Raw genomic sequence first — 57,671 nt, forward strand, 5'->3', positions numbered from 1 at the left:
CTATTGAAGAATTTAACAATCAAATTAATTACAAAAATGTAGCTTAACTTAATGTGCAGTTTTTATTTGCATATCCAGAGGTAGTTTTAAAAAGCAGTTTAATTATAGTTTAAATCCTATATATTTACTAACTAATTAACCAAATAAAGTTCGTTTGAGGGTTTTTAGACGAACTGACGTTGTAGGTAATGCTACCGCAGAATCAAGAATTTAACACATTTTTTTATATTAAACTAAAATGAACATAAACTTTTCTTCTAACTTATTTCTTTGGTTACTATTAATAACTTTACCAGAAATGGTATTTTCTCAATCGGCTGACTTTACCATTCAAGATGTAAAGTTTGAAAGTCAAGGCGCCACTCTTGCAGGCTCAATTTTAACGCCTAAAAAAACAATTGCAGCAGTTGTAATTGTTCACGGGTCTGATCCTGTAAAAAGAGAAATGGACTTCGCAATACGTCTTGCCAAAGAAGGTGTTGCTGTATTGACATATGATAAACGAGGAGTTGGAGAATCGGGCGGTGTATATGTAGGGCCATCTGTTGGTACTAATAATATTGACACTATTAATCTTAATTTATTATCTCACGATGCAAGTTCAGCAGTAAGCACATTTCGAACCTATTTGAAAGATAAAAAAATACCAATTGGATTAGTTGGCTTTAGTCAAGCAGGATGGATAATCCCAATTGCTGCAAGCAAAAATCCACAAATAGAATTTATGGTTTTATTTAGTTGCCCTACAATTACAACTCTAGAACAACTTCGATTTCAGTTTTATACTAACGGCAACAATAATTTTTGGGAAAATCATACAGAATCAGATGCTCGTGAACATACTAAAAATGACCCAGACAGGTATCAATTCGTTGCGAATGACCCAAAAATTTCTCTGAATACTCTTTCAATTCCGGGACTTTGGCTTTTTGGTGAGAAAGATATACAGATTCCAGTAAAGTTGTGTATAGAGCAATTAAATACATTGAAAGTTCAAGGTAAACCTTTCGAATATACTTTGTTTTCAACATTAGGTCACAATACTTCTTCCGGCGATATTACAGAAACTGTTGATATTTCAATTCAATGGATAAAACAGAAAGCTTTGAATATTAAGAAGTCTAAAGTATCAAAATAAAGCACTGCCTACAACAGATAAGGCTTCGTTGGGCTTGAAAAGCCAACAATGAAGCGTGTGTTGAACGGAAGCGCTTATAAGTTTTATTTCTCTGATTTGATCTCTTTTATCATACGCTCGAGTTTTTCTCGCTGTTGTTTTGCTTTTTCATCATATGCCTTTTGCCTTCTTTCGAATGTGGTTTGATTCAATTGGAGCTCTTTTTCCAAAGACAAAGTTTTATTATAACTATAAATCAAGAGAGCCAATAACAATGCAATACTGCAGAAATAAAAACGATATTCCAATAAAAGAAATTTTAGTGATTCAATTGTTTTTGTTAGCATGTTATAAGATTTAAAATGTTCTTTTGAAAAAATTTCCAGACTATGATAAATGTACTACAAATTACCTGATTTGAACTATCTATTTTAAACTCATGATGTGCTACAGTAGGAAAGTAGAAATTCTAATTGGTGGTATCGACACAGACTGACGTTTACCTGAAATTTTTAAACCCAACCGTAGAAAAAAATGGAAATAAAATTTGATGTTAGAATTGGGAAAATCCGTAAAAATCAGATATCGGAAATGATTCTAAAACAGAATGTTGGTTTCTTGAAAAGTGGAATCCATTCTTTGTTGAAAGATATTAATAGCGAAACTAAGAAAATTGGAATTGTTATACCCGGAAAAGGACACAGTATAAAGATGGCTTTGGAAGATGTGAAAGAAAAGCATGTCAGAAAAGAACTGAAAAGCAATTTTCCATTCAATATTTACAAAGGTAAATATTCAGCTATTTTGGACAATATTGACAACCAGATTTTTGATGGTTACTAAATATAAAAACTACTTTTAACAACTAGAGTTTCGTTGCGTGCGCAGCACGAACAATTAAACTAGTGTTGAGTGGAGCTGGAGGTAGTTTAAAAGAAAAATAATTGTAGTTTAAATCTTTATATTTACTTTCTGAATAACAAAATAAAGTTCGTTTGAAGGTTTTTAGACGAACTGAGGTTGGCAGTAATACCTTAACAAAATACAACTAAAATGAAAATACAAAAAGAACATGTAAAAAAGTTTCATGAACAACTTGTAAATTTTGCTCAAGAGAATTTTTCAAAATTAGAAGAATTGGGAATTGACACAAATGAAGAGATAAATAGTACTTATCTCGGTTTTCTAGTTCGTCAAATAACTCTTAACAGTGATTTGGAATTACTTTTAGAAAATAAGAAACATAATTATCATACATCGCAACTAATTCTTTTACGATGTTTAATAGACGATTTTCTGCACATAGTCTACATTGCAAACCAAGGAAATAGCGAGGAATTAATCGTTAATTATAATGACGATGCTTACTCTAAGAATTTTCAAAAATTAAAAGACCTTGCAACTTTAAACGAAAAAAAACTAGGGGGAAATTATCCATACTATCCAACTCATAAAATGTTGGATGAAGTAATGGAGAAAGTGAAAGAGAATCCGTTACGAAATCATTATCTGGCTGACATAGAAAACTTCAAATTTAAAACGTTTAAAAACACAGGTAATATAATTCGTGATCTTGCAGAAGAAGATTATGCCCATCAATTAAAAAGAGCATATTTCATATGGAGAAAATTATCAGACTTTGTTCATTATTCAAATATGGCATTTAACGAAGAACAGACTATGTATCCAGGAAACGATTATACTTACAATGAATTTGCTGAAATAATTTTTTATTCCTACAGAACTGTAATGACATGTCTAGAGTATTTTAGAAATAAGTTTGGCTTTGAAATTGTTGACGCTGACAACTTAGCCGAATATTATGCAAATGCCGGACATTAACGGTACTACTGCCAACAGAGATGCTACAACGGATTTGGGCAATTGGCTTAATGGAAAATGTTTATTCAGCAAAGTAAAGAGTTGTTAGAATCCGTAATAATTGTTTTAGTAAACCCAAACTCCAAAATATAAAATGCTAGAGAAGATAAATCAAATAGACACAAAACTGTTTCTCTTTTTAAATGGAAAACACAATTCCTTTTTTGACCCCATTATGTATTGGGCGAGCCACAAATGGTTTTGGTTGCCATTCTATGTGTTTTTAGTATTTATAATCATTAGAGAATTTCATAAAAAAAGTGTTTACATTCTTATTGGTATAGGAATATTAATTACTCTTTGCGATCAGACGGCCTCTAATCTTATAAAAAGTTCAGTAAAGAGATTAAGACCATCTCATGAGCTGGCATTACAACATCTGGTCTATTTAAGTAAGGCTGGACCTGGAGGGAAGTATGGTTTTATTTCTTCACATTCTGCAAATGTTTTTGGTTTGGCCACCTTTTTAATTTTACTGTTACCTGCAAAGTATAATTGGTTAAAGATAATTTTATTGTTTTGGGCAATCCTTGTCGCTTACAGCCGAATTTACAATGGAGTGCATTATCCTCTCGATGTAATAGTAGCTATGTTTTTAGGAATATTTTATGCTATTATAATACATTTTTTCTTGAATAAAATTTTAATTAAAAAATCAAATGAAGCTGTTTAATTATATTTCTAAAACCTTTTAGGTACTTTCTTTACTCAATATATTAACTGATACAGCAAGTGAAATGCTTTTCCCAATTATGCCAATTTACTTTAAAACAATGGGATTTTCTATTGGTTTTTTGAAAGGCTTTGTAGAAGCTTTGGCAGGTTTATGTAAAGGATATTTTGGGAAAATATCGAACAATTCCGGAAAACGAGTTTCGCTTGTACAATTCGGTAATGCATTAAGCACTATTTCAAAACCAAAAGTGCTTGAAAAAATAAATTGAAAAAAGTTTGGAGACCCCCCCCTGCCCAGATGCATCTTTGTAAAGTAATTAATTTTAATCATAAAGATCGGAATACAATGAAACGACAAATTGAAGTATTTACAGCTGGATGTCCGGTATGTGAGCCTGTAATGAAAGCAGTACAAGAAATGGCTTGTGATTCTTGTGAAGTAACTGTTTACAATCTTGTTGAACAATGCGATTCAAAAGTTTGTGTTGACAAGATGAAAGAGTACAACATTACTTCCCTGCCTGCTGTAGCTGTAGATGGAAAGTTGCTTGCTTGTTGCCAAAATAAAGGCGTGAGTAAAGAAGAATTAGCAGCAGCCGGTATTGGTAAAGCCATTTAATTTATTAACCATACAATACAACTTCTAATTTTGGGAGTTGTATTGTATTTAATTGAATCATTATGTTACCAAAAGATTTAACAAAAGACCTTAAAGACCGTTTAAGCAGTATAAAAGGTCAAGTTGAAGGAGTAATAAAAATGCTAGATAAGAGTGATGACCCTGCTCAAATATTAAATCAATTTAAAGCAGTCAACAAAGGGTTTGAAAAAGCTCAACACCTGCTATTGGACGAAGTGTTCAGAAAAGCATTGGCAATGAAGATTACCGAGGCATTAGATACTTGCCAAGGGAATTGTGGACAAGAAGAAAAAATCGCAATTATTAGAAATCAATTTCCTGATTCAGAACTTTATGAATTAACAGACAAGATGAAGAAAACAAATCTTATCTAAGATTTCTTACTTAAAATTAAAAAACAGAATTTGAATAGATTTTAGCTTTATTTTTACATAACCTATGAAAATACTACTAATAGAAGACGAGACAGAATTACAAAAAAGCATTGAACAATATCTTGAAATGGAAGGGAATATTGTTGAGGTTTCCCCTGATTTCCATCATGCGCAACAGAAAATTGCGATTTACGATTATGATTGTATTTTGATAGATATTACTTTGCCAAACGGCTCTGGTTTAGATTTACTCAAAGAAATTAAACTAAAAAAATTTAAAGCGGGTATTATAATAATTTCTGCAAAAAATTCTCTTGATGATAAAGTAAATGGTTTAGATCTTGGAGCAGATGATTATCTGCCAAAGCCCTTTCATTTGTCGGAACTTAATTCACGAATTAAAGCTTTAATTAGAAGAAAAAGTTTTGATGGAAATGTAGAAATTAGTATCAACGAAATAAAAATTTTGCCTAACGAAAGGCGCGTTTTAGTTCATAATCAAGATGTAATTTTGACGTCAAAAGAATATGATTTATTGCTTTATTTCATATCTAATAAAAATAGAGTAGTGAGTAAAAGTGCGCTGGCAGAACATCTTTGGGGTGATAATTCGGATAGATTAGATAACTTCGATTTTATATATAATCACGTGAAAAATTTGCGTAAAAAATTATTAGAAAAAAAATGTGAAGATTATTTGACAACAATTTACGGCATAGGGTACAATTTTAAAACTCAAGAATGAAACTATTAGCTAAAACAAGTTTGTATTATTTGATTTTTAGTATCCCGATATTAATCCTATCAGGATACATTTGTTTTCATATCATTACTAGAGAGGTTAGGCAAAGTAATAACGAACTCTTGGTAAATCGCAAGGAACTAATTGAGAATTATTTAAAGGAAAATGACACGATTTCTTTGAGAATAATCACTAAAAGCAGCGAAGCTACAATTAAAAAAATAGCGAAAACAAATGCTAAAGAAATTTCTATACCTATTTTTTCGGACACTTTAATTTATGATAAAAAAGAAAATGAACTGGCAGAAAATAGATTGCTTTCTTCTGTTTTTGAAGTTGGAAATACTAATTATTCCATTAAAATATGGAGAAGCACATTGGAGTATAACGAATTGTTTAGAGGTATTTTTACTTCGTTAGTTATTTTATTGATTTTGCTTTTTGTGACTTATTTAATTATAAATTTTTGGATTTCAAAAACAGTGTGGAAACCTTTTTATCAAACAGTATCCAATTTAAAGAAATTTCGTGCTAGTAATAATGTAATTCCACGTTTAGCAAGTACATCGGTAACTGAATTTGATGAATTGAATCTTTCTTTAAACGTTATGATGCAAAAAATGATAGTTGATTTTAATAGCCAAAAGAAATTCACTGAAAATGCTTCACATGAAATTCAAACGCCATTAGCTGTTATAAAATCTAAGATTGATTTACTTATTCAATCTGAAAATTTGAAAGAGAATGAAATGAAATTAATAGTAGCAATTGATTATGCTTGCTCTAAAATAATTCGATTGAACAAAACATTTCTATTACTTACCAAAATTGAAAACAGACAATTTAATACCACAGAAAAAGTATCTTTTGAAAATACAGTTAATAATTCCTTAGTCTTTTTTGAAGAGCATATTCAAGCCAATAAAATTGAGATAATAAAAAATATTGAAAACGATTTTTGTGTTTTGATGAATGCTGATTTGTGTTTAGTATTGGTTAATAATTTATTACAAAATGCAATTAGGCATAATATTAATAGTGGAAATATTGAAATTTTTATAGAGAAAAATAAAATTACAATCTCAAATTTGGGGGTTAATAACCCAATTGATAATCAGTTATTTGAACGCTTTCATAAGAACTCTACTTCCCAAGAATCACTAGGCCTTGGATTATCTATCGTAAAAGAAATTGTGGAGGTAAGCGGATTGGTGTTTTATTATAAATTTACTAATGGGAAACATTGTTTTATTTTGACAAAAGACAATATTAATGAATTAAAATAAAAAAGAGTTAGCGTAATGAAATCAAAAAAGCTTTTTAAATATTTTTTTCTTGTTGTTTTATTTAGCACGTTAAGTTCTTGTGACGTATTGCGATCCTTGCGATATGGTGGGATTCCTAGTCAAAGTGATTATAAACATTTTCCGCAAAGGGTAGTTAATAATGAAGGTCCCGTTTATAATTTCTTTAAATCCAGTAAAGATTCTCATTTAGGAACAAAAATAGGAGTAATCAATAGGGATTTTAATTCTACAAATGTCAGCTTGGATAGTTTTACGACATTACATAAAACGGTAACATTTTTAATTATTCGCAATGATTCAATTGTTTACGAAAAATATAACAAAGGGTATACATCAAATTCGTTAGTTTCTTCCTTCTCGATGGCCAAACCATTTGTTTCAACATTAATAGGAATAGCAATTGATGAAGGAAAAATAAAAAGTGAGAATGATTTCATTGTTGATTATTTATCTGAATTTAAAAATAAAACAGGTTGGGAACAAATCACCATAAAGAATTTATTGCAACATACATCAGGGATTCGCTTTACAGATAGCGAATTAGATCCTGCATCTGATAATGCAGCGTTTTACTGGGGTGATAATTTAAGAGCGAGAATGCTCAATTTAACGCTTGAATGTCCACCCAATACTAAATTTAGATATAGCAGCGAGAACACATTACTTTTAGGATATATCATAGAGAAGGTGACTGGAGGTACGATTTCAAAATACTTAGAAGATAAAATTTGGAAACCATTGGGAATGGAAGCACCGGCGTCATGGAGTTTAGATCGAAAAGATGATAAAGCAATTGAAAAATCTTTTTGTTGTTTACAAGCACGAGCGATTGACTTTGCTAAATTAGGCAGACTTTATCTGAATGGAGGAAACTGGATTGGAAATCAAATTGTATCCAAAAAATGGATTGAATATTCGACACATTCTGATCCGTCCGGAAATAACAAACACTTTTACAATAATAATTGGGGAATAGGACCTTTGAAATATGGAAGTTATTTTGCTGTTGGTTTGTTTGGTCAATATCTGTATGTGTACCCAGAAAAGAATATTATTATAGTCCGTTTTGGAGACACAGAAACGTCCAATCACCCTAATTATTGGCAGGAAGTTTTTTTGCAAATAATTGACCAGATGTAGTTTTAGTTAATTAATATTTTAAATTAACATTATGATTTACAAAATATTAGCATAGAATTAAAATAGAATTGCGTTTAATATTTGTAGTGTAAAATTATTAGAAATTAACTTTTAAATCAAAAAAAAATGAAAAAATTATTAATTATGTCGATTGTTTTTATATGCAGTTGTGCATTTGCGGGAACTCCACCTGATGTAGTAAAAAAAGCCTTCGTTAAAAAATTTCCTACTGCAACAAAGGTTAGTTGGGGAGTTGAAGGGCCAAAAGAATGGGAAGCAGAATTCACATTAGAAGGAAGTAGGATTTCTGCTAATTTTTCAGAAGATGGAACCTGGCTGGAAACGGAAGGAGAAATTAAAGCAATCAATTTACCAAAAGCGGTTTTAGCCGCTGTAAAATCGAAATATAGCGATTGGAAAATTGCAGAAGCGGACAAAACAGAAAGTTCGAAACATGGCACTATCTATGAAGTGGATTTAAAAAAAGGGATGAAGAGTAAAAGCCTCGCTTTTAAAGAAAATGGGATGCCGATAAAAGAGTAATTTTTGCTTTTTTTAATAAACTTATACCATAAAGAGTTGGGTGTTACATCCAACTCTTTTTAATTATGTAAAGAGTTGTGGTTTCCATAGAATTAAAATAGAATTACAGCTGAAATTTGTTTCATAAAATTAACTTTAAAAGTTCTTTCAAATGAAAAAAATACTACTATTATTTATCATTATTGCTTCTATTTCTAATAGTTACAGCCAAACCTATAAATTATCCAAAAAGATCAGCACTTCTGGCAATGATGGATGGGATTATCTCGCTGTTGATGATGTGGCCCAACATTTATTTGTTTCACACGGAAATATGGTCAATGTGATTGATTTAAAATCAGATAAAACTATAGCAACTATTCGAGATACAAAAGGAGTTCACGGCATTGCAGTTGCAAATGATTTAAACAAAGCATTTATCAGTAACGGAAAAGACAATTCTATTACAGTAGTCCATTTGAAAACATTTGAATTACTTGAAAAAGTAAAAATTACAGGAATTAAACCAGATGCCATTTTATACGATCAATTTTCTCGAAAAGTGTTTGTTTACAATGCAGAAAGTAATGATGCTACAGTTATTGATGCCAATACAAATAAAATAGTGAAAACAATTCCATTGGGTGGAAAACCAGAGTTTTCAGTAAGCAATACAAAAGGGTTAATTTATGTGAATATTGAAGATAAAAACGAAATAAAAACGATAAACGCTTCGACATTAAAAGTTACAAATACCTGGAGTATTGCTCCCGGAGATGAACCATCAGGATTGGCAATAGATTTAGTTACGAATCGATTATTTTCTGTTTGCGGTAATAATTTGATGATTGTTGTTAATGCTACAAATGGAAAAATAATAAAGACTTTACCAATTGGTGATGGTTGCGATGGCGTTGCTTTTGATGCCAAAAAGAATCTTATTTTCACATCCAATGGCGAGGGAACGATTACCGTAATAAAAGAGCGTAACGCAAATACTTTTTCAGTTATTGAAACTGTAAAGACTCAAAAAGGGGCCAGAACTATTGCACTAAACAAAACTACAAATCAACTGTATTTGCCTACGGCAGATTTTGATGTAAAACCAGAGCTAACAGCAGAAAACCCAAAACCACGAGCAGGAATAGTACCTAATTCGTTCGTTATTCTAGTTGTTGAGCCAATTTCTAAATAGTGTCATTCTTTTTATCTAAATTTATCCAATGAAATGGAAGCTTTTACTATTAATTTTTATATGTTTAAAATCTTTTTCGCAAGAAAAAGATTTGAATTACTTTATTACTAAAGCACAAAATAATTCTCCTTTACTTAAAGATTACAGCAACCAAATAAAATCCGCGACACTGGATAGTTTATTGAATCGAGCAGTTTATAAACCACAAGTTACCGGAAATCTTAATGCTAATTATTCCCCTATAATTAATGGTTTTGGTTATGATTTGGCTTTAAGTAACGGGCAATCTGTTGCGGGTTTAATAGGTGTCAACCAAAAAATAATTGGAAAAAATGGAATCAATTCGCAATCAGCTTCTTTTCAATTAATAAAAGAAGCTTTGGTTTTGAATCAAAAAATTACTTTAAAAGATTTAAATAAAACCATTGTTGCGCAATACATTTCGGCTTCGGCAAGTTCAGAACAAATTGGTTTCAACCAGAAAATTGCAACTCTTTTAAAACAGGAAATAAGCATCCTGAAAAAATTAACCCAAAATGCCATTTACAAACAAACAGATTATTTAATTTTTATTGCAACTGTAAAGCAACAAGATTTAGTATTGTTACAATTAAAACAACAATATCAAAATGATTTGGCTTTGTTGAATTACCTTTCTGGAGAAACCGATACTACTTTTGTCTATTTAAAAAAGCCTGAAATCATCTTGAAAAGTATTCAACCTTCGGATAAAATAGTTTTTTTGAAGCAATTTGAAGTAGATAGTCTCAAACTTCAAAATCAAAATAAATTTATTGATTACAATTATAAACCGTCTTTATCTCTATTAGGTGATGCCGGTTATAATTCTAGTTTTGCCTACCAGGCTTATAAAAATTTTGGATTTAGTTTGGGTTTAGGACTGTCAATTCCTATTTATGATGGAAACCAACGTGTTTTGCTGCATCAAAAAAATGATGCGGCATTAGCTACTAATTTAGCCTATAAAAACAATTTCAATAAACAATACAAACAACAATTATTGATGTTAAATTTGAAACTGAAACAATCAGCAGCTGTAGAAAATCAGTTGCAATTGCAGCTTCTTATCGCTGACGCATTAATTGAAGCCAATAAAAAATTATTGCTTACCGGAGATGCACAAATTACAGAATATAGTATTGCTGTTGGCAATTTAATAGCCATCAAAAATGCCATTTCCCAAAATAATAGCAACAAACTCCAAATTATAAATGAAATTAATTATTGGAGTTTTAATGACTAATTCTATGAAGAAACCAATTCTATTTTTTATCCTGATAGCGCTTTTTTTTATTTCCTGTAAAAATAACAACGAATCAGAAAAAGCAATTGACGCGAGTGTGCCTGTGACTTTAACGAGCATTGATACCAATTCAGTTGAAAGCTATATTGATTTGAATGCTACAGCCGCTTATTTAGTCAAAAATGTTATAAAAGCAAATGCTACGGGGTATCTGAATTCAGTTAATGTGGCTTCCAGTGATTATGTTTCTAACGGGGCGGTATTATTTTCGATAAAAACCCGTGAGGCAAAAGTGTTAGGGAATACGATTAATATAATTGACCCCAGTTTAAACTTTGGCGGAGCCATAAAAGTTAGAGCCAATACAAATGGCTTTGTAACTTCAGTAAATGTGCAACAAGGTGATTATGTTCAGGATGGGGATGCTTTAGTGACGATTAATGACACCAATAGTTTTGCTATCGTTTTGAGTTTGCCTTATGAGTTCAAAAAATATGTTTCAATCAGTGAAGAACTAACGGTAATATTACCCGACAGTACTTTGGTTAAAGCGAAAGTGCAAAATTACATGCCCACTGTCGATGCCACTTCGCAAACGCAAAGTGTGATTCTAAAAGTAATTGGCAAACATGATATTCCAGAGAATTTAATAGTAAAAGTCAGAATTAATAAAAGTTCAAATTCAAAAACTGTTTCGTTGCCAAAAGCAGCTGTTTTAAGTAATGAAACGGAAACGGATTTTTGGATTATGAAAATGATTAATAACAATACAGCCATAAAAATCCCAATTAAAAAAGGAGTAGAAACTCAAGATAAAGTAGAGATTCTGTCGCCGATTTTAACTCCTGAAGATAAAATTTTACTTTCAGGAAATTATGGTGTTGCAGATACGATTAAGGTAAAAGTGATAAAAGCGGATTGAAATGAACAACTTTTTTGTCAAACATAAAAACGGACTGAGTGCCATCATTTTTCTAATAATTCTGGGAGGTTTTTTCGCATATTCTAAAATGCAAACCAGTTTATTTCCCGAAATTACTTTCCCGAAAATAAAAATCATTGCTGATGCGGGACAACAACCCATCGATAAAATGATGATTACGGTTACAAAACCGTTGGAAAATGCCATCAAAAAAGTACAGGATTTAAAAACAATCAGGAGTACAACCAGTAGAGGAAGTTGTGAGATTTCGGCATTCATGGATTGGAAGTCCGATATCGATTTGAGTAAAACCCGGATAGAAGAGCAAATCAATCAGATAAAAAGTAATCTTCCGCCTGATACACAAATTTCAGTCGAAAAAATGAATCCTTCGATTCTTCCGGTAATTGGATATGCTATAGAAGGAAAAGGACTCTCCGCTATTGAACTCAAAAAAATAGCCAATTATACCATAAAACCGTTCCTTTCTCAAATTGATGGTGTTTCTGAGATTAGGATTATTGGCGGAAAAGAAAAAGAATATTGGTTGTCACTTGATTTTACTAAAATGACAGCATTAGGAATTACTCCGGATGCTATCACACAAGTATTAAGTCAAACTAATTTTATTAAATCCAATGGGTATTTGTCGGATTACCGGTATTTATATCTTACAATTACAGATGCTCAGGTTGATAAAAAGGAGGAACTGGAAAATCTGGTTATTCGTAATAACGGAAAAGGAATTGTAACCTTAAAAAATATTGCTTCGGTGGAAATTAGGGAAGCTAAAGAATACATAAAAGTTAATGCCAATGGTAAAGAAAGTATTCTTATAGCAGTTCTCAAGCAACCCAATTCAAATTTGATTACGCTATCAGAGGCGATGCATGATAAACTGGAATCATTAAAAAAAATCCTTCCTAAAAACATAATAATAACGCCATTTTATGAGCAGGCCAGTTTTGTAAATGATGCTGTAAAAAGTGTAACGGATAGTTTGTTAATAGGACTTTTGTTGGCCATAATTGTTGCTGTTTTATTTTTGAAATCGGTGAAAGCCAGTGCCACTATTTTGATTGTTATTCCTGTTACTTTAGGACTCACACTAATTGTTTTGTACCTAACCGGACAAACATTCAATATTATGACTTTAGGTGCTATTGCAGCGGCTTTAGGATTAATTATTGACGATGCAATTGTAGTTGTAGAACAAATTCATAGAACGCACGAGGAACATCCTGATGAGCCTACTGTATCTCTTTTGCAAAAAGCGATACAGTATTTATTCCCGGCAATGGTGGGTTCATCCATAAGTACGATAGTGATTTTTATTCCTTTTGTTTTAATGAGCGGTGTTGCCGGTTCGTATTTTAAAGTGTTAACGGATACCATGATAATCACTTTAGTTTGTTCCTTTTTTGTGACATGGTTGCTACTTCCTGTAGTTTATTTATTGCTTTCCAAAAAAGAAAATAGTCCTCAATCGAAAAACGAAACTGAAATACATGATGTGAAAAAGCAGACATGGGTCGCTTATTTTATTGGAAAACCGATAATTAGTATTTCATTTTGTATCGTTCTGGTACTTTCTATTTTTATTATACTGCCTAATTTAGAAACCGGTTTTTTACCGGAAATGGATGAAGGGAGTATCATTTTGGATTATGAAAGCCCGCCAGGAACTTCACTTGAAGAGACTGACAGAATGCTAAAAGAAGTGGAAAAAATAATTATAAAAATACCTGAAGTAGAAGCGTACAGTCGCCGCACAGGAACGCAAATGGGATTTTTTATAACGGAACCTAATCGCGGAGATTATTTGATTCAATTAAAAAAAGAGCGAAGTAAAACCAGCAATGCTATTATTGATGAAATCAGACAAAAAGTAGAAGCGACTCAACCCGCTTTGCGCATTGATTTTGGTCAGGTAATTGGGGATATGTTGGGCGATTTAATGAGCTCTGTTTCACCAATTGAAGTGAAGATATTTGGCAGTAATCAAGCAGAATTACAAAAAATAGCCAAAAAAGTAAATGTAATAGTCGAAAAAGTAAAAGGAACAGCTGATGTATTTGATGGTATTATTTTGGCGGGACCATCCATAAATATTGTGCCCAATTATAGTCAGTTAGCACAATATGGAATCACTCCAGCCGACTTGCAATTTCAGTTACAAACTGCGCTTGAAGGGAATGTTATTGGAAATTTATTAGACAATGAACGCATAATTCCCATTCGATTAATCTATAAAAATTCAGAAAAAAGAAGTTTAGAAGACATCAAAAAATTGCAGTTATTTTTACCTAATGGTCAATCAATTCCTATTTCGAGTTTAGTTGCTATTTCAGCTCAAAAAGGAGTAGCTGAAATAGAACGTGAAAATCTCCAAATGATAAGTGTTGTAACTGGAAGATTGGATAATAGAGATTTAGGGAGTGTGATGAAGGATATTCAAACACAAGTTAAAAGCAATATTCATTTACCAAGTGGCTATTATATTGAATACGCAGGTGCTTATAAAGAGCAACAGCAATCTTTCAAGGAGTTATTAATGATATTAATCGCTTCATCTTTATTAGTTTTTGGTGTTATTTTATTTCTATTTAGAGATTTTAGAGTAGCATTAGTAATTTTAATAATTTCTGTTTTGGGAATTGCAGGAAGTTATATTTTGCTTTTTATAACAGGAACGCCATTAAACGTGGGGAGTTACACAGGAATTATTATGATCGTAGGAATAATAAGTGAGAATGCTATTTTTACTTTTTTACAATTCAGAGAAACTTTTAAATTGACCCGGAATGTAAATGAATCTATAATTTATTCAATTTCCACTCGTTTGCGCCCTAAATTAATGACCGCGCTTGGAGCAATCATAGCCTTATTTCCACTAGCAATAGGAATTGGAACGGGTTCAGAATTGCATCAGCCACTTGCGATTGCTGTGATTGGAGGATTTATTATTGCAATGCCTTTACTTTTGATTGTATTGCCTACTTTATTGTGTTTAGTTTTCAAGAATGAAAAACATTTTACTCACTTTAATTGATTTAATTTTTTGTTTACATTATTCATTTTTAAATAAATATAAATCATATTTTAAATAAAATATCATTGTTGTCCGATAAAAAAATTCGGAAGTTCATTTTTTCTATATATTTAGGCACTTAACGAGGTTTTGGCTTGGCTTGGCTTGTTTTTCTTCACTAGTTGAGAATTCAATAAATTGAAAAATATTTTTTTAGTTTCATTTATCAAATTATCCATTCGCCAAATAATGATCAAATAGTCCTAATTGCCCATCGTTTTCTATGTCTAATTCCCAGTCGTTTTCGGGACTTTCTACAAATTTAGTCAGATGAATATAGTTGAACAAATGAATTCTGCAAAAACTAACTAAATTAGAGAAAGACCATTGTCTCTTCAAACTTTTCTTTAAAACTCCTATCAAAAGATTTACTATCAGCACGCAATAAATTTGAATAATAATTCGATTTGCCATCTTATTTTATAAAGTACAGCTATCGTGTCTGATCTAAACTCAAATAGATTGCTGATAAACTCAAAGGTTCTTTTATTTTCTCTGTCATAGTATTATATTTTTCTTAATTTTAATTTGCTTTTCGCACTTCCTTTATCAACTTCAATAACTTCATCCGTCAGTTCTCTATCAATATATTGCACAAATAGTTACAGATGTTTAATTGGAGTTTACTTTCACTATTTCATTTGTGGGACTTTTTGCGAGATTGAATTTGTTTCTTAAAATCATCATATCCTCACTCACTTTTTTGTCCAAAACCTTTGCATAATGTTGAGTAGTTCTCAAATTTTTATGACCGAGCATTTTGCTCACGCTTTCTATTGGAACGCCATTTGTTAGCGTTACAGTCGTCGCAAAAGTATGACGAGCAATATGGAAAGTTAATTCTTTTTCGATTTCACAAACGCCCGCTATTTCTTTTAAATAGGCATTCATTTTTTGATTGCTCAAAATAGGAAGTAGTTTGTTTTGATTATTGCATTCTGGATGGTCCTCATATTTATCAATAATCATTTGTGTTATTGGAAGAATTGGAATTTTTGAAGCGGATTCTGTTTTCTGGCGGTGGGTGAATATCCATTTCTCTCCGTCGATTCCAAAGCTTATATGCGACTTTGTTAGGTTTTTGACATCAATGTAGGCTAAGCCTGTAAAACAGCTGAAAAGGAAGATATCGCGCACTAGAGATAATCGTTCTGTTTTGAAATCTTTGTTGAGTATATTTTGGATTTCGTCTTCAGATAGATAGACTCTTTCTACTTCTTTGACTTTCGATTTGTAGTTGGCAAACGGGTTTCTTTCTATCCAATGGTTGGCCAGGCAAATCTTGATTATTTTGTTGAAATTCTTTAAGTATTTTACGGCAGTATTGTTGGCGCAATTGCGAACGCTTCTCAAGTAGAATTCATATTCGGTAATAAACGCATGATCTATTTTGTTAATGTCTATATCTGATACTTTGTATTTCCATTCCAGAAACTCTACCGTATGCTTCAAAGAAGTGTTGTAGCGTTCTAATGTTCCCGGAGCGTATTCTTTGCCCACTAATTCTTTTATTTTGTTGTTGTGATCCTTGAAGATAGGGATAAGCATATGTTCATGTTCTTTGATGCCGAGCAGTCTATTTTTGAAAACTTCAATTGTGAGGGATTCGTTACGGTGTATTAATTCCATTTGGATGTCGAATACTTTTGATCTCAGTAAATCAAGGTATTCATTTAATGAACGAGCATTCTCTGTATTACCTTTCATTTTTGACATCTCAGGTAACCATTTAGCAGAATCTATAAATTTTTTGGTACTGAACTCCATTCGCTTTCCATCAACAGTTAATCTTACATAAATAGGAAGTTGACCTGCAGCATTGGCTTTTGTGCTCTTCGCATAGAAGTGTAATGTGATTTTAGTTTTCATAGTGGTAACCTTTTAATTAATATTCAATTTAGATTTCTAAAGAATATCAAACAAGATGTCCAAATGATGAACCCGTCAAGGAACATTGATTGAACTGCTTGTTTGAAAGGTTTAAGTTGATTTAGCGAGACCCTGATTTTTGAAAAATTCTAGGGTCTCGATTTTATCTCGTTAAGGATGAGATTAGATGAATAATTTAAATAATACGTAAAAGCAAAAACCCCGTAAATCATAAGATTTACGGGGTTTTGATACCATTTGTTTTTGTACTGGCGGAGAAAGAGGGAGTTGTTTATTTTTATAAAGTGCCTTAAAATAAGGCTTTGCAAAGCTTTTATTTTAAGTGACACCTCAACTGACACCTCTCAATATGTTAGCAAATTGTTCTAAATTTCAATTACTCAAATATAAGAATTTTTTTGCTGGAATTAATGATTAATTATAATAATTTGAACTGGTTAGACAATATTTTTTGAACTGGTAAAGTTCAAAATTTAGTTGCCTAAAGTATAAATTCTACCCAATAATCAATGGTTCAACTTGTTCAATTTTTAGGCTCGTAAATTGGCAAAATTCTTCAATGGACACGAACTCATCCTCTAGTTTGTTTAACTTAATTCTCATTTTTTGAAGTAGTCTAATGCTTTGGCGATAACTCTTTCCTGTTATGCGTTGTATGTCCTTAGGGTAGATACATAGTCTCTTGTTTTTGGATCTCATACTCTATCTATAGCTTTGATTGGGCGTTGCCTAACTAGAAACCTCTATGACTCAAGTTCTGGCACTCCATAAAAATAGTAAATAATTCCTTTGGTTTAGAAGCGGAAATTTACTCCTGTCAATGGTGGTTGTGAATGGATATTTGGATCATTTTCTGCCATTTGTGTCAGAAAGTGACATATGGAATAGGAACCTCTTTTTTATCTCACTTAATAGCTTAAAATTTGTTTAGAAATCAATCGAAAGATGTTGCAACAGGATGATGATTGAGGGAATTTGAAACAATTATTAATTTAAAATTTTAGAAATTATGGCAAGGCAAAAAGGCATTATTAAATTGAAAGGTACTATCGGGGATATTACTTTTTACAAAACCAAAGATGGGCATCTAGCACGTGAAAAAGGTGGTATTGATGCGAGCAGAATTGCGAGCGATCCTGCCTTCCAGAGAACGCGCGAGAATGGAGCCGAATTTGGAAGAGCAGGAAAGGCAGGCAAAGTTTTGAGAACGGCAATGCGAACTTTGCTGATTAATTCTGCTGATAGCAGAATGGTAAGTCGATTGACTCAATCTATGATTAAAGTCATTCAGGCGGATATGGTAAGTGAGCGTGGATTGCGAAATGTAATTGATGGTGAGGCAGAATTACTTGCCGGTTTCGAATTCAACATTAGAGGAAAGCTGGGCACTGCTTTATTTGCTCCTTTTGTGGGGACGATTGACCGTGCTACGGGTGATATTATGGTTGATTTATTGCCGTTTGTACCTGCGAACATGATTGCGGCTGCAAGTGGAACTACTCATTTCAAAATCATATCAGCAGGTGCGGAAATTGATTTTGAAGCAGAAACCTTTGTCGTTGCTACTTCGGAAACGGATATTCTACCTTGGGATTCGAATCAAACTGTTGCTATCAATCATGTCAATCCGGTTACTCCGGGCAGCACAAAACCATTGTTTTTGGCTTTAGGCCTTGAATTCTTTCAAGAGGTAAATGGTAGAATGTATCCGTTGAAAAATGGCTCTTTCAATCCATTGGCTTTGGTTCAAGTGAGCGGTCTGTAAGATGGTTTTAGTGTTGAATAGGACGTATTTCCCTGAGGGAACGCAAGGGGCTTTAGAATGGAACGGCACCTTAGTTTGTTATACCATCGAATTGCCCTGGTTGCGAAACCAAAAGCGTATTTCTTGTATTCCCGAAGGAGAATATGTTTTGCAGAAACGATTTAGCCCCAAGTTCCAATGGCACTTGCATTTGAAAAATGTTCCGGGAAGAGATTTGATCTTAATCCATCCCGCCAATGACGCCAAGAAAGAGTTATTGGGCTGTATCGCAACTGTAACACTGCACACTGGAATAGGAAGAGGAAGTTCTTCCCGAAAAGCGTTAGAAAAGCTGAAAGCTATAGTTAATACAGCTTTGGCCAATAATGAAGAAGCGAAAATATTAATCCAATCTAATCCTTCGACTCCGCTCAGGATGATAAGGCTTAAAACAAGTAAAGAAATTATGAATATAGTTGAACGTGCAAAAGCACCTACCCCGAAGTTCTTCCGGGTTTTGAGAAGTATTGGATTGGCTTTATTGACCATCAGTGGCAGTATCATTGCAGCTCCGGTAACATTACCAGTAGTTTTTGTCAGTATTGCCGGATATGCAGCCCTTGCGGGAGGTGTCATTTCGGTAATCAGTCAAATTACGGTAGACGATGAGGCCAACCGAGAGCAGGCCATCACCAATCGGTTGAAAAAAGACAATCAATATTTACCGCGAGATGGAATCAAATAACACTTTATCAATTGGAACCGCGTCCGGAACTTTATTGAGTGTGATGCCAAATATTGTTTCTGAAGATATTCTAAAAACGATTATCTTAGCGGTAATTGGAGCTATTATTAGTTTCCTAATTTCGCTCCTTTTAAAAGGATTGACAAAAATTAAAAAAAAATAATTGGAGTTTGGCTTGGTAACCTTTTCTAGAATTTATTTGAAAGTCTGGTCGTGAGATCAGGCTTTTTTTTAGTTTATTTTTTGCAGTTAATTATCGTGGCGAAAAATAAAAAGATTATTTTTAATTGTTACAGAAGATGTTAATTAAAAGAGACAAGCAATTTTTAAAAAAAATAGCAACGAGAATTAGCCACTTGAAGAAATGTTGCGAAATAAATTTTACAATAAAAACAGCTACAAAAAGAAAAACGCTTGTAATAGTATCTTAAAGATCCGTAACAAGCGTTTTTTCTAAAAGCAACTCTTTATTGTAATAAGGTATGTTTTTCAGAAGCCTTAAAAACTTACGAGGATTTTTAATACCCTGATTTCAATAAAAATTATTTTGTTGGTCCGTTATCAACCGTTGCTTCAATAGTTGACTGAATTGAAGTAGACAAATTACTCAATAAATCATATCCTGTTGCGGCTTCAATTGCATCTACACTTGTACGGTAGGTTCCCCATGCACCTGTAGTGTTTATATTAGGAGTATTAACTGCAATTACACGAGTGCTTGTAGTTACTCTGCCAACATCATTGGTACCCTGAGTAAGTACAACAAGTACCTTCCAAATATTGCTTGGAACAGTTATATTGCCATTATTAATTGTGTTTGCACTGCCGGCAGAACCTGTTCCACCAACACCATAACATCCCATAATTATATAGACTTCATTACCTTGGCTTACAAGTGTTCTGCCATACGCTTCGAGGTTAGCCCAGGTTTGTCGGTTATTAACAGGTGCCTGAGGAATCATGTTCGTCATTAGGAAGGTCTCAGAGTTATCAGCAACAGAAGAAGTTCTGTCAGCCGAAGGGCATTCATGACCTCTGTCGAAACCGCTACCAGAGTAGCTTGTAGAACCTACCTGATACCAACTTGAAGGCAAGGTAGTGTCAGCTCTGAAATCATCCTGGCGTGGTGCAGCTCCTGTCCATGACGGATCTAAATGCCAGCTTACCCAGTTAGCAGTTGCTTTCGAACGATTGTATGAAAGTTTATACTGCACTTTCTCCATTAAATAATTATTTTCATTGGTTATATCAGTAGTTGCACCACTAGGGTTACCCATAGCTATGTGGTCTCCATCAACACCACCAGTACCACTTCCTCCTGTACCATTGTAAGCTGTAATCGAAAAATCGTCAATGTTAATACGAATAGCTGTTCCAGTAATTTTACGAATTTCAAAACGAATATTTCCCTGAACAATCATTGGAAAAGTTGCAGTTTGCAATGTAGTAGAAGAAGTAGTAATGCTACTTCCTGTCTGAGTCCAGCTACTGCCGCTATTGTTGGAATACCAAAGTTCCCATGTGCTGGAAGCATCAGTTCCGTATGTAGCATGTTTAATATCTACACTTGAAGCACCGGTTGTAACATCAAACTGCATCGTAATTTTACCGGTGTCGATTATCCTTGCTGATTGAGTACCACTTTTCGCATCGCTTGCAGATGTTCCTATTAATGCATTGTCAAAATACCAGCTCCCTGTAGAAAGCGTTACAGCAGCAGGAGTATAAGAGGTTTTACTTCCTGATTCGTATGTTTCCGGAAAAACACCGCTAATAAGAGCACCATTATCATCAATAGTCATATCATCAATATTGATACGATTTGTACCACCCGATATTTTTCTGATTTCAAAACGAACATTTCCCTTTATCGCCATTGGAAATGTGGCAGTTTGCAATGTGGTTGAAGAGGTCGTAATTGTACTTCCTGTTTTAGTCCAACTACTTCCGTTGTTAATGGAATACCAAAGTTCCCATGAACTTGAAGCATCAGTTCCATACTTTGCATGTAAAACAGAAACACTTGAAGCACCGTTAATACTATTAAACTTCATTGTAACAGTTCCTATATTTCGAATACGAATTGACTTAGCACCGTTTTTTCTGTCGCCAGAAAGGGTACCTATTAACGCATCGTTCAAATTCCAGATACCTGTTGGTAAAGTTACGTCTGCCGCAACATAAGAAGTTTTGCTTCCTGATTCAAATGTTTCAGGAAAGCCGGTGTAAATTTTTGAAAGTTGGTTTGAATTTTTAGTTTCTGGAACGGAATAAACGAGTTCCTCGGTTGCACAAGAATTAGCTATAAGCCCAAAAAGGACAATGCTAAATAATAATTTAATTTTTTTCATAATTTTTTAAGTGGTTTTTATCGGGCCAAAAATATATCAACAGTAACGCAACAGGATTATCTAAACGTTAACTAATCCTTAACGTTTTTAAATTTAACCAAGCTTCTAATTGAACAGGTAAATAAAAAAACATTCCGATAGTTACTATTTTATGCTTGCATTGATTTGAGTAAAACAAATACCATATCAGTAATCTATTTCTTGAACACCTTTTTTAATAAAAATTCGTGCTTTTTTTCATTTACATATAAGTGCTTATAATAGTTTTATTAATTTGTCTATAATGTAAAATCAAATAGGACTTATAGTGTATTTAAATGCGTGACTAGTGTGGTCAGACTATTTGCAATAATTTCGCAACATAGCTTTTCTTATATCATTAATCAATTTGATGTTTTTGTAAAATTGTTCTTCATTAAATTCCAGTATTTTTAAAGCTTTAACAATTTTTTTGTGCAGCTCGTGCTCCTGCAGCATTTCATTTACTTTTGAGTTAAAATCTTTTTTAAAATCGTCGATTCGTAAAAAAGGAATTACGGACTCAACCAGAGATTGGTCCCAGAATCTTGCTTTCCATAAACTATAGGCTAACCAGTAAACCGTTTCGGTATCTCCTTCATTTTGAAATAGTATTACAAAACTATTTGTAAAAGGTTCTTTTTGAGGATTACCAATGTGTTAATATATATTTTTTAGTATTGGTGAATTCCGCTACGCTCCATTTGCCACTATTCATCCCTTTGTTGAGAATAAAGATTTGGTTAGCTTTATAAGCTGCATTTTTTTGGTGTGTTTTAATGATGAAATTCGCCGTGGCGTATTGGTTTTAAAGATTCGACCTTAATTTTTTGAAAAGAAAAAAGAGAAAAAAAGAAAGCTATTTAATCAGCAGAAATGACGAACGAAAATGGAGGGTGGAACGACCGACTGAAAGTGAGGAATGGATGCTATGTTTGCTGGATTTTTTTCTTTTTCTTTTCAAAAAATTGCAATATCGTTTTGTTGAGGTTTTTCTGTGGGCGTTATTGTGATTGCTTCGTTTCTCTCGCAAGGCAATCAAACACCCCCAAGCACCGCAGAAAATGATGATTGTAGCGATAGCGGAAATCATTATTTATCGAGGAGCGCAGTGGCGGGGTTGCGGCAATCGAACAGCCACCTGAAGCCGAGAATTGCAGCTGGTGAGGAACGAGACGCAAAATGAAGGAAGAAGAGCGTGAAACGGTGGGGGAAAAATAGAAGACAGCCGCAGGCGTTCCTTGATTTAGGGCAACGTGACGTTTTTCACGGAACGGCGCCAACCCCGATGGCTGTGCGAAGAGCGCCACCGCTGAAAAAATAAAGGGCGACAGACATGATACTGCTGGAATGCAGTGGAACGTAGCCTGCGGAGTGTAACGGAATGAAGCGGTATTGTGGATGTAATAGCCCTGCCGAACGCAGGGTAGAGAACGTGTGAAGATGAGGAACGAACAGCGGAAAAAATAAGGTTGCCTATTTTTTGGCTGCCTTATTTTTTTGTGCTGTGAAGTGTCTGCGGAATGGAGGGAAACCTAACTAATGAATTGAAATAATAATTGCTTATTTCAAAAAAATGTTCTTATAAAACTGTAAGGTTGACCGACTGGAGCTGCCGAACGGAACAAAGAGAACGACCGCAGAGAGACCGCTTGATTGCACGCGATGAAGAACCTATAGTAGAATTAAAAACCTGGCATGTTTTCCAGTAATGTTGTCAATGATGCCTTCATCATTTAACAGCGATTAAATTTGCCTAATAGAGAAATGCAAAGTACTCTATTAGCTCATAATTCAACTATCTGGATTCATTATTACGGTTTAAAACATTCTTTTTTTACGATTGTGTATTACAGACAAAAGTGTATTGACTTCGGTGGTTAGTATGGTGTATATGTTTTTTATTTCTCCGGTTTCTTTATTTACCCAATTGGAATATAATCCTGCAAAGACAAGAAGTACTTCGTTGGGCAAACTTAATTCATATTTTTTATGCTTTACCTTTAGTATTCAGCCATTACTATTTGTAATACCCATTAACAATACCCAAACATCTTATATCAACTGAATTTTAAAGGGAGGTTTTTCGTTGACCGTTTCTATTTTGGTGTTAAAGGTGAATTTTTAAATTTCTTCATTTTTGGACCGTGATGGTATTAATCCTCAATTGTAATGGGTTATGATCTGCGGCAAATGCTATATTTTTACGGACCAATTCATCTGACAGTTTGATGATATGCATTAAGTATGTTTTAGTATTTTAATTGTTTAACTATTAAAAGTAAAGGGATTCAACTTTAATTAAAAAGTTAAACCCCTTTATTTTAAATTTACACCCATTACTGAATAGTATCCTTTGAAACTATTGTTATTATTATCTCAATCCACCACCCAAATCGTATTCTGCATTCATTTATAATGTCATTTAATAATCAACTTTATAAACTACTTTATGTCATAATCCTCTTTTTGAATGATTTTAAAATTAATTTTTATTTAGAAAACTCTAAACCTTTCAATTTTTGCCAACCCCCACGAGTGAAATCAGGAATCTCAACTGGTGCAGAACTGTTATCCAAGGAAATTTCCGTTAGTGGTCCAAGACAAGACCATTCAGCCAAGTCATAAACGTCCATATCCAATGGAAGTCCATTTTGTAAACAATAAATCAAGCGGTAATCCATGATGAAATCCATTCCACCGTGACCGCCTACTTTTTTTGCTTGCTCTTCAATTTCTTTTACAATAGGATGCTTGTATTTTTCCATTAATGCTTTTTTTACGTCTTCAGGAACAAACTTGTGTGCACTCAAGTTTTCATGATTTGGTGCAATATCTGAACCTATCGCTTTTGAATCCAAAGCATATCCTTCAACAGGGTATTTATTAGCAAACCCTTTTGTTCCGCTAAGTTGGTACATACGGCTGTAAGGGCGTGGTGAAGTTACATCATGTTGAATTTGGATTGTTTTTCCTTTTTCGGTACGAATCATAGTCATTGTGTGATCCCCATTTCTAAAGTCCGTTACTTCTATTCCTGATTTTTCTTTAATATACGCAGGATTACCAACGGCTTTAGTATCCATAGAAACCAAATAGTTCATTTTATCTCCGCGGTGAATGTTCAATGCTTGACAAGCCGGTCCCATTCCATGCGTTGCATAAATATCGCCACGGTGTTTTCTATTATAATCCATACGCCAGTTGTTCCAATACTCACCCCAGAAAGGTTGTAAACCGTGGATATAGGATCCCTCGGCATGCAGGATTTCTCCAAACAATCCTTGTTGCGCCATATTTAATGTCGTCAATTCGAAGAAATCGTACACACAATTTTCAAGCTGCATACAATGCTTGCGTGTTTTTTCGGAAGTATTAATCAGATCCCAAATTTCTTCCATGGTCATTGCTCCAGGAACTTCAATAGCTACGTTTTTACCATCTTTCATAGCCTGAACGCCAATTTTCGCATGGTTTTTCCAATCTGTTGCTACATATACAAGATCTACATTAGGAAGAGCAGTTACTTTTCTCCAAGCATTTTCATCTCCAAAAAATTCTTTCGCTTTTGGAAGCCCCGCTTTAGTAAGAATTTCATTTGCTTTAGAAGTGTTTTCTTGTGTCATATCACATAAAGCCACAATTTCAACGCCAGGAATATGTGTCATACGTTCTACTGCACCTGGACCACGCATGCCTAAACCTATGAACGCAATACGCACATTAGGAATGGGAGCTGTTGCAAGACGCAAGACATCGGTTTGTCCTTTATCTCGTTTTGGAGCCGGAGTTTTAATCATTTGAGCCGATACATTGGCCCATCCTAGAAAAAGAAAGGAAATAAGTAGCAATTTAAAAATACTAGTTTTCATAATTTAATTTATTTATTAAAAAAAAGGAAGATAATCAAACTGTAGATTACCCATTCTGCACTATTTTACTATTTGTTGTGTTAGCTTAAACCGTGAGTAATCTCTATGGTAATTTACTAAAATCAATAACAGGTTTCTTCTGATGTAACGGTCTTGTAAAAACACTTTGAGCTTTGGTAAAATTATTAAAAAAGCCTCCGTTTTTCAAATAGAATGATTCGTTATTTAGCAAACCACCTGAATAATCCATACGGTACCCTTTAGTACCCGTGTTGTCTGTTGTGAATTTTGCGGAGTTAATCTCTGTCCAATTTCCGGTAGCATCACAATACCATTGATTATTGAACAAGACTTCTCGAGATTTATTTCCTTGTTCCGGAGAAAAATTTTCTAAAAACGAATGAAATCGTTTTAGATAAGTATTGGTTTCGGGACGGTTAAAACTGGCGATTAATTGCCATTTATTTAATTCGGGGGCAAAAAAGTAAGCGGTATAGGTCGTTGAATTATCATTTTGAGGAATTCCACGAAGTAAAAACTTATAGGTGTTCCCTGCGATCCAATTGTATTTCAAATAACTTTGTCCGCCGGAACCCTCATTTCCAAATTCACCCGTCGTTACGTTTTCTCCTTTATTAAGAAGTTTAATTTTTTTGGAATCTGGAATGGTTGCTGGATCATCCGTTACAAATGGACTCCAAACGGAGAACAATACTCTACGCTCTTTATCCGAGTTAACCTGTATACCAAAATATCCTTCTGCAAACCCATTTGCCATATAATAAGACCCTATAATATCTTGTCCTTTTGGTACAGTAACTTCGTTGTAATACCATTCGGCATTTACTTTTTCAGGTACTTGATAATTTAGATGTACAGAAGGACCTCTTCTTCCCCAATGATAAAAACTAGCTTCGTCATTTTGAACAAATGCAATTTTATCTTTCGCAATCGAGCTGTTAATTGTTACTCTTGAAATAGAAGGGAAATGACTTTTATTCTTGCTGATCCCTTTTATTTTTAAAGCAACATAACCCGGTTCCGTAATTTCCCAACGTCCTATTGGGTAAGAATTTTTTTTGGTGTCGTTGAATTCAATACTTTTGGATTCGTCGTTAATGGTGAATTCTAAAGTTGCTTTTCCCAGAACTACCAATGAATCCTTATTTATTGAAAATTCGAACACTCCCGGCTCAGAAATTCGAAAGTAAGCAGTAAAATATTCTTCTGAATTGGTCCAATACTCGATTCCATTTTTTGTAATGGTTTCAACTTCCGCAAAGGGAGTTGAACTAAAAGCATTTCCACCAAGAGGCAGAGAAATTTCGGATATCATTTTAGAATCATCCCCAACAATAGTATCATTTTTTTCATTACCGCTACAAGAAGTAAGTGGAATCAATACTAAGATTACTAATAGGTTTGTAAAGAATTTTTTTTTCATCTATAATTTTTATACTTTTTATGTTCGGTATTTCCCTTTTCTGACCCCTTTTATTCTTAACCAAATGGACGTTTTTACAACCTCATTCTAACCTTTTATTATTGATTTTGGGTCAGCGTTCCAGGATAAGCATTTATTTCTGATTGAGGAATGTACTGTATCACGCGCAAACTGGATGCAGGAATATCTTCCATGGCACGATGTGGTCCCGGATAATGACGTGTCATTGTTTGTCCGTTTCTATATACATCATACCCTCTATGTGCTTCGAATGCTAATTCTAATTGACGTTCTTCATCAATAAATTGAATAGCATTGGCACTCGTTAATGAAGTATATCCAGCACCAGGAATTGATCTTTCTCTTACTATATTTAGGTTAATACGTGCATTTTGATAATCCCCTTTTTTTGCATACGCTTCTGCCATATTCAAATACATTTCAGATAGTCTTGAAATGATTGGCGAATGAAGATGCGAATCGTTATCCTGTAAAGAGCATTTAGTGATATAATACATTGGATATACACGGTTCAATAACATCATAAAATCTTTTTCACCAACATATGTTTTTCCTTTATAGTCAATCGAATAACTATTTTCAGCAGCATTAACTACAGTTAGATCGTATTTATCTGTCCCAATATTAATGTAAAATGTACCGTCAGCATTACGCTTAAGCGGTTGTTGCAAATAGTTATACCCTGTTTGTACTGAGCTGGTATTATACGAATCATGGACAAAACGGAAGGCTTCTGTTTTATTGTCTGATGCATCCAGTGCGTATTGTGGTTTAATAAATGCCCAACGAGCATCATTCTTTTGACCAGACTTGCGCAGTAAATCTAAATATTTAGCACTGGCATACATTTCGCCCCAACCTTGTCCTTGAATATTGGCGTACATGCCGCCAATTCCATAATAGTGATCGAATCCGGAGAACTCTGAAGCCACACGTTTAACAGCAAAAATGGTTTCCGTTTGTCCGGCAGCATCAGGAGCAAAGGTATTGTATTTCATAAAATCCGCTCTACTAAGTAAATTGTAATTTCCACTTGCAATTACTTTTGTAGCATATTCTATGGCAAGAGTAGCATATTCTTGATTTGGACTTTGGTACGTTCCGCTCATGTATAAGTATACTCTGGATAGCATTGCTTGCGCTGCCTCTCTGGTTGCATAAGTCGCACTACGTTTTACGGTCATTAGCGTTTCTGCTTTTTTCAAATCATTAATGGCTTGTTGGTAGCTGTCTTTAATTGTGGATCTGTCTGGGAGACGTAAATTATCAATATCGGCAGGCATTCCGTTTACAATGGGTACTCCCAAATTAGAGTCAGGGGATTGTGCATAAGGTCTACCGTAGGTACGAGACAAATAGAAGTAAATCATTCCTCTTAAGTAGTAGGCTTCTCCTAATTGTTGGTCAATTTGCGCATTTTCACCTTCTGAAATAATTTTGATTAAGTCACTTGATTGTGAAATAATTTTATAACTGTTGTTCCAAAAAACAGATAATCTTCCATTATCCGGTATGTGCTGGTACGAAATAAAGGAATAGAAAGCATCCGTAGAAGTTCCTCTTATCATGATATTATCTCCGGGATATTCCCCTACTCTGTGCATAACATCTGACCAACCTTTAAGTTGTGCGTAACACCCATTCAAAAGTACTTCGACAGCCGCTTCCTTATCTGCAAGGATTTTGTCCTCGGTGTAAGCATTAAAAGGTTCTCTCTCCAGTTCACAAGAGTATAAAAAACTAATTGTAATGAATAATATAAATATCTTTTTCATGATTTATTTTTTTTAAAGAGTAAGATTAAGACCTAATACAAATTTGCGTGTCTGAGGATATACTGAGGTGGCAACTCCTGTTATTTGACCATTACTAGGTGGTATCTCAGGATCAACTCCAGAGAAGTGAGAAATTGTAAATAAGTTTTCTGCAGCTACAAATAATCTAAGATTCGAAATATTAAAACGCTCCACATTTAGATTATATCCTAAAGAAAGGCTTCTCATTTTTAGATAGGTTCCAGTTTCTAAGAAACGAGACGAAGCTTTATTTGAGTTACTTTGATTGTTATAACTGGCTTGAGGATGCGTAGCAATATCACCTGGTTTTTCCCATCGGCTCCATCCGCTGTGAAGATTCATTTGGTTGCGATCTGTATAGGCTCCATCTGAATCAAATTCAGCTCTGGCATAATTATAAATTTCGCCTCCTACTGAATAGGTAAATATGGCAGCAAGATCAAAACTCTTATAATTTAAATTCGTTGAAAATCCACCAAAAAATGAAGGCGTATACGCTCCCATAGCAATTGGTGTTTTTGAAGCGGCACTATAACTGAAGGTTTTAACGCGTTCTCCTGCTGCATTGGTTTCAAACCATTGTGGTCTTCCGCTCTCTGGATCTACACCAGCCCATTCTGTAAGGTACCACGTATCTACATCCTTTCCGGGAGTCAATAATTTATTAGCTGAACCGGAAATACCAGATCCATCTCTCACGATGATTTGTTGTCTTTCGCCATAAAGACTCGTTACTTTGTTTTTATTCACACCAATATTAGCATCTACAGCCCATCTCCAATCTTCATTATTAATAATTTCAACATTAAGTGCCGCTTCAAAACCTTTATTGCTTACTGCTCCTACGTTTTTCCAAATACTAGTCACTCCAATAACTCCTGGCAAAGGAACTTGGTACAATAAACCCGAAGTATCTTTATCATAATAATCCAAAGTCAGGTTGAATCGTCTTAAAAACGAAATATCTAAACCCACACCGGCCGTATATGTTTTTTCCCAACTTAAATCAGGATTCGCAATTTGAGAAATTATGGCTCCTGGATTTTCATTGTACCCTGTCGTTAATGAATACAGGGCATAGTGTGGATAAAGACTGTTTGGTCTGTTTCCTACTGATCCATAACTGGCTCTAAGTTTTAAATTTGTGATATAATCCGCTTTAAAAAAAGCTTCTTTATGAATATTCCATCCACCACTTACAGAGTAAAAATTCCCGTATTGTGAATTAACCCCAAAATTTGAAGCTCCGTCACGTCTAATCGAAACTTGTGCTAAGTACTTATTATCATAGGTATAATTTACATTCGATAATAATGATTGTACGGCCCATTGCGCTTTGCTTCCTCTCACTCTTTCAGGAATCGAGGCCACATCACTCACTACAAACCCCGGAGCAAATCCAGTTGCAATTCCTACTGTATTTTTAGAATTAAATTCATTCCATTCATAGCCGGCGATGGCATTAAAATCATGTTTTCCAAATGATTTTTTGAATTTGAACAGTTGATTGGTATAGGCTCTATTATACGAACTCATATAATCCTCAATTCTTCCTTTTACTGCTAATCCGCTGGAAGAACGTGGATCTGAATAGGAGGTAGAATTTGAATTTGAAAAGATATAACTGTTTACAGAGGCAAAAGTCAGCCAATCCGTAAGTTTTATGTCAAAATCAAAATTACTTCGAATATCATAGGCTTCAGACTCGCTGTAATTCCATTGTAAATCATACAAATAGTTTGATCCGGTGGTGTTTACCCAAGTAGGATTTGGTTGATTTCCTACCAAAGTTCCATCTGCTAAATACGGGTTATCCCAAGGCATATTACCATACATTGCACCAACTGAATGTTGTTTATTTAAAACATCTCTGCGGGTTGCGTTTATCTGTGGGCGTATGGTTAACCAATTATTTACTTTATAACTAAATTTCAATAGTGCATTATACCGTTTGTAGTCATAGCCTCTTATTGCTGCTGTCTCATCATACACCCCCAGAGAAACATAGCTTTTGAAATCCTCATTACCACCACTTATAGAGAGGTTATGATCGGTTGCTAAACCTGTTCTTGTGGCATTATCCCACCAATCAAAGTTTTTATTTCTCAGTTCCGGAGTCCACCACCATGCCGTTGAAAAGTCCTGTTTGTTCGAAAAAGAATCGTACAAGTCATATAATTCATTTCCATTCATTAAGCTGAAATTACCCGTGTTTAATGTGGTAGCAGCCATCTTCGTCGAGAAATTAATAGTTGCTTTGCCTGATTTTCCACTTTTTGTTGTAACCACAATAACTCCGTTAGCCCCTTGAGAACCGTATACAGCAGTAGAGGCTGCATCTTTTAGAATCGTCATAGTTTCAATATCCATGGGATTAATGCTCCCGGCACTACTTCCTACAATAACTCCATCAACAACCCATAGAGGATCTGTACTTCCGTTTACAGTTGTTTTACCTCTAATAATTATTTTACCAGCTTCACCAGGCTGTCCAGATCCAGAATTTACATAAACTCCAGTAGCTTTCCCTGCTAATAAATTTTCAACAGAGGGAGTTGTAGCATCTGTAAGCTTCTTATTGGTAATTGTTTGTAAGGAACCCGTCAAACTTTCTTTTTTAATCGTACTATAGCCAACAATAACGACTTCATTTAATTTTTGTCCGGTTTCTTTTAAAACAATAGTTAATGGGTCATTGCCAATAGCAATTTCTTGTTCTTCCATTCCAATAAATGAAACAACTAAAGTATTATTATTTCCTACTACATCAATAGCAAAATTACCATCAGCATCAGTTTGAACACCAATAGTAGTACCTTTGATAAGCACATTAGCTCCAGGAAGAGGTGCTCCACTTTCATCGGTAACTTTTCCTTTTACAACTTTCTGAACTAATAATACATTAGTTTCGGATAAAGCGATTGTCTTTATGGTCGAAGCAGTAGAAACTTGAAAAGTTAAAGCTAGAAAAGAAAGAATTGTTAATTTAATTTCTTTGTGTGTCATACTTTTAATCCTTAAGCCCCTTGGTTTTTTTTGGGTTAATAATTTCATACTCTTGAAATGGTTTTAGTTAATAATTGTTTGTTGGTTTATTCAGTATTAAGTGTTGTTTGTATGTTTTTTTGATGGACAAAAATGAACTCTAAAAAATTTGATTTATAATTTCTTAACTGAGCTAATTTTTGTCTAAATCCACCCTCTTTTTTTATGCATATTTCTAAATACAGCCTTTGATATAATCTTCAAAAACATTAAATTTTGACCTAATAAAAGATTGATTATTTTTTAATACATGACGAAACTAGAGATTATATTTTTATTAAACAAGGAAAAACACAAATAATGTGCTCGAACACATATTATTTGTGTTGTCGAGCACACAAAAAATACTCGAAACGTTTTTTTAGTACTAAAATTCTAGTTTTTCAATTATAAAATCCTGTGGGGTTTCATATCATTTATTTCAAGTAAAAAAGGACATACTCATTAAATAACAAGAAATTCGGAATTTTTTAAACTAAAAATTAAAACTTCAACAATAGTTACGCACTATAAATTGACCATTTAATCTCAATTTACCATCACTTAATTTTAAATTTAACAGCTAAGAGATGAATGTAAGACTTATAATTAGGCTAAAAAAAGAATAAATAGATTCATTGAAATTTCTTTTAACTATATTTCGAGAATTTCTGTTCAAACACAGTTTCACAGAAATATTAAATACCGTATAAAATGATTCCAGAAATGAAAGAATATGATGTCCATTTAATTGAAAACAAAGATCTGACTGTCTCCGGAAAAGGTGATGACATAGCGTGGGCTGAAGCCCAGATTTTAACTGATTTTTGTTCCCCGTGGAATACCAAAAAAGTAACTAAAACTACATTTAAAGCACTTTGGAATCGAGACAAATTATTTTTTAATTTTACAGTTTTAGATACTGAAATCCACATAGAAAAGCAAGATGAAAGTTTTGAAAGTATTGGAGTTTCTGATAGAGTTGAACTCTTTTTCAGAACTGATAATGGACTGAATCCTTATTATTGTTTAGAGATCGACACTTCTGGGCGAATAATGGATTTTATTGCGTATCCTAATAAGAATTTCGATTTCAGTTGGAACTGGCCCAAAAATGATTTAGTAGTTAAATCATCTGTACAAGCTAATACTTTTATGGTTGAGGGATCAATTAGTATCGAATCTTTGAAAAGTCTTAATTTAATAAAAAACAACATTATTGAAACCGGTGTTTTTAGGGCTAAATATAGTAAAGCCCAAAATGAATGTTATGAACCTAATTGGATTACTTGGGTAAACCCAAATACGGAAACTCCCAATTTCCACATTGCATCTTCTTTCGGAGTTTTTATTTTAAAAGAATAATTTTTTTTATTCAATATAATACTCCGCATTTTCCGCGTTCACAATATCAATCGGCAAAAAAATCATTTTTGGAATTTCATTCTGAAAGAGAAAATGTTCCACCAAAGAGGTTATTCCGAGATATGCCTGTCTTTTCTGGTTTTGATGAATCATAAAATCGATGACGCCTTGATTCAAATAAGTAACATTTTCATCAATCAAATCATAACCGACCACTCTAATTTTTTTACCTTTAAATTCACTAATTACCTTAGCAATTTGATACGATTTAGAAGTAGTAACAAAAATTCCTGTAACCTCTGGATTTTCATTCAGGAAAGTATTGCAACTAAGCTCAACATTTGGATTTTTTAATTTTAAAGTGGTAATCGTGTATGGAGAATTTTCTTTCTCATCAAAATAATTTCTAAAACCTTTTTCCTTTTCCTGCATGTGAATTGCATTTTTGTAGGTTTCATCAATATGAACAATGGCAATTTGACCGGTACCGGTAATCGAATCTATTAATTTTGCTGCCACTCGTCCACTTCTAAATAAATCCTGACCAACGAAACTTTTTACAAAACTGGACTCGACTTGGTTATTAAAAGTATTTACAATGATGTTTAACGAATTGTATTCTTCGATAACATCTACAGTTTCTTTATGGAATAAAGGCGTTAGCAAAACAGCATCCGGAGATAATTCCAATACCTCTTTATTCGTTTTTAAAAAGGATTTCTTTTTTTCCGGATTAAAGTAAAAGGTTTCAATAATCAAATTATAGGCTTTGAATTCTTTCACCGCATCATCAATACCACTCAGGCAAGGATGCCAATAAGTATCAATTTTGGGATCAGGAAGAACAATACAAATGCGATAAATTTTATTATTCTTTAAATTCCTAGCAATAAGGTTTGGCTCGTAGTCAATTACTTTTAAAACTTCGTTGACTTTGTCCAAAGCAGCTGGTGACACTTTACCTCTTTTGTGCAAAACTCTGTCAACAGTTCCTTTCGAAACACCGGCTAATTTAGCAATATCCTTTATTGTATACTTTTTATCCATAATGAGCAAATATATAAAAACTTTGGTTTTATTTTTTTTTGTAAGACTGAATTAACGAATGAGTACCTAATTATACGTTTGACATTCTTTCATTGTTAGTAATAATCTTTTTATGATCGTATTTTTTCATACAATTTAAAAATGTGCTCGACAACACGAAATAAGTGTGTTCGAGCACATTTATTGTTTTTTACTTGTTTTATTAGAATTTAATCTATAGTTTCGTAAAGTAAAACTAAATAAACAGTTAGAATTATAAATAAAATTAGCATTAAACACTATTAATACAGCGTTTTTAACATCTCTAAAAAGTGAAAAAAATTATATCATTAGCTCCTGGACGAACGTGTCTCTTTGGAGATCATCAAGACTATTTAGGTTTGCCCGTCATTGCATGTGCAATCAATCTAAATATAAAATTAACTGCAGTTCAAAATGACACTTCAGTTTTCAGACTAAACATGGAGGATATTAATGAAGTTAGGGTCATTGATATTCACGGTATTTTTTCAGAATTAGCACCTCGAGATTATTTTGCCTCTTCCTTAAGAGTTTTGAGAAGACAAGGTTGTATTCCAACTGTAGGATACGATATAACCATAAAAGGAGATATTCCTATCAATTCCGGAACCTCAAGTTCATCGGCTTTATTAATGGCTTGGATTCATTTTTTGGTTACCGCTTTTGGAGTTGATGCCGAAGTTACTCCGGAATTTATTGCAAAAATGGGGTATGCTTCTGAAGTTTTAGAGCACGGAGAACCAGGCGGAATGATGGATCATTACAGCATCGGAGTGGGCAATATTGTACACATCAATACCAAAGATCCTTTTTCTTATACCATTATTGGAACAGAACTAAAAGGATTAATAACCGGTGTTTCCGGGGTACCTAAAGAAACCATTGGTTTGATAGGAGAATTAAAAGGAAATGCCTTGATTGCAATTGACATTATAAAACAAAATTTTAAAGATTTTGATTTAAATACATCCGAAATAGAAGATTTAGATAAATACTATAATTATTTACCAGACCGATTGATTACTTATTTTGAAGCTGCCATCAAGAATTACCATTATACAAAAGAGGCTTTAAAAGAATTTGAAAAACCAACTCCAGATTTAAAGAAGATTGGTGCTTTAATGAATCAACATCACGCTGTTTTAAGAGATTTATTAAAAATAACTGTGCCAAAAATTGATGCCATGATTAATGCTGCATTGAAAGCTGGGGCGTATGGGGCAAAAATAGTTGGTTCAGGTGGAGGCGGTAGTATTGTAGTACTGGCTGAACCGGGAAATGAAGCTCCAGTAGTGGCAGCAATACTGACTGCAGGGGCAATAGAAGCCTATACGGTAACCGTTGATCCTGGCGCGAGAATACTAGAAAACATTAAAATTTTAAAGAATTAATTATGCATGACAATCTAATTATTTTGGCTGGCGGCGCTTCTTCCAGAATGAAAAAACAAGTTACAGTTGATAATTTGAGTGACGAAGAAATTGCGCAAGCGAATGAAAGAAGTAAAGGATTAATTGGTGTTGGCCCAAATGGAAGACCATTATTGGATTATCTTTTATTGAATGCGAAAAAAGCAGGGTATAAAAATATCTATATTATTATTGGTGAGCGGGGTGATCTATTTAAAGAATTTTACGGAAGTGAAAACAAATACAATGATTTTCATGGTTTAACTATCTCTTTTGCTATTCAATATATTCCGGAAGGAAGAGCCAAACCATTAGGTACTGCAGATGCATTATTTCAAGCTGTAGAACAATATCCGGAACTGAATTCATTGGATTACTCGGTTTGCAACAGCGACAACTTGTATTCAGTCGATGCACTTTATGCGCTTAGAGAAACAGATAGTCCTAATGCTTTTATAAGTTATAATAGAGATGCGATGGAATTTCCATCGGAACGAATTTCTCGATTTGCCATTGCCAAACTCGACCATGATAATCAATTATTTGATATTCTTGAAAAACCAACTGCAGCTAATTTAGAGAGTTACAAAGATTCCGAGGGAAAGTTAAGAGTGAGCATGAATGCTTTTAAATTTAAAGGAGATCTTATCTATCCTTATCTAAAAAACTGTCCCGTTCATCCTGAAAGAGACGAAAAGGAATTACCTACCGTACTTTTAAACGCATTAAAAGAACACCCAAATACCACATTTGGCATCCCTTTTTCTGAACACGTACCGGATTTAACGGCAAAAGAAGACATAGCTGAAGTAAAGGCCTATCTAAAAAAACAGTATCCTGTATTAAATTGGAATGACTAATAATTCTGAAAGGATAACTCCTAATATTTAAAAAAAATGAAGAAGTATATAATAACAGGTGGCGCAGGATTTATAGGAAGTCACATTGCTGAATATTTATCCGCTAAAGGACATCATGTAATTGTTTTGGACAGTTTAAGAACGGGATTCGAAAAAAATATTAATGGGCTGAATGTTCAATTTGAAAAAGGAGATATCAGGGATAAAAATCTTGTGGAAGAACTAGTGCAAGGTGCTAATGGTATATTTCACTTAGCGGCTTTGGTAAGCGTCCCGGAATCCCTTTTAAATATAAACGAATGTATTGAAATCAATACATTGGGGACAATAAATATTTTGGAGGCCGCAAAGAAGAATGTAAATTGCAAAGTAGTACTTTCTTCATCTGCGGCTAATTATGGAGACAATCCCATATTGCCTAAAATAGAAACAATGACTCCGGAACCTATGACTCCGTATGCTGTTACAAAATTAGATGGTGAGTTTTATCTGAAAATGTATCAAGATCAATGGGGTCTTCCTACTGCTTCATTACGTTATTTCAATGTTTTTGGTCCTAGACAAAATTTAAAATCAGCCTATGCAGCAGCGGTACCAATTTTCATAAATAATGCACTTCAAAACAAACCGATAACCATTTTTGGAGATGGCTTACAAACTAGAGATTTTATTTATGTAAAAGATGTGGTAAGAGCAAATATTTTGGCATCTCAAAAAGGGAATGAAACCTATAATGTGGCTCTAGGCCATAACACGTCAATATTAGAATTAGCGGAAAAAATCATTGAAATAACCAACTCCAAATCAAAAATAAAATTTCTGGATGAAAGATCAGGAGATATTAAACATTCAAAAGCAAATCCTTCAAAATTCACTCAACTAGGATTTAAACCACAGTATTCTATAGATCATGCCTTGAAAGAGACTATTGAATTTTACCATAAAGCATCGTTAATTAACTAATAGAATTAAAAATTCACAGATATGAGTAATAGTATTAAATCAAAAAACAATTTAGTCCCAATACTAATTATAGCAGGCTTATTTTTCATATTTGGTTTTGTGACCTGGATTAATGGTGCACTAATTCCATTTATGAAAACTATCAATGAATTAACCGATGCTCAATCCTATTTGGTAGCATCGGCATCCTATATTTCATTTGTAGTAATGGCTTTACCAGCTTCATATATTTTGAATAAGATAGGTTACAGAAAAGGAATGTCTTTAGGATTAATAATAATGGCGATTGGCGCTTTAGTATTTATTCCAGCGGCTGAGGCAAGAACTTACTGGGTGTTTTTAACAGGTATTTTTATTCAAGGTGTCGGGATGACTTTGTTACAAACAGCTGCGAACCCGTATATTACAATCTTAGGACCTATCGATAGTGGTGCCAAACGTATTGCCATTATGGGAATTGCCAATAAAACAGCCGGTGCAATAGGATCGTTAATTTTTGGTACATTATTATTATCAGGAATAGATGAAGTCAAACAAAAATTAGGAAGCGCGTCGATTGAAGAAAAAGCAGTGTTATTAGATACTATGGCAGACAGTGTTTTTATGCCTTACTTAATAATGGCTACAGTATTATTAATTTTAGGATTATTAATTAGAAAAGCACCTCTGCCTCACGTTGAAGCAGCTGAAGTGAATGAGATAAAAGAAGGATCTGAAACAAAAAAAAGTATCTTTCAATTTCCTCATTTATGGTTGGGTGTTTTAACATTATTTGTCTATATAGGGGCAGAAGTTATAGCTGGAGATACTATAATAGCCTATGGTATTTCGTTAGGTTTCCCAGCTGCAGACGCCAAGTTCTTTACAACTTTAACCTTATTAGCAATGGTGTGTACCTATGCTCTAGGAGTTTTTTTAATACCCAAATATTTAAAACAAGGAACGGCACTTATAATTAGTGCTGCATTAGGCCTCATTTTCAGTGTTTGTATATTATTAACCACCGGCTTTACGTCTATTTTATTTGTGGCATCATTAGGCATTGCCAATGCACTGGTTTGGCCAGCAATATGGCCTTTAACTTTAGATGGATTAGGAAAATTCACTAAGACAGCGTCAGCCTTATTAATTATGGCGATTTCAGGTGGAGCAATTATTCCACCATTATATGGTAGAATGGTTGATGCCAATAAACAAGAGCTTATTGCTAAAGGAATAAATGAATCAGATGCTTTGGCAACAGCAGCAACAAGTAGTTATTGGATTTTAATTCCCTGTTATTCCATTATTCTATTTTTTGCTATCTGGGGGCATAATTATAAAAGCTGGTCAAGAAATAATAAATAAAAAAACATTTTGATGAGGCAATATATTTTGAATAAATATTGAGAATATTAGGATAACAGTTTGTCAATATGTTTGAGAAAAAAGTATAAATGGGGGATTATTGGATGCGGAAATGTAACAGAACTTAGAAGCGGTCCTGCCTATCAAAAAGTAGAATGTTTTGAGTTACATGCAGTCACGCAGCGCAATATTTAAAAAGCCGAAGATTATGCAATTAAGTACAGTGTTCTTAAGTTTTATGGAGATGTGGATGATTTAATAAATGATCCTGAAGTCGACTCTTTATGTATAGCAACTCCGCCAGATTCTCATTGCTATTATGCTCTAAAAGTTGTTGCATCAGGCAAAATTTGTTGTATTTAGAAAACAATGGAATCAACGTATGAAGAATATTTACTTGTAAATAATGTCTTTGAAGAAATGAAAATACCATTATTTGTTACTTATTATAGACGATCACTCCCTAGAATTAAGTTGGAACAAGGTTCATTTAAAGAAAGCTTGATAATAAAACAACCTGAAAACATTAAATTTTTTCATGTTCAAAATATAAAAAATCATTTAGTCAAGAATTCTATACATCCTGAGTGTTAGATAATATTTTGGGAAATATCAATAAAATTAAAAATAAATTATAAAAATTAAGCCATGTTAAATAGTAATATTGATAAAGCCACAGGTTTCGAAAAGCGGTTTGAGAATATAGGAACCGTAGTTTATGAAAATTCAGTAGCTGCCTCTAAAGCTGTAGCTAAAGAAATATCAGATTTGATAAAAGTTAAACAAGCCCAAAAACAGCCTTGTATATTGGGGTTGGCCACAGGTTCTTCCCCGAAAGGATTGTATTCAGAACTAGTGCGCTTACACAAAGAAGAAGGATTAAGTTTTAAAAATGTAGTGTCATTCAATTTAGATGAATATTATCCTATGGAGCGAGATTCCATAAATAGCTATGTGCGATTTATGAAAGAATTGTTATTTAATCAAGTTGATATTTTACCGGAAAACATCCATGTTCCGGATGGAACATTGTCAAAAGAAGAAATAGCGAATTATTGTGCCACATATGAAGCCAAAATTGAAGCTCTTGGAGGAATAGATTTACAAATTTTAGGAATTGGAGGAAACGGTCATATAGGATTTAATGAATCAGGATCTTTACAAAATTCTAAAACACGATTAGTAGCTTTAGATCATATTACAAGAGTAGCTGCAAGCAGTGACTTTTCTGGCTTAGATCATACTCCTAGAACAGCTATTACATTGGGAGTTAAAAAGATTATGGAAGCAAATAGAGTGATTCTTATGGCTTGGGGAGAAGGAAAAGCGAATATTATAAAAGCATCGGTAGAAGGTACAGTTACAAATTTAGTACCGGCTTCATTTTTGCAAGAACATACAAATGCCACCTTTGTTTTAGATAGGAAAGCCTCCTCAAAATTAACCCGAATTAATACGCCTTGGTTAGTCGAAAAAATAGTATGGACAGATAAACTTATAAGGAAAGCGACATTGGGTTTAGCCCTTCATTTGAAAAAACCTATTTTAATGCTTACAGATGCTGATTATATAGAAAATGGCATGAGTGATTTATTAGCCGATTCAGGACCAGCTTACGACATTAATATAAAAATGTTCAACAAGCTTCAAAATACTATAACAGGATGGCCAGGAGGTAAACCCAATGCCGATGACAGCAAACGACCAGAACGTGCAGAGCCTGCCAAAAAGCGTGTGCTTATTTTTAGTCCACATCCAGATGATGATATTATTAGTATGGGTGGCACATTCAAGAGATTGCATGAACAAGGACATGAAGTACATATTGGTTATCAAACCTCCGGTAATATAGCAGTAGCTGATGATGAAGCGCTACGATTTGCAAGCTTTGTTTGTGATTATAATGATAAGTTCGGTATCAAAAGCCCTGAGGCAGAAAATATTTATAAAAAAGCAATAACATTCCTAAAGAACAAAAAAGCGAGTGAGGTTGATATCGCCGAAGTAAGATACATCAAAGGTTTAATTCGAAAAGGTGAGGCACGATCAACCAGTTTTTATGTTGGTATTCCAGAAGAGCAGATTCATTTCATGGAACTTCCGTTTTATGAAACAGGAACTATTGAGAAAAACCCAATAGGAGAATCAGATATTCAAATCACGATGGATCTCATCGAGAAAATTAAACCACATCAAATTTATGCAGCAGGTGATTTGGCAGACCCACACGGAACCCATAAAGTATGTTTAGATGCTATTTTTGAAGCTATAAAACGTTTAAAACCTAAAAAGTACATGAATGATTGTTGGGTTTGGTTATACAGAGGGGCTTGGCAAGAATGGGGAATTGACGAGATCGAAATGGCTGTACCGATGGGGCCAGACCAAGTGTTGGAAAAACGAAAAGGGATATTTAAGCATCAATCCCAAAAAGATGGTGTCGTGTTTCAAGGAGCAGACAGCAGAGAGTTTTGGCAAAGAGCCGAGGATAGAAATAAAGAAACTGCCAATTTGTATGATGAATTAGGATTGTCCCATTATGCAGCAATGGAAGCATTTGTTAGATGGGAATTTTAAGTAAATGATAAAATGACATCAATAAAATCGATTTTAGGAATTACAGGAACTATTGGAGGCATAGTTAATGATAATTTGACTCCAATAAATGCTATAAAATTTGCAGCAGCGTATGGTATCTAGTTAAAGCAGCAAAATATTTAAAAAAAAATTTCACTAATTATTGGAAGAGATGCCAGAATTTGTGAAGATACGATTAGTACAGAACCTATTATTCGAATTTATACCGAAAGTATTTCCGAAGATGAGGCAGACGAACTGGCAATAAAATTTATCAACGAAATTAAAAAATGTATTTAAAAAATGAATATTTCTTTTGAGGCACCATTTCATACTTTTACCAGATATACAAAGGTAGAAAAAACTGAATTTTATGATCAATTTATCAATTGGTTAAAAGGGGAATTCGATCTGTATTTAATGGAAGAAACGGATGGCTTGAGAGTATATTATCCAAATGGAATGTTTACCGTTAAGCTTGTTTCGAAAAGAGAAAATGATTTTTCTATAGAAATAAAAATTAAAAGCAAAAATTTAAAAGCGGCTAATCAAATCAGTAAAAAAATTGAAACTATTCATAGTCATCTAAAAACAGTACTAAATAAAACAATTTATGATAAATAATAAAATGAATCAAGCCTTTTTAGGTTTCGTTCTAGCATGGTGAATTTTGTAACTTTTCAAAATAAATAAGTGAATTTATTATTCAAATTTGATTCAAAGAAACAATAAATTTGTCTCTTAATTATAAACTATTTTAGATAAAAATATGGATTACAACAGATGCGGAAAAAGTGGTTTATTATTACCGCAAATATCTTTAGGATTATGGCATAATTTTGGGTCGGTAGATAGTTTCGAAAATGCAGAAGGCATTGCTAAGGCTGCTTTTGATAAAGGAATTACACATTTTGATTTAGCCAATAATTACGGTCCGGATCCGGGCTCTGCTGAGATTACTTTTGGTAAAATTTTAAAGAAGAATTTTCATGGAAATCTTCGTGACGAAATTGTAGTTTCGACCAAAGCCGGTTATACTATGTGGAAGGGTCCTTATGGCGATTGGGGTTCCCGTAAGTATTTATTGTCCAGTTTGAATCAGAGTTTGAAGCGGATGAATTTGGAGTATGTAGATGTTTTCTATTCTCATCGTTATGATCCTGAAACACCATTGGAAGAAACCATGATGGCTTTGGATTATGCTGTTCGAAGCGGAAAAGCTATGTATGCTGGGATATCTAATTATAATCCGGAACAGACCAGAGACGCTGTAGATATTCTAAAGCAATTGGGAACACCTTGTCTGATTCATCAAGTCAAATATTCAATGTTTGAGCGAAATCCGGAAATCGGATTATTAAACATTCTGGAAGAAAAAGGAGTTGGTTGTATTGCTTTTTCACCTTTAGCCCAAGGACTTTTAACTGATAAATATATAAAAGGGATTCCGAAAAACTCTCGTGCCTCTAATCCTAATGGTCATTTAAAAACTGAAGAAGTTTCGGAGGAAAAAATTGTGAAAATTATTCAATTGACTTTAATTGCGCAAAAAAGAAACCAATCTTTAGCACAAATGGCTTTGGCTTGGTTGTTAAAAGATAATCGTATTACCTCAGTATTAATTGGAGCTAGTTCAATTGCACAACTCAATTACAATATTGACAGTCTGCAGAATCTTACTTTCTCCAAAGATGAATTAGATGAGATTGATACGATTTTACAATAGTAAAAAAAGAGCAAATATTAAACAGACCATCAAAAAACATCAGTTATTTTGACTTAAAGTCGATTTTTGATCTGTTTATGACTGAGTGATATCGCTAGAATTTTTCGAGACAATACCGTGGACAAGCCCTGAAATTTGGTAGAGATGACTAATGACGTAGCACTTCAGCAACTCCTTTTGGAAATATTGTAATAAGAAATTACCAGTTCAAAAGACTGCATGCGATTGTAATAGGAAGTGAAATGATGGCCGGAGTTCGAAATATGTATGTTGATTACTGTAAAGCGAGTGGATATTTAAAAAGAGATAATTTAAATTAAAACAAATAGAGATCGAGCGCGCTATTTTAAATATATATTTTTGTCCAATATTTCTTTTAGGACATGGAAGACTGCATTTACATCACTGCCAATAACATGGAGTAGGAAGCGGATTATTTCCGTTTAAATTCGGATATTTCTTTAATATCAGTTACACTGAAGCCACCAACACGGGAATTGTAATAGAAGGATACCCCGATAAAAAGTAGAAAACGTTAATTTGAACCGTTTTATAATACAATGAGCTAAAAACGGATTGAGCCTTACTACTACTATAAATGTAACTTTTAATGAAGTTGTAATTGGTGAGAGAGGTACAATTCTTACTGCTGCAAAGTAATATATTAAAAAAAAATAATTTTTATGAAACCTATTATTGTTTTGACGTTGTTAATTTCCTTAAACAGACTGTCTCAAAAAACTACAATTTATACTATTGGTGATTCTACGATGGCTGATAAAATAAAACCGGAAGAAAACCCAGAAACCGGTTGGGGACAGGTATTGCGTCTGTTTTTTAATTCGAATGTAATTATAAAGAATCGAGCGGTAAATGGCGGAAGTACACGCAGTTTTATTGATGAGAAAAAATGGGAAGCAGTTTTTAAGGTTTTAAAACCGGGAGATTATGTTTTTATACAATTTGGGCATAATGATGAAAAATTAACCGATTTTACTCGGTATACAAATCCACATACAACGTATCGACATAACATCATTCGGTTTGTAAATGAAAGCAGGGAAAAAGGGGCAATTCCAATTTTGTTTTCATCAATTGCCAGAAGAAATTTTAATGAAAATGGAGTATTAGTCGGAACGCATGGTGATTATCCGTTTGAAACTCGTTTGGTAGCCCTAGAGTACAATGTGCCTTTTGTGGATTTAGAATATTATTCAGAATTACTTGAAACCTCTTATGGTCCCGAAAAATCGAAAGCGCTACATTTGCATTTTAAACCCGGTGAGAATTCCTATTATCCAGAGGGAAAGTCTGATGACACACATTTAAGTAGAAAAGGAGCATTGGCTATAGCCCGTTTGGTTGTTGATCAAATTAAGCTAATGAATAACCCTTTCTTTAAAAAATTAAAAAAACAATTACTGTAAAATGAACAGTTAAATTAGGAAGATCTTCGTTTCTAATACTATTAAGTAAGTCGAAAGTTTAAAAGTCGTAAAGTCAAAAGAATTAACTTTAAGTAAAACAGCTTTAAATCAGATTTTTACATGATTTTATCCTGATTTTAAAATACGACATTATACCATGGTTATTACTTATGTCCCATAAAAACCTTTTTGTAAGGTTAAATATTTAACAATGATATCTCAAGTGTAAGCGATCTTCTCCGCTGTCTTCAACATAGAAAAAAACTTATTAGCTGTCAGCTATTTTTCGCAGGTTTTTGGCTTCTGGAGCTGGAGGGGATTTTGACAATCGCTACAGTCAACGAGGCGTGCAATAGGCGGTGAAGCAAGTCGCCAAAGCAGCAGGTGTTAAAAAATTTCTTAAATTTAAAAAAACATCCACTTCTATTATTTCACATGAGACTAATGAATTTAAGAATAATTTTGATTTTTCATCTTCTACTTTAAACTTGAACCCGTTATTTTCAGTCTTAATTCTAAGTAATTAAAGAGGGAGCATTTTAGTTTCTTTGATTAATTCTTCAGAATTTTCTAAATTAAAATACTGATACAAACTTATATCTAGATATTCATAATCTTCCTCAGATTGTAAAAAATCAATTAGTAATTCAAAACGTTTTATTGTTGAAAGAATCAATTTTGCTAACTCAATATCGCTTTCGCAAATGCTCTTAAATCAGAAGTTGAAAAGGATGATGTTATTACTATTTTTACAATTTTATCAATATCAAAAAAACAAAAAATATACACAATAAAGACACCTCATCAGCATCTTTCTTATCCCTCCCCCCTCTTAATTATAACCTGTTCTTAAACTCAAAAACCTTCTATATCTCGTAAAGACCTAATAAACAAACTACAATAATTCCTATTATTCCATACCTCAACTATAGAACGCATCGAGAATTACTCTTTGATTATGAAATTAAAAATCATTTCGCCAATCACTTCTCACTATTCCCTGTCATCCTGAGCTTTTCGAAGGACACCACTCACTTTTCTCTAAAAAACACCTATTCAATTCCCGAATTGCACACTATACTTCTTGATTTAGAGAATTGTATTATATAATTTTGTCTCCACTTCCCCACTCCATTCCGACAAATCTTCACTAATACAACACAATGGATACGCAACAAAACCAACAACGGATTAAGGTGATTTACCAAATGCTTTTTGAAATGGCAACCGGCAACCTCTCATTCAGAATTATCAAAACAGACCAAAACGACGAAGTTGATAAACTCTCTGAAATGCTTAACACTCTTGCTGGACAGATGCATGATATTATACTCCGATCAGGTTCTGTTAACCCGCATTACAGTTATCAAAACTTAGTACAAACTACATTTATTTTAGACGATAACTTTATTATCAGCAATTTTAATACACACGTACCAGAAGCACTATACTACGAATCCGAAGAATTATTTCAAGTTGACTTTGGAAAATTTATCGCACCACAGTCCTTCAGTATTTGGAATAAAAAAAAGATAGAAGCCTCACTTGATGATAATTACCACAGCACCGTTCCGCTAATTTTTATAACGGGTAATAATAAATTACTTCCAACTTTTTGCACCATATCACGGCTACACTACAGTGACAAAATAATCGTAAACTCAATTACTACCATCTTGCAAGAACTGTCGTCAGACGCAACGTTTGTAATAAAAACAAATCCAAAAAAACAATCCGAAGCTGTGGTAATGCAAAGTATTTATGATTACATCTTAAATCACTTGGAAGAGCCCCTTCCTACCCTAAAAAAATTGGCTGCTATGTTTGCGTCTGAAGAGCACAAGCTAAAGATAGGTTTCCGTAAGTATTTCAATACTAGCGTCTACAATTTTTATCATTTGGAACGCCTTAAGAAATCCCATCTACTCATTCAGAAGACTGAAATCCCTTTGAAGGAAATTGCCTTTATATGTGGTTTTAGCGCCTACTTAAACTTTTATAAGGCTTTCAAAAAGCATTATGGCTATGCTCCTAGCGACCTCAACCGTCCATCTGAGTAAAGAGAACCCTGTTTTTATGGAAGTTTCCTTTTAGTATAACGAAAAGCCTGATTTGCATAAGTCAACCAAAATAACAGTTGCAACTTTACAATATCAAAATTACTAAAATGAGCAAGATCCAAAACTTTAAAAGCAATTTCGTTCTCATTATTAGCTTCTTTACAGCGCTTCTTTTCATGTACGCTGCAAGCAGCAAACTAATCGATTTTGAGAACTTCCGAATCCAACTTGGACAGTCGCCACTACTAAGTGCATTTGCAGCTTGGATTGCAATTCTGGTACCTGTGATTGAAATCCTAATTGCAATTGTACTGTTCACTCCTAAATTTAGATTTTTTGGACTGCTGTCTGCTTTTGCATTAATGATGATGTTTACAACCTATATCTACATAATTTTAAATTTCAGTGCCTACATTCCATGCTCTTGCGGTGGCATCCTTGAAAAAATGACATGGAACCAACATCTGGTTTTTAATTTAATATTCGTCGCACTATTGGCTGTAGCGGTTATTTACGAACCTACAAACTGCAAAAACAGAGGGATCAGCCCGACAATAAACACTAAAAGAAAAATTTGGGTATTGATAATAACTGCTGCTGCAGGAAGCACTATAATAGTGATACTATTCCTGCTGTCAGAAAACATCATCCAATATCACAATAATTTCACCCGTCGCTTTCCGCAACATGCCGCACAGGAAAGATATAAAATAGATCTTTTATACAACTCCTACTATTTTGCCGGAACAGGAAACGGAAAAATATATTTAGGCAATCGTACTGCCCCACTTCTAATTACAATATTCGACTTAAAAACCAAAACTACAACCTCTCACAAAATCATTTTAAACCAAACTGACATGCCTTTTCGAGTTCCGAAAATCCGTGTTTTCAATCAAAGCTTCTTTGTGTTTGAGGGAGCAGTTCCTTATGTATTTAAAGGAAGTATTTCTAATTGGATCGCGACACTAAAGATTAATTCCGGTGTTCGTTTCTCACAGGCAGAACCCACAGATTCTATAAATCTAACGGTTCGATATAAATCGCCTCAATCAGGAGAAAACCTACTTGGCATTCTTAACACATCAGATAGTTTGGCAGTTAGATATGCCCCAGATATTCTGCAGAAACAAATCGATGGTGTTTTTGATACTGATGGCAGCCTCCATTTTAATACCAATCTGGATAAAATAGTATATGTTTATCGATATCGGAATCAATATAGTGTTGCAGACAGAAATCTGGTATTGCAATATCGTGGCAATACCATAGATACCATTTCAAGAGCTCAATTAGAAATTGCCGAAGTCGGAAAAAGCAAGGTCACTAAATTAGCAAAACGGGCACTTGTTGTAAATAAAAGTAGTACCGTCAGTGGCAATTACCTGTATGTCCACTCGCTTCTACCCGGACAATATGATGCTCAAAGTGTTTGGAAAAACGCAAGTATAATAGATATATACGACCTGATAAAGAAAAGCTACCAATCTAGTTTTTACGTGTATCATATCAAAAACAAAAAAATGAGAAGTTTCATTGTTGTCGACAATCATTTATTTGCATTAATTAATAATCATTTGGTATGCTATGAATTTCTAGATCACCTCATTCCTAAAAATTAAACAACAATATATACTGGCCGGTGTTCAGGGGTAAGATTGAAAACCTGTAAAAGAGTAAATCATAACCATTAAATATTTTTATTATGAGAACAATTTTTTTAAAAAAAATGATGATGCCTTTGGCAGTAATCGTTCTGGGTGTTGGTGGTGCATTTACTACAACATCAATGAGCAGCACAGAAGCCCTTTCACAAGTAACTGGGTACAAATTTATTTCCGCGCAAACAAAATGTCAGACAAGCACATTATGTGACACTGATGACACGGGAACGATCTGTACGAATGGAGGTGCTCAACTATGGGGTAAAGTAAACCCGTCGGACGCAGATTGTCCGGTGGAACTGTACCGCATTGAAGAATAGTTAAAATGAAATGCAGTTCCTCTTGGAACTGCATTTCTAATTTAAAGTAAATTGTTAAGGGTTCAGCCAATCAGGCTTTCTTCCATTTCCTTTTAGATAATAATCAAACCACTCAACTAATTTATTGGAAAGATCTTCTTGATTCTTCTTATCCTGCAATACATGTCCCTCTCCGGGATATAACAGCATTACCTGCAACTTATTCAGTTTTCGTAATGCAAAGTAAAACGCCATAGTCTGGTCTTTATTTACTTGTGCGTCTATTTCGCCTGCCCATGAAAGCAAAGGGGTCTTTACCTGCTCTGCAAATGTTATAGGGGAGTTATTCCTATACCCTTCCCAATCTTCAAATAGCGATTTTTTCATTCGAAATTGGTCATTTTCAAACCGCCAAGCATCATGCCTTTTATAACTTACTCCATAAGAAAGATAACTGCTTACAAAATCAGATATGCCCGCTCCCGCTATTGCTGTTTTAAACATATTGGTCTGCGTAATAATAAAGTCAGTTTCGTAGCCTCCAAAAGAATGTCCTGTCAGCCCAATATTTTCTTTATCAATAAATCCGGATGCAATTGCAGCTTTTGTTGCGGATATCACGCAATCTAGTGCTGAAAAGCCGGGATTCCCCATTTCATAGACAATATCAGGATAGAGTACAAAATAACCATTACTGGTCAGGTTTGTTTTATTAAATCCACTTCCGTTATGAAGCCCGGGATTGGTATAAGCATGCAGCAGTTGGCTTTGTTTTTGGTAGACCTGCACCACCATCGGATACTTTTTAGCAACATCAAAATCAAAAGGATAAAACAAGATGCCTTTAAGTGCTTTGCCCTTCTCATTTTGATACGATATCAGCTCAGATTTACCCCAATTATACTGATAGTGCTGCTTATTGCTCTTAAATATACTACTTGTCTTCCCGCTTCCCTCCATTCCTATTATTTCTAAGGGGCTGTTGTAATCTTCCTGTATAAAAGTGTAATAATCGTAATACTTTGCTTTTATAAGATGCTTCAACCGCTTTGAAACAGTGGTCATAGTATGAATTTTGAAATTATTCAGTTTATAATAGCCCGAAGTACTGAAATCAGAAGCAATTCCCTCCACTAGCATGCTGTTGCTATTAACAATAGGAATCTGTGGCATCATCCACGATTTTATCGCAATGGTGGCACTGTAAATACCAGACAGTCTGTACACAATTTCAGTAGTGCGTCCTTTGGTAAGTTTTTTTGCGGCTGAGCCATCGCTATTTATTTCCCAAACATCATACTTGTCATAAAGTAGCAATGTCTTATCCCCCATGGTAACACCTCCAATGCCGTACGGTGGTGGTGCGCCCGGTTCATCATAGTCCTCTTCAGAGAATTGCGTTCTTATATTTTTGGTAAGATTCAGATGTGTCCCTTCCCTAATATCATACACCCACCAGTGACCATGCCTAAAATAAACAATAAAAGTATTGCCGGGTGACATATAGAAATAATCAGATTCTCCTGGTTGCTGATTCAAAAAGGGATGTTCCTGTCCTGTTTCAAAATCAGTAAACGTATAATCGCTGTCTGGATAGTATTTTATCGAAGGCTGTGATTTAGAAAATGATTTTGCAAGCATAAACTTTTGTGCCCCGCCTACCATTGCAATCGCTTTATCGGCATTACCGGTTACTATCATTCGATGCTCAGCAGGCCACCATATTCCCAAATGCTGTGGAGACTTCCTGCTCACTTTAGTATAAGGATATAATGTTTCATCATCACCATTCCATACCTGCACTTCTGATACTGCTACTTTTTCACTGCTATCTAACTTCTCTTTCAGGATAAACAAAACACGTTCCCCGTCATCCGATACATGAATCCCGGATAGGTCAGTAGATGCAATTTCAAAATTTTCAGTCCAGCTTCCCTCTGCTCTGGTAACACTTTGCAATGCTTCCTTTTCACTGTAATGATACATTATGGCATCGCCCAGATTTAATGCACCCGTGGGATTACTGATAAAGGCAAACGAATCTTTAGTCCCGCTCCACGTCAAACTAGTAAAGGAATGGGTAGTGCTTTCGACCACTAACTTTTTTTCCGTTCCCGTATCCAAATTAATAACATAGACCGCATTTTTAGTGTCGGAACTCGTAGTGAATGCCACCGATTTTCGATCATGGCTTATGGCATAACTGGTAACATCCCTGTAAGCCTGAAGTACTTTAAGATTAAAATCAGTTAAAGTCAAAGTTCCATTAGTTTCTGCTAAATCACTAATTAAAAGAATATTACCACTAACATACTCAAATGCTGTGGTATTGCTTTTTGTAAGTATAACACCATTGCTAAGGTTCAAAAGATGAAAAGTTTTGCTATTATCCAAACAACCAAATGCATTATTTCCTATAAAGCTATCGCTATACCCTTTCGGAAAAGTGTACCTCTTGGAACTTTTAGTATGCTTCACAAAAAGAGTATCGGGCAAACCGTCATAGTCTAGTTTATAACTCAGCCAATTTCCATTGTCTGAAAGTTGATGTTGTCGCAGTGTATGCCACAAAGGATAATCTGCGACAGTCAGTGGGTGGTTTTTTGAGACCTGTCCGAAACTCGATACGGTTACAAAAAACCAAAATAAACAAAAGCAAATTAAAAAATTATGTTGGAGTATAGTCTTCATTAGTAACCAGGATTTTGAGGCGCAAGAGTACCGTTAAGATCAATTTCCGTCTCGGGAATGGGAAACAAAACATCGGTGGAATCCCAACCGCTTTTACTGACAGACAACACGGGATTGATTTGGTTAAATCGCTTAAGATCAAAAAAGCGATGCCCAAATTCGGTAAACAGTTCCACTCTTCGCTCCTGTAAAATGGCCGTTAAAAGTTCTTCCTGTGTTAACGCTGTTGTATTTCCAAGACCTGCAGTAGTACGGATAACATTTAAATCCCCTTTTGCTCCTATAAGTTCTCCGGCTCGTGCCCTTGCTTCTGCACGAATAAGATACAATTCACCAACCCTAAAAATGATGCTGTTTTCAACAGTTCCTGTATTTGTTTTCTTTTTATACTTGAACGGATGATACCATCTTGATCCCCCATTGGTTATGATCTTCACCCATTTGACAGCTCGTTGGTCTCCAGCCTCGAAAGCCAAAACCAAATCTTTGTTCATGGCAGACAATGCTGGAGGTGTGCTGGTAAAGATAAACGTGGCGGCTTCATTAGTGTTGCCAGTCGGTGATTTTGGGCTTAACTGCCAAATCGTGCTAGAGCTTTCCTTTAGGAAAATTTTATTAAGATCGGTTTCAAAAGGATAGAGTACCGTATTGTTAAGTACCGCCGAGGCAGCATTTGAAGATTCTTCCCACGCACCTGCGTAAAGACAAACTCTTGCAAGCAAGGCATACGCTGCAAATTTATTGGGACGAGTGCGTCCTGCGCCATTATAGGTGTTCGGTAATAAAGCTATTGCGGCATTCAGATCAGCCTTTGCCAAATCATAAACGGCGTTCACGGAGGTTCTTGACACCTTTCTGTTCTGCTCGTAGTCTGTGGTGGTTATATAGGGAATCCCCCCATAAATGTTCGTGAGATAAAAATGTAGCAGCGCGCGAACAAACAAAGCTTCTCCTTTTAATGCGTCTTTGTCAGACTGCGGCAGTTTGACCGCTCCTGCAACGCCTGCAATAACTGAATTAGCAGCATAAATTTGGTTATAACTCAAATTCCAGATGTTCCTGATTTCAATACTAGAGGCAACTAGTGTATTAGTATAAAATGCAGTATTCCCGTTTTGTGCAGTACCATAAAACACTAGTTCATCGGCATAAAGTCCTAAGGTATGCGATAATCCCATCTGTGTTCCGGTAAGCAGACCAAAATCCCTAATTTTCGAATAGATATCAGTCATGGCAGCATTGGCGGTTGCCTTTTCCTCAAAAACACCACTGGCAATAAGTTGATTCTTGGGCACATCGACCGCAACAAACTCATCGCAAGCCTGAAAAGTTATCGCTAGGATTATCATGTAAATAGCCGAATAAAAACGACCGCGCAAGGTGCTTTTAGGGCACCAAATATATATCGTACTTCTGGTATTGTATTTCATAGTCATAGTATTAAAATGTAAATTGTAGTCCGGCAGTAAGAATTCGAAGTGGTGGTAAATAACCAACTGACTTAAATTCAGGGTCAGCTCCTTGGTATTTTGTAAAAGTCAGTACATTCTGTCCTTCCATAAAAATCCTGCATCGCATATTCTTTAGGGTCTTTTCCGGCAGGTCATACGCAATCGAAATATTCTTAAGTCTGATATAAGAGGCATCCGAAATCACAGCATCACTAGCTAGATATCGATCATAAGCTACTACAGCAGCGGCATTGCTTCCATCAGTATAAATTTGGTGCGAGGCAATGTCGCCCGGTTGTTGCCAGTGGTCTAATGCGCTGACGGGCTGGTTAAACATGCTCCCCGGCAAGGTATACGCCGCGTCACCATTATAGTTCAACTGTTTTACAAATTGGAAAAGAAAATCAAGTTGCCAGTGCTTATACTTTACAGTATTTTGTAATCCGCCATAAAATTCCGGATTAAAGTCCCGAACTTCGGTTTTATCGTCTTTTGTAGTATAAAGACCGTCACCGTTCTTGTCCTCAAAAGTGTAGATGCCAGTTTGCGGATCAACTCCCGTAAAATGATACACTTTCTTGATGTTAAGTGGTTCACCAATTACGTAGGTGTTTCGGAATGTAGAAGTATCCAAATCTGGATACTCCAATAAAGTATTTTTTTCAAACGTCAGATTCAAATTTGTAGACCAAGTAAGTACGCTATTCTCGAGGTTAACCGTACGCAAGGTAAATTCTGTCCCTTTATTTTCTACTTCTGCATCAAGGTTCGACTGCAATACGGTAAATCCGGTGGTTCCCGGCAATGGCATTCCGGTAAGTTGATTCGAAGAACGGTTGTTGTACCATCCTGCCGTTAAAAAGAACCTATCTTTAAAAAAACCGACTTCAAGTGCAACCTCAAACTTTTTATTGGTCTCCCACCCAAAGGCGGGGTTATAAAGGCGTGTGGGCTGCAGGCCTATCGTTCCTCCATAGTTAACTCCGGTAGAACCATAAGTGTCAAGAAACTGGTAATCCCCTATTTGGTCATTTCCAGTTACACCATAACTAGCCCTGATTTTTCCGAAGCTTAGTATAGGAAACAACCCCATAAAATGTTCTTTTGAAAAGAGCCATGCCGCACCAACAGCACCAAAGTTGGCATATTGCTTTCCAGCGCCAAAACGACTTGATCCATCTCGCCTACCCGTAAGATTCACAATATACCTTTCCTTCCAGTTTAGGTTGAGCCTGCCGAATAGTGCTTGATATTTATATTGCGTTTCATCATTAGCAAAAATGGTTATAGTGGTTGCTGATGCAATGTTATACAGGAGACTATTGCTTGAAAACCCTTGTCCGAATTGCACCAGCTGTGCACTAGTTTGGGACTGGAATGTGCTTCCTACCAGTACATCCACCCCAATGTTTTTGAACTGCCTTTTCCAGTTGATCTGTGGTTCTGCAATCCATGTTTTTCTTGTGTTACGACCCACTATCAAAGTCGAAAATTCCGGTCCCGTTTCCGATGCAGGATCAAACATAGTTGAAGGCAGACCGTTCACCTCGTCGTTGTAAATGGTCGAATATCCAAAATTAGATCTGATTTCAAAAGCTTCGCTAATCCTGTAAGACAATAGTGAACTTGCCAAAAGGTCATGGGTCTTGGCGTTGTAACCTCCAACAAAATTAGCAAGCGGATTATTAAAGGTGCTGTTTTCCCAATTCAGTTCGCCGTTTTCGCCATAAAGTGCCGGAGCATTGGGAGCAAGTTGTAAGGCAGTTGTGTTCAGGTCTATCCGAGATTGGTGGTTATCCTGCAAAGTATAACCTGCGGTAAAACTAGTATGGAATTTTTTATCTTCTGATTCATGGTTAATATTCAAATGCACATTGGCTTTCTTGTAGACAAAGTCTCCAGGATAGATGGTAGTTTGTTTATTAAAATTGCCACTCATCAAAAATTGTGTTTGGGCACTACCACCGGAAACGGAAGATTGCAGTTCACTAATCAGTGATGTTCCGCCAAGCAATGCTTTCTGCCAGTTGGTATAACGTGTTTGGTTCCATGTCCCATTGATATCGTAGGCCGCTGCTGGATATTGGGTAATCCCGTCATTAACGAATGCTTCCTTACGCATGGCAATGTATTGTTCGGTATTGACAAGGTCTATAAAACGGGTAACGGATCCGGCACCTGTAGATAGGTTGGTAGTAAATTTCGTTTTACCCTGCTTGCCTTTTTTGGTGGTGATCAGCACAACGCCGTTTGCACCTCTTGAACCGTAAATCGCAGTAGCATCCGCATCTTTTAATACTTCAATACTGTCTATTTGGTCTGGATTGATACTATTCAACGGACTAAGCCTGCTCGGGAAACCGGTAGCATTTTGTCCACTACCAATAGCATCAGTGGAATACGGTATGCCGTCTATAAAGTACAGTGGGTTATTCCCAGCTGCACGAACACTGTTCAATCCCCTGATCTGTACCGAAAACCCTCCTCCTGGAGTTCCAGTTGTCTGGGTAATATTCACCCCTGCCATCCTCCCCTGCATCGCTGCGAGTACATTCGTTACAGGCTGATTTTCAATATCCTTTGATGTTATTTTAGCGATACTCCCCGTTCGTTCGCTTTCTTTAACACTGTAATAACCCGCATTAATTTTCACTTCCTGCAGTTGGGTTGCATCTTCTTGTAATTGTATGTTGATTGTTTTTCGTCCGTTTATAGACTCTGTAATGGTTAAAAAACCCATAAAACTAAAGACTACTATATCGTCTGCTGATGCAGTTAGCATATAGTTCCCGTTAAAATCAGAGATAGTTCCAGCTGTAGCTTTTCCTTTTATAGAAATAGTCACACCGGCTAAAGGGTTTGTACCATCAGTTACAGTACCGCTTATTTGCACTTGCTGTTGAGGTATAATTTTTTTTGTTACCGTCGCAAAAGCGGAAGGGTTGATTGTTGCGGCATGGGCAGGAAAATCGCATAAGCAAATTCCTAAAAGCAAAGGAATCGCCGGCCATCCCTTGTAAAATGAAAATATATTCATAATTTTGGTTTAGTTAAATGAAACGTTAGTTTTGTTAGCATTGGTCCTCTATGCAGTTGTCCAGACGGTTGGAGGGCCTTTTTTGTCATTGCGAGGCGTTGCGAGGCACGAAGCAAAGCAATCTCATTTCGAGGTTCGACGCACCCGAGAGAAGCAAAGCAATCTCAATATTATTATTCTATCATAGGCATACTTTTTAATTAGATTTATATTCTAGGTTCTTGTCTCTATATTCTACGTTCTAAATTCTTTAACCCAATTCAAAATTTAAAATAATTAATAACCTCTATTCACCTGACGATGTGAATTTTAACATCAGTTCAGTTCACGCTATTATAACCATAAAACCACATGAACATCGTTGCTATAAAAAGTATAATTATTCCTATTTTTATTTGTTTGTAGTATTTCATAGTAAAAATTTAGATGTTATAAATCCAGTTGTATTGCTAGGGTAATTTGCTGTAAGAATTATATAAAGGAAGATTGATTATTTGCATTATTGCCATCACTCTTCATCACAATTCAAAATTTAAAACAATAATAACTTCTTTGCTCTTTTATCTGAATCAAAAAAAGAACCTGCACTGAAACACTAACTCAAAATAAAGAAACAGCACAGGCATTAAATAAATAGTATTTTTTTTTATTTCATAGTTATGGTTTTTTTAGCGGTTAAAACTGCTGCGAGACTATGAAAAAAGAAGAAGCGGTGCTGAGAATGAAGTTGAGTATTGCCAAAATAGTTGCCAAAAAAATGGCATGGAACTCAGCTTATATCGCTCCAAGGTACTGGTATACCCGCACACGAATAAGTGAGCCCACGCCATGAGACGTGAGCATCTTACTTATCATCTCGCGTGCTAAAAGTACCAGTTTTTGGAACGAGATTCTAAGCGAATGCTTCAAATATTTTTATATGAAGAATCGCAAAATTATTTATTTAAATGCTCAATGCAAATATTATCTAATAATAATTTCAATATTAAACAAATATAACAAAAAAAAGTTATTTGTTATAAGTTCTTATAACATTTTTTGAAAAAAATATAACGCCTTTTGTTTAAAAGCTAAAAAATGGACAAACATAAGGAAGAGAAGTTAAAAAAATTCGGTTTGCATATCAAGAAACTTCGCACTGACTTAAATTTGAGTCAAGATAATGTTGCCTTAAATAGTGATAAACTTATTAAAGCCACAATAAGTGATATTGAAAATGGCAAAAGAAATTTATCTTTTACAACACTTTTAGATTTAGCAAAAGGACTTGGAAAACACCCAAGAGAATTATTAGATTTTGATTAAGATAACTAACATTTTAAAGAGTTAAAAAAGGATGCTATTATGCATTTTTTTTTAACTCTTTAAATTCTCCCAAATTGCATATTGAATTTCCAGAATTGCATAGCATTCTAAAATACAAAATCATTTATTGCATTCTTTTAATTTAAGAATACAGCAAATGAAGTGGTATGAAATTATAGGGTTAATTGTGATATGGGTTTTAGGTCTTTATGTGACAGGGAAGTTTTATGAGTATTTGAGGAATAGGCATTATAATGATAGTTGGAGACGAAAGAAATAATGAAAGATGCTGTGAGGTGTCTTTTTTTATATGATATTTTTACCGATAATGAGGAAAACCGTGATAAACGTAAAAATCTAAAATTCAATGATTATACATGTCAGTATTAAAAAGCTATGTATATTTATGAATTGGGAGTAATTTTAATACAAATTTTATAGATGAACACAATAAATAAAATAAAACTATTAAACTTTAAAAGATATGAAACTTTTGAAGTTGCTTTTGACGAGAAAATAAATTTACTTATTGGCGACAATGAAGCAGGGAAAAGTTCTATTTTGACGGCAATAGATTTGGTAATTAGTGGTAGTAGAAATAAAGTAGAGACTATTGGACTTGAATACTTATTCAACTCAAATGTTAT

Annotated in this window: 46 protein-coding genes and 1 pseudogene (1 of these 47 running past the window's edge); 33 read left to right on the plus strand and 14 right to left on the minus strand. The window is 34.4% G+C overall.

The annotated features are described in order from the left end of the window. The first annotated feature begins 238 nt into the window (after positions 1 to 238). On the plus strand, positions 239 to 1,138 hold the full coding sequence (locus EKM03_RS13375) for a S9 family peptidase (protein WP_126740582.1): 900 nt from the start codon (positions 239 to 241) through the stop codon (positions 1,136 to 1,138). A gap of 83 nt (positions 1,139 to 1,221) precedes the next feature. Here EKM03_RS13375 and EKM03_RS13380 read toward each other — a convergent pair whose 3' ends face one another. After that, positions 1,222 to 1,464, minus strand: coding sequence for a hypothetical protein (locus tag EKM03_RS13380; RefSeq protein WP_126564114.1), 243 nt, complete (start codon positions 1,462 to 1,464; stop codon positions 1,222 to 1,224). 187 nt (positions 1,465 to 1,651) lie between these two features. Between EKM03_RS13380 and EKM03_RS13385 the strand changes: the two genes are divergently transcribed. The 14 genes from EKM03_RS13385 to EKM03_RS13445 all read left to right on the plus strand — a co-directional run bounded on the left by EKM03_RS13385 (position 1,652) and on the right by EKM03_RS13445 (position 14,831). Beyond that, positions 1,652 to 1,960 (plus strand): hypothetical protein, encoded by a 309-nt coding sequence (locus EKM03_RS13385; RefSeq protein ID WP_126740583.1) that lies wholly within the window; start codon positions 1,652 to 1,654, stop codon positions 1,958 to 1,960. 210 nt (positions 1,961 to 2,170) lie between these two features. Continuing rightward, positions 2,171 to 2,959: a DUF5677 domain-containing protein gene (locus tag EKM03_RS13390; protein WP_126740584.1), complete on the plus strand. Its 789-nt coding sequence runs from the start codon at positions 2,171 to 2,173 to the stop codon at positions 2,957 to 2,959. A 133-nt stretch (positions 2,960 to 3,092) separates the two neighbouring features. After that, a complete protein-coding gene (locus EKM03_RS13395) occupies positions 3,093 to 3,671 on the plus strand; it encodes a phosphatase PAP2 family protein (protein ID WP_126564123.1) in 579 nt (192 codons plus the stop codon). A gap of 100 nt (positions 3,672 to 3,771) precedes the next feature. Then, positions 3,772 to 3,942: an MFS transporter gene (locus tag EKM03_RS14925; protein ID WP_148108939.1), complete on the plus strand. Its 171-nt coding sequence runs from the start codon at positions 3,772 to 3,774 to the stop codon at positions 3,940 to 3,942. Between the two features lie 77 nt (positions 3,943 to 4,019). Beyond that, complete coding sequence (locus tag EKM03_RS13400) at positions 4,020 to 4,292, plus strand: thioredoxin family protein (RefSeq protein ID WP_126564122.1); 273 nt, start codon at positions 4,020 to 4,022, stop codon at positions 4,290 to 4,292. A gap of 62 nt (positions 4,293 to 4,354) precedes the next feature. Beyond that, on the plus strand, positions 4,355 to 4,687 hold the full coding sequence (locus EKM03_RS13405; protein WP_126740585.1) for a metal-sensing transcriptional repressor: 333 nt from the start codon (positions 4,355 to 4,357) through the stop codon (positions 4,685 to 4,687). A 64-nt stretch (positions 4,688 to 4,751) separates the two neighbouring features. Further along, positions 4,752 to 5,432, plus strand: coding sequence for a response regulator transcription factor (locus EKM03_RS13410; protein ID WP_126740586.1), 681 nt, complete (start codon positions 4,752 to 4,754; stop codon positions 5,430 to 5,432). Beyond that, the gene (locus EKM03_RS13415; RefSeq protein WP_126740587.1) at positions 5,429 to 6,715 is read left to right on the plus strand and encodes a HAMP domain-containing sensor histidine kinase; all 1,287 of its coding nucleotides are present in this window, start codon (positions 5,429 to 5,431) and stop codon (positions 6,713 to 6,715) included. Before EKM03_RS13410 ends, EKM03_RS13415 begins: the two co-directional genes overlap by 4 nt. A 15-nt stretch (positions 6,716 to 6,730) precedes the next feature. After that, positions 6,731 to 7,876, plus strand: coding sequence for a serine hydrolase (locus EKM03_RS13420; protein WP_126740588.1), 1,146 nt, complete (start codon positions 6,731 to 6,733; stop codon positions 7,874 to 7,876). Positions 7,877 to 8,002: 126 nt separating this feature from the next. Next, positions 8,003 to 8,419, plus strand: a complete 417-nt coding sequence (locus EKM03_RS13425) for a PepSY-like domain-containing protein (RefSeq protein ID WP_126562561.1) — start codon at positions 8,003 to 8,005, stop codon at positions 8,417 to 8,419. A 151-nt stretch (positions 8,420 to 8,570) separates the two neighbouring features. Continuing rightward, positions 8,571 to 9,593 carry a YncE family protein gene (locus EKM03_RS13430; protein WP_126740589.1) on the plus strand — a complete coding sequence of 341 codons (1,023 nt, stop codon included), beginning with the start codon at positions 8,571 to 8,573 and terminating at the stop codon, positions 9,591 to 9,593. Between the two features lie 28 nt (positions 9,594 to 9,621). After that, positions 9,622 to 10,857 (plus strand): TolC family protein, encoded by a 1,236-nt coding sequence (locus tag EKM03_RS13435; protein ID WP_126740590.1) that lies wholly within the window; start codon positions 9,622 to 9,624, stop codon positions 10,855 to 10,857. Next, positions 10,826 to 11,779 carry an HlyD family efflux transporter periplasmic adaptor subunit gene (locus EKM03_RS13440; protein WP_126740591.1) on the plus strand — a complete coding sequence of 318 codons (954 nt, stop codon included), beginning with the start codon at positions 10,826 to 10,828 and terminating at the stop codon, positions 11,777 to 11,779. The genes EKM03_RS13435 and EKM03_RS13440 overlap by 32 nt, the downstream gene beginning before the upstream one ends. A 1-nt stretch (position 11,780) precedes the next feature. Beyond that, positions 11,781 to 14,831 carry an efflux RND transporter permease subunit gene (locus EKM03_RS13445; RefSeq protein ID WP_126740592.1) on the plus strand — a complete coding sequence of 1,017 codons (3,051 nt, stop codon included), beginning with the start codon at positions 11,781 to 11,783 and terminating at the stop codon, positions 14,829 to 14,831. Between the two features lie 210 nt (positions 14,832 to 15,041). On the opposite strand, the gene EKM03_RS15310 is transcribed toward EKM03_RS13445, so the two are convergent. From EKM03_RS15310 to EKM03_RS13455, 3 genes are all read right to left on the minus strand, one after another. Next, on the minus strand, positions 15,042 to 15,284 hold the full coding sequence (locus EKM03_RS15310) for a hypothetical protein (RefSeq protein ID WP_233584100.1): 243 nt from the start codon (positions 15,282 to 15,284) through the stop codon (positions 15,042 to 15,044). Next, positions 15,245 to 15,340, minus strand: a complete 96-nt coding sequence (locus EKM03_RS15315; RefSeq protein WP_233584104.1) for a transposase — start codon at positions 15,338 to 15,340, stop codon at positions 15,245 to 15,247. The genes EKM03_RS15310 and EKM03_RS15315 overlap by 40 nt, the downstream gene beginning before the upstream one ends. Before the next feature lie 142 nt (positions 15,341 to 15,482). Then, entirely contained in the window at positions 15,483 to 16,739 is a 1,257-nt protein-coding gene (locus tag EKM03_RS13455) for a site-specific integrase (protein ID WP_126740593.1), read from the minus strand. A 1,030-nt stretch (positions 16,740 to 17,769) separates the two neighbouring features. Here EKM03_RS13455 and EKM03_RS13465 point away from each other — a divergent pair. Genes EKM03_RS13465 through EKM03_RS15125 form a run of 3 tightly spaced genes read left to right on the plus strand, consistent with a single transcriptional unit; the run spans position 17,770 to position 19,412 of the window. Beyond that, entirely contained in the window at positions 17,770 to 18,525 is a 756-nt protein-coding gene (locus EKM03_RS13465; protein ID WP_126740594.1) for a hypothetical protein, read from the plus strand. Positions 18,526 to 18,538: 13 nt separating this feature from the next. Continuing rightward, on the plus strand, positions 18,539 to 19,249 hold the full coding sequence (locus EKM03_RS15515; RefSeq protein ID WP_317125240.1) for a DUF5675 family protein: 711 nt from the start codon (positions 18,539 to 18,541) through the stop codon (positions 19,247 to 19,249). Beyond that, on the plus strand, positions 19,236 to 19,412 hold the full coding sequence (locus EKM03_RS15125) for a hypothetical protein (RefSeq protein WP_197037193.1): 177 nt from the start codon (positions 19,236 to 19,238) through the stop codon (positions 19,410 to 19,412). The genes EKM03_RS15515 and EKM03_RS15125 overlap by 14 nt, the downstream gene beginning before the upstream one ends. Before the next feature lie 379 nt (positions 19,413 to 19,791). Here the strand turns inward: EKM03_RS15125 and EKM03_RS13480 are convergent, their stop codons facing one another. From EKM03_RS13480 to EKM03_RS13510, 6 genes are all read right to left on the minus strand, one after another. Beyond that, positions 19,792 to 21,600 carry a DNA/RNA non-specific endonuclease gene (locus EKM03_RS13480; RefSeq protein ID WP_199741567.1) on the minus strand — a complete coding sequence of 603 codons (1,809 nt, stop codon included), beginning with the start codon at positions 21,598 to 21,600 and terminating at the stop codon, positions 19,792 to 19,794. A 1,839-nt stretch (positions 21,601 to 23,439) separates the two neighbouring features. Next, positions 23,440 to 23,628 (minus strand): SOS response-associated peptidase family protein, encoded by a 189-nt coding sequence (locus EKM03_RS15520; RefSeq protein WP_126569112.1) that lies wholly within the window; start codon positions 23,626 to 23,628, stop codon positions 23,440 to 23,442. A gap of 482 nt (positions 23,629 to 24,110) precedes the next feature. Continuing rightward, positions 24,111 to 25,490: a Gfo/Idh/MocA family protein gene (locus EKM03_RS13495; protein WP_126455247.1), complete on the minus strand. Its 1,380-nt coding sequence runs from the start codon at positions 25,488 to 25,490 to the stop codon at positions 24,111 to 24,113. Between the two features lie 103 nt (positions 25,491 to 25,593). After that, positions 25,594 to 26,934, minus strand: coding sequence for a DUF3472 domain-containing protein (locus EKM03_RS13500; protein ID WP_231507352.1), 1,341 nt, complete (start codon positions 26,932 to 26,934; stop codon positions 25,594 to 25,596). Positions 26,935 to 27,032: 98 nt separating this feature from the next. Beyond that, on the minus strand, positions 27,033 to 28,730 hold the full coding sequence (locus EKM03_RS13505) for a RagB/SusD family nutrient uptake outer membrane protein (RefSeq protein WP_126455249.1): 1,698 nt from the start codon (positions 28,728 to 28,730) through the stop codon (positions 27,033 to 27,035). Between the two features lie 12 nt (positions 28,731 to 28,742). Beyond that, complete coding sequence (locus tag EKM03_RS13510; protein ID WP_231507353.1) at positions 28,743 to 31,757, minus strand: TonB-dependent receptor; 3,015 nt, start codon at positions 31,755 to 31,757, stop codon at positions 28,743 to 28,745. A 732-nt stretch (positions 31,758 to 32,489) separates the two neighbouring features. Here EKM03_RS13510 and EKM03_RS13515 point away from each other — a divergent pair. Continuing rightward, complete coding sequence (locus EKM03_RS13515) at positions 32,490 to 33,140, plus strand: sugar-binding protein (RefSeq protein WP_233584101.1); 651 nt, start codon at positions 32,490 to 32,492, stop codon at positions 33,138 to 33,140. Between the two features lie 6 nt (positions 33,141 to 33,146). Here EKM03_RS13515 and EKM03_RS13520 read toward each other — a convergent pair whose 3' ends face one another. Continuing rightward, positions 33,147 to 34,187, minus strand: a complete 1,041-nt coding sequence (locus tag EKM03_RS13520; protein WP_126515706.1) for a LacI family DNA-binding transcriptional regulator — start codon at positions 34,185 to 34,187, stop codon at positions 33,147 to 33,149. A 311-nt stretch (positions 34,188 to 34,498) separates the two neighbouring features. Between EKM03_RS13520 and EKM03_RS13525 the strand changes: the two genes are divergently transcribed. The 12 genes and pseudogenes from EKM03_RS13525 to EKM03_RS13580 all read left to right on the plus strand — a co-directional run bounded on the left by EKM03_RS13525 (position 34,499) and on the right by EKM03_RS13580 (position 48,561). After that, a complete protein-coding gene (locus EKM03_RS13525; RefSeq protein WP_126515707.1) occupies positions 34,499 to 35,599 on the plus strand; it encodes a galactokinase family protein in 1,101 nt (366 codons plus the stop codon). A gap of 2 nt (positions 35,600 to 35,601) precedes the next feature. Continuing rightward, a complete protein-coding gene (locus EKM03_RS13530; protein WP_126515708.1) occupies positions 35,602 to 36,477 on the plus strand; it encodes a sugar phosphate nucleotidyltransferase in 876 nt (291 codons plus the stop codon). A gap of 36 nt (positions 36,478 to 36,513) precedes the next feature. After that, the gene (locus tag EKM03_RS13535; protein ID WP_126455259.1) at positions 36,514 to 37,440 is read left to right on the plus strand and encodes an NAD-dependent epimerase/dehydratase family protein; all 927 of its coding nucleotides are present in this window, start codon (positions 36,514 to 36,516) and stop codon (positions 37,438 to 37,440) included. A 21-nt stretch (positions 37,441 to 37,461) separates the two neighbouring features. Further along, entirely contained in the window at positions 37,462 to 38,787 is a 1,326-nt protein-coding gene (locus EKM03_RS13540; protein ID WP_126515710.1) for a sugar MFS transporter, read from the plus strand. A gap of 210 nt (positions 38,788 to 38,997) precedes the next feature. After that, a pseudogene (locus tag EKM03_RS15320) lies at positions 38,998 to 39,150 on the plus strand (Gfo/Idh/MocA family oxidoreductase); the annotation flags it as partial. 285 nt (positions 39,151 to 39,435) lie between these two features. Then, a complete protein-coding gene (gene nagB / locus EKM03_RS13550) occupies positions 39,436 to 41,364 on the plus strand; it encodes a glucosamine-6-phosphate deaminase (RefSeq protein ID WP_126455263.1) in 1,929 nt (642 codons plus the stop codon). A gap of 303 nt (positions 41,365 to 41,667) precedes the next feature. Beyond that, positions 41,668 to 41,988, plus strand: a complete 321-nt coding sequence (locus tag EKM03_RS13555; protein ID WP_126740595.1) for a hypothetical protein — start codon at positions 41,668 to 41,670, stop codon at positions 41,986 to 41,988. Between the two features lie 145 nt (positions 41,989 to 42,133). Then, the gene (locus EKM03_RS13560) at positions 42,134 to 43,090 is read left to right on the plus strand and encodes an aldo/keto reductase (protein WP_126740596.1); all 957 of its coding nucleotides are present in this window, start codon (positions 42,134 to 42,136) and stop codon (positions 43,088 to 43,090) included. Between the two features lie 683 nt (positions 43,091 to 43,773). Then, positions 43,774 to 44,517 (plus strand): rhamnogalacturonan acetylesterase, encoded by a 744-nt coding sequence (locus tag EKM03_RS13565; protein ID WP_126740597.1) that lies wholly within the window; start codon positions 43,774 to 43,776, stop codon positions 44,515 to 44,517. Between the two features lie 1,163 nt (positions 44,518 to 45,680). Beyond that, positions 45,681 to 46,577, plus strand: coding sequence for a helix-turn-helix transcriptional regulator (locus EKM03_RS13570; protein WP_126740598.1), 897 nt, complete (start codon positions 45,681 to 45,683; stop codon positions 46,575 to 46,577). 107 nt (positions 46,578 to 46,684) lie between these two features. Next, positions 46,685 to 48,199, plus strand: a complete 1,515-nt coding sequence (locus EKM03_RS13575; protein WP_126740599.1) for a MauE/DoxX family redox-associated membrane protein — start codon at positions 46,685 to 46,687, stop codon at positions 48,197 to 48,199. 83 nt (positions 48,200 to 48,282) lie between these two features. Beyond that, positions 48,283 to 48,561, plus strand: coding sequence for a DUF6520 family protein (locus EKM03_RS13580; protein ID WP_126576298.1), 279 nt, complete (start codon positions 48,283 to 48,285; stop codon positions 48,559 to 48,561). Positions 48,562 to 48,615: 54 nt separating this feature from the next. Here EKM03_RS13580 and EKM03_RS13585 read toward each other — a convergent pair whose 3' ends face one another. Genes EKM03_RS13585 through EKM03_RS13595 form a run of 3 tightly spaced genes read right to left on the minus strand, consistent with a single transcriptional unit; the run spans position 48,616 to position 55,719 of the window. Beyond that, on the minus strand, positions 48,616 to 51,231 hold the full coding sequence (locus tag EKM03_RS13585) for an LpqB family beta-propeller domain-containing protein (RefSeq protein WP_126740600.1): 2,616 nt from the start codon (positions 51,229 to 51,231) through the stop codon (positions 48,616 to 48,618). After that, complete coding sequence (locus EKM03_RS13590; protein WP_233584103.1) at positions 51,231 to 52,667, minus strand: RagB/SusD family nutrient uptake outer membrane protein; 1,437 nt, start codon at positions 52,665 to 52,667, stop codon at positions 51,231 to 51,233. The genes EKM03_RS13585 and EKM03_RS13590 overlap by 1 nt, the downstream gene beginning before the upstream one ends. Positions 52,668 to 52,671: 4 nt before the next feature. Further along, entirely contained in the window at positions 52,672 to 55,719 is a 3,048-nt protein-coding gene (locus EKM03_RS13595) for a SusC/RagA family TonB-linked outer membrane protein (protein ID WP_126740601.1), read from the minus strand. 1,077 nt (positions 55,720 to 56,796) lie between these two features. Between EKM03_RS13595 and EKM03_RS13600 the strand changes: the two genes are divergently transcribed. After that, a complete protein-coding gene (locus EKM03_RS13600; protein WP_126515719.1) occupies positions 56,797 to 57,024 on the plus strand; it encodes a helix-turn-helix domain-containing protein in 228 nt (75 codons plus the stop codon). Between the two features lie 441 nt (positions 57,025 to 57,465). Continuing rightward, a protein-coding gene (locus EKM03_RS13605; RefSeq protein WP_126740602.1) for an ATP-dependent endonuclease crosses the window boundary here: on the plus strand, positions 57,466 to 57,671 show its 5' end (the start). The gene runs 1,378 nt beyond the window's last position; the window shows 206 of its 1,584 coding nt (coding positions 1-206); the start codon lies at positions 57,466 to 57,468; its stop codon lies beyond the right edge, outside the window.

It is taken from the genome of Flavobacterium sp. GSP6 (assembly GCF_003984855.1).
Classification (GTDB): domain Bacteria; phylum Bacteroidota; class Bacteroidia; order Flavobacteriales; family Flavobacteriaceae; genus Flavobacterium.

Bases quoted from the DNA above. Each gene is read 5' to 3' on its own strand.
- EKM03_RS13565 (WP_126740597.1), top strand. From the start codon at position 43,774: ATGAAACCTATTATTGTTTTGACGTTGTTAATTTCCTTAAACAGACTG.
- EKM03_RS13375 (WP_126740582.1), top strand. From the start codon at position 239: ATGAACATAAACTTTTCTTCTAACTTATTTCTTTGGTTACTATTAATA.
- EKM03_RS13420 (WP_126740588.1), top strand. From the start codon at position 6,731: ATGAAATCAAAAAAGCTTTTTAAATATTTTTTTCTTGTTGTTTTATTT.
- EKM03_RS13540 (WP_126515710.1), top strand. From the start codon at position 37,462: ATGAGTAATAGTATTAAATCAAAAAACAATTTAGTCCCAATACTAATT.
- EKM03_RS14925 (WP_148108939.1), top strand. From the start codon at position 3,772: ATGGGATTTTCTATTGGTTTTTTGAAAGGCTTTGTAGAAGCTTTGGCA.
- EKM03_RS13600 (WP_126515719.1), top strand. From the start codon at position 56,797: ATGGACAAACATAAGGAAGAGAAGTTAAAAAAATTCGGTTTGCATATC.
- EKM03_RS13510 (WP_231507353.1), bottom strand. From the start codon at position 31,757: ATGACACACAAAGAAATTAAATTAACAATTCTTTCTTTTCTAGCTTTA.
- EKM03_RS13580 (WP_126576298.1), top strand. From the start codon at position 48,283: ATGAGAACAATTTTTTTAAAAAAAATGATGATGCCTTTGGCAGTAATC.
- EKM03_RS13415 (WP_126740587.1), top strand. From the start codon at position 5,429: ATGAAACTATTAGCTAAAACAAGTTTGTATTATTTGATTTTTAGTATC.
- EKM03_RS13570 (WP_126740598.1), top strand. From the start codon at position 45,681: ATGGATACGCAACAAAACCAACAACGGATTAAGGTGATTTACCAAATG.
- EKM03_RS13530 (WP_126515708.1), top strand. From the start codon at position 35,602: ATGCATGACAATCTAATTATTTTGGCTGGCGGCGCTTCTTCCAGAATG.
- EKM03_RS13435 (WP_126740590.1), top strand. From the start codon at position 9,622: ATGAAATGGAAGCTTTTACTATTAATTTTTATATGTTTAAAATCTTTT.
- EKM03_RS13455 (WP_126740593.1), bottom strand. From the start codon at position 16,739: ATGAAAACTAAAATCACATTACACTTCTATGCGAAGAGCACAAAAGCC.
- EKM03_RS13400 (WP_126564122.1), top strand. From the start codon at position 4,020: ATGAAACGACAAATTGAAGTATTTACAGCTGGATGTCCGGTATGTGAG.
- EKM03_RS13385 (WP_126740583.1), top strand. From the start codon at position 1,652: ATGGAAATAAAATTTGATGTTAGAATTGGGAAAATCCGTAAAAATCAG.
- EKM03_RS13425 (WP_126562561.1), top strand. From the start codon at position 8,003: ATGAAAAAATTATTAATTATGTCGATTGTTTTTATATGCAGTTGTGCA.
- EKM03_RS13585 (WP_126740600.1), bottom strand. From the start codon at position 51,231: ATGAAGACTATACTCCAACATAATTTTTTAATTTGCTTTTGTTTATTT.
- EKM03_RS13575 (WP_126740599.1), top strand. From the start codon at position 46,685: ATGAGCAAGATCCAAAACTTTAAAAGCAATTTCGTTCTCATTATTAGC.
- EKM03_RS13495 (WP_126455247.1), bottom strand. From the start codon at position 25,490: ATGAAAACTAGTATTTTTAAATTGCTACTTATTTCCTTTCTTTTTCTA.
- EKM03_RS13515 (WP_233584101.1), top strand. From the start codon at position 32,490: ATGATTCCAGAAATGAAAGAATATGATGTCCATTTAATTGAAAACAAA.
- nagB (WP_126455263.1), top strand. From the start codon at position 39,436: ATGTTAAATAGTAATATTGATAAAGCCACAGGTTTCGAAAAGCGGTTT.
- EKM03_RS13560 (WP_126740596.1), top strand. From the start codon at position 42,134: ATGGATTACAACAGATGCGGAAAAAGTGGTTTATTATTACCGCAAATA.
- EKM03_RS13590 (WP_233584103.1), bottom strand. From the start codon at position 52,667: ATGACTATGAAATACAATACCAGAAGTACGATATATATTTGGTGCCCT.
- EKM03_RS13410 (WP_126740586.1), top strand. From the start codon at position 4,752: ATGAAAATACTACTAATAGAAGACGAGACAGAATTACAAAAAAGCATT.
- EKM03_RS13520 (WP_126515706.1), bottom strand. From the start codon at position 34,187: ATGGATAAAAAGTATACAATAAAGGATATTGCTAAATTAGCCGGTGTT.
- EKM03_RS13505 (WP_126455249.1), bottom strand. From the start codon at position 28,730: ATGAAAAAGATATTTATATTATTCATTACAATTAGTTTTTTATACTCT.
- EKM03_RS13500 (WP_231507352.1), bottom strand. From the start codon at position 26,934: ATGAAAAAAAAATTCTTTACAAACCTATTAGTAATCTTAGTATTGATT.
- EKM03_RS13430 (WP_126740589.1), top strand. From the start codon at position 8,571: ATGAAAAAAATACTACTATTATTTATCATTATTGCTTCTATTTCTAAT.
- EKM03_RS13395 (WP_126564123.1), top strand. From the start codon at position 3,093: ATGCTAGAGAAGATAAATCAAATAGACACAAAACTGTTTCTCTTTTTA.
- EKM03_RS15310 (WP_233584100.1), bottom strand. From the start codon at position 15,284: ATGGCAAATCGAATTATTATTCAAATTTATTGCGTGCTGATAGTAAAT.
- EKM03_RS13555 (WP_126740595.1), top strand. From the start codon at position 41,668: ATGAATATTTCTTTTGAGGCACCATTTCATACTTTTACCAGATATACA.
- EKM03_RS13480 (WP_199741567.1), bottom strand. From the start codon at position 21,600: ATGAAAAAAATTAAATTATTATTTAGCATTGTCCTTTTTGGGCTTATA.
- EKM03_RS13595 (WP_126740601.1), bottom strand. From the start codon at position 55,719: ATGAATATATTTTCATTTTACAAGGGATGGCCGGCGATTCCTTTGCTT.
- EKM03_RS13445 (WP_126740592.1), top strand. From the start codon at position 11,781: ATGAACAACTTTTTTGTCAAACATAAAAACGGACTGAGTGCCATCATT.
- EKM03_RS13390 (WP_126740584.1), top strand. From the start codon at position 2,171: ATGAAAATACAAAAAGAACATGTAAAAAAGTTTCATGAACAACTTGTA.
- EKM03_RS13535 (WP_126455259.1), top strand. From the start codon at position 36,514: ATGAAGAAGTATATAATAACAGGTGGCGCAGGATTTATAGGAAGTCAC.
- EKM03_RS13440 (WP_126740591.1), top strand. From the start codon at position 10,826: ATGAAATTAATTATTGGAGTTTTAATGACTAATTCTATGAAGAAACCA.
- EKM03_RS13405 (WP_126740585.1), top strand. From the start codon at position 4,355: ATGTTACCAAAAGATTTAACAAAAGACCTTAAAGACCGTTTAAGCAGT.
- EKM03_RS15125 (WP_197037193.1), top strand. From the start codon at position 19,236: ATGGAATCAAATAACACTTTATCAATTGGAACCGCGTCCGGAACTTTA.
- EKM03_RS13380 (WP_126564114.1), bottom strand. From the start codon at position 1,464: ATGCTAACAAAAACAATTGAATCACTAAAATTTCTTTTATTGGAATAT.
- EKM03_RS13465 (WP_126740594.1), top strand. From the start codon at position 17,770: ATGGCAAGGCAAAAAGGCATTATTAAATTGAAAGGTACTATCGGGGAT.